The following is a 56,270-nucleotide window of genomic DNA, read 5'->3' on the forward strand; positions in this document are numbered from 1 at the left end:
ATGCCTGCGTGCTGTACCCGGCACCGTTGCGCGATTTCCTGATGTGGCTCGCATTGAGCGGGTGTTTCAGGGCTCGCTGGAGTGCCGATATCCATAACGAATGGAAACGGAACCTGTTGCGCAAGCGCCCGGACCTCGGCGCCGCACAACTCGACCGGACTGCGAGTCTGATGGATCGCGCGATACCTGATGCGCTGGTGACTGGGTACGAAGCGTTGATCGAGGGCCTGAGGCTGCCGGATGCCGATGATCGGCATGTACTGGCCGCCGCGATCCGCTGCAACGCCAGTGTGATCGTGACGTTCAACCAGAAGGACTTTCCCGACGCAGTGCTGTCGGCGTACGGGGTGGAGGCGCAGCATCCCGACGTGTTCGTCGACAATCTGTTCGATCTCGAGCCGGCTGCGGTTGTCGGCGCAGCACGGCGACAACGCGAAATGCTTAAGCATCCTCCGATGATGGTGGATCGCTACCTCGACATCCTGCAGCGGCAGGGGATGGTTCAGACCTGCAAGGCGCTCGAAGCTTACCGGGCGATTCTCTGAACGAGGCGCCATGGTGTTCGCGTGCTCAGCGAATCGCCGGCACGTTGCTCGCGCATCCGTTTCAACGTGTTTCTCGTGCCGCGCCCCGACATGCGACGAAGCAGAGGGCGACGCGCCCCGAAACGCTCGCACCGTCCTCTGCCCGCCGTCATGTCGGAGCGGTCAGAACCGCTGCTGAATCCCCGCCGTGACCCCCACCTGCGTCGTGCCGTATCCGGCGAAATCGCGCGACACGCCGACTTTCTGGTCGTGCTTCGCGATCGCGAACGCACCGGCTGCATACAGCACCGTGCGCTTCGACAGCGCGTACTGCGCACGCACCGACACCAGCGTCGGGTCGGCATCCGTGCCGCCCTTGATGTTCTGGTGATAGACGGCCGCGATCAACGAGAACGTCGGCGTGAACTGGTACGACCCGCCGAGCCAATACATGTCGCTCAACTGGTTCGCGGCCGTGGTGTGATACGTGCGCCGATAGTTGCGATAGCCGGCCATCGTCTTCAGGTTACCGAAGTCGTAGCTCAGGCCCGCGTGGATGCCTTGAATGTAGTTGACGGTATCGGCCGGCGTGACGCTGTCGGCCGCGCCGTTCTGCCGGTCGAACGTGACGACGGCCGCGAACGGCCCTGTCTCGTAACCGACCGCGAAATCGTATTTGGAACTGGTCTTGATGCTGCCCGGCACGTTGCCGAAACCGTACAGCGCGCCGAACTTGAAGCCGCTGAATTCGCCGTCGTAGCGCACCGCGTTCGACGAGCGCGTGAACAGGCCGTCCTTGCGGCCGCCCGTCGCCATCGACGAGGTCGCCCACGAGTAGTTCTGCGCGTAGCCCATCGGGTCGAACGGCAGCATGTAGTCGTAGGTGACGGTGAAGTTGCGGCCGAGCGACAGCTCGCCCCATTTGCCTTTCAGGCCGACCGTCGCGCGGCGCGCGAAGATCGAGTCGGGGCCGTCGTCGGACGCGCCATTCGCGAGATCGATGCCGCTTTCGAGGCGGAACACGGCTTTCAATCCGCCGCCGAGATCCTCGACGCCGCGCAAGCCCCAGCGCGACGTGTTCTTGTTGCCCGACTTCAGCTTGAACGCATTGCCGCCCTCCGGGGCCGCATGGTTCGTGTATTCGATGCCCGCGTCCATGATCCCGTATATCGTGACCGACGACTGCGCGTGCGCGGCCGGCGCGGCGAGACAGGCTGCCGCGGCTGAACTGGTGAGGACTACTGTTCGAATCGAGCGTTCTGCGCGTGACTTCATTTTGACGGTGTCTCCTAGATTATTGTGGGCGGGTTGAAACAGAAAACGGGTACGCGGCGCGCCAGCGGCGGACGCCGTGAAGCGTCCGCCGATGCGAGTCGCAAAGGGGCGGCTTGAAAGCCGGCGCGGCGGCACGCGAGCCGCCGCGATGCGGATCAGCCCGCTTTCGCGAACGCCCAGCAGTCGTTGGCCGGGAATTCGATCCAGTGCTTGCCGGCCGCGCGCGGCACGTGGCCGAACGCGCGTAGGCGCATCTCGCCGCAATGGAACAGGTATTCCCAGCGGTCGCCGAGATACATCGACGTGACGAGGTCGGCCTGCAGCCGGTTCGCGCCCGGGCCGTCGGCCACCTGCACGCGCTCGAGACGGATCACGGCCTGCGCGTCCTGGCCCGGCGCGAACGTGTCGCGGGCCAGCGCCTGCAACTCCCAGCCGTCGCCGGCAAGCGTCACGCGTTCGCCGTCGACGGCCGCGACGCGCGCGTCGATCCGGTTGTTGCTGCCCATGAATTCGGCGGTATACAGCGAGCGCGGCGCACCGTACAGCTCGGCCGGCGTGCCTTCCTGCTCGATGCGGCCGTTGCGCAGCAGCAGGATGCGGTCGGACATCGCCATCGCTTCGGTCTGGTCGTGCGTCACGCACAGGGCCGACAGCCCGAGCGACACGATCAGTTCGCGCAGCCACGCACGCGCTTCCTCGCGCAGCTTCGCGTCGAGGTTCGACAGCGGCTCGTCGAGCAGAATCACCGGCGGGTTGTAGACGAGCGCACGGGCGATCGCGACGCGCTGCTGCTGGCCGCCCGACAGTTGATGCGGAAAGCGTTCGGCGAGATGGCCGAGGCCGAGCTGGTCGAGCGCGGCCTGCACGCGGCGCTTCTGTTCGGCAGGCGCCACGCGGCGCAGCTTGAGCCCGTAGCCGACGTTGTCGGCGACGGTGCGGTGCGGCCACAGCGCGTACGACTGGAACACGAGGCCGAGCGAGCGCTGTTCGACCGGCAGATCGATGCGCCGCGTGCCGTCGAAGAACACGCGCTCGTCGAGCTGAATGCGGCCGTCGGACGGCTGTTCGAGGCCGGCCACCGCGCGCAGCAGCGTGGTCTTGCCGCTGCCCGACGCGCCGAGCAGGCACACGACTTCGCCGGCCTTCAGTTCGAACGACACGCCCTTGAGGATCGGGTTGGCGCCGTAGCTGAGGTGCAGATCGTCGACGATGAGCTTATCCATGAAGTTTCACTCCGAAGCGCAGGGCCACGCCGAGACCGGCGCCGACCATCGCGATGTTGATGACAGAGAGCGCGGCGACCTGATCGACGGCGCCGGTCGCCCACAGCGACACGAGCAGCGCGCCGATCACTTCGGTGCCGGGCGACAGCAGGTAGACGGCGGTCGAGTATTCGCGCTCGAAGATCATGAAGATCAGCAGCCACGCGGCGAGCAGGCCGAAGCGCACGAGCGGCAGCGTGACGTCGAGCGACACGCGGCTGCGCGTCGCGCCGACGCTGCGGCCGGCTTCCTCGAGTTCCGGGCCGACCTGCAGCAGCGCGCTCTGGATCAGCCGCATCCCGTACGCGAGCCACACGACCGTGTACGCGATCCAGATGCTCCACATCGAGTTCTTCAGTTCGCGCAGGCCGGGCACGAACAGGAAGATCCACAGGAACGCGAGACCGGCGAGCAGGCCGGGCACCGCGCGCGGCAGCAGCACGAGGTAGTCGAGCAGCTTGGTCGCCCAGTCGGGGCGGCGGTGGCCGGCGAACGCGACGAGCGAGTAGAAGCCGATCGCGAGCGCGCCGCCGATCACGCCGATGCCGAGCGTGTTGACGATCGCGCGCACCAGGTTGTCCTGCTCGAACAGCTCGACGAAGTTCGCCAGCGTCAGCACTTCGGCGAGCGGCACGCCTTCGCCCCAGTTGGTCACGAACGCGCGAAGCACGATGCCCGAGATCGGCACGATCACGGTCAGCGCGAGCCACAGCGCGACGATCGCGAGCGCGATCCAGCGCCACACGCCGAGCGGCAGCACGGTCGCGCGGCCGGCCTTGCCCTTCACGGTGACGAAGCGGTTCGCGGTCTTCAGCAGGCGGCGCTGCAGCAGCACGAGCGGGAAGGTGATCGCGACGATGCACACGGCGACCGCGGCCATCAGGTGATACGACGGCACGCCGAGCTTGTTGGTCAGCTTGTACAGGTAGGTCGCGAGCACGAGGTGGCCTTCCGGGTCGCCGAGCACGAGCGGCAGCCCGAACACCTCGAAGCCGAGGAAGAACACCAGCACGCCGGCGAACAGCAGCGCGGGCATCGTCATCGGCAGGCTCACGTCGAGCGCGACGCGGAACGGGCGGGCGCCCGCCACGCGCGCGGCTTCCTCGACGTCCGAGCCGAGGTTGCGCAGCGCGGCCGACGAATACAGGTACACGTGCGGCACGTGCGTGAGGCCGACGATCACCGTGATCGCGAAGATCGAATACACGTTCCAGGGCACGCTCTGCACCCCGAACAGCTCCTTGAACCACACCGAGTAGAAGCCGACCGGGCCGGCCGCGACCACGTAGCCGAACGCGAGCACCATCGGCGACACGAACACCGGCGTGAGCAGCAGCGGTTCGAGCCAGCGGCGGCCGGGCAGGTCGGTGCGCACCATCAGGAACGCGAGGATGCCGCCGAGCGGGATCGAGATGAACAGCATCCCGCCGGCGATGATGAACGAGTTCTTCACGGCCGACCAGAAATCGGGATCGCTGAAGATGAAGCGGAAGCCTTCGACGCCGAGCGTCTTGTTCGCGTCGAAGAACGGCGCGGACAGCAGGCTCTGGAACAGGATGAAGCCGAGCGGCAGCGCGACCGCGACGGTGAGTACCGCGACGACGATCCAGCGCAGCATGCCGGCGAGCGGCTGCAGGCTGCTGACCGGCAGCGCGGGAATCGCGTCGCGCGGGCCGGTGGCGGGCGGAACGGCCGGTGCCGTGCCGCGTGTGCTGGTTGAAAGCATGAGTTCGCCCCTGCGGCCATCCGGATGGCCGCCTCAAGGAAGTCGGTAAGGGGAAGGGGCCGCCCGCGCGCCGTACGGCGGGCGGCCCGGCGTCAGCGGCTCAGCGCTTGATCGCCTGCTGCCATTGCTTCAGGAACGCGAGGCGCTTCGACTGGTCGAGATAGACGAGCAGGCCGGTGCCGATCTGGATCGGCTTGAGCGAATCGCCGAGTTCCTTCGTGAGGCTCGCGGCCGACGTTTCGCCGGTCACGTCCGCGCGGATCGCGTACAGGTTCGCCTGGTTCGCGATCAGCGTCTGGCCGCGCTTCGACAGCAGGTAGTCGACCCACAGCTTCGCGGCGTTCGGGTTCTTCGCCTTCTTCGACACGGTGGCGAGGCGGCTCACGACCTGCGTGTAGTCCTTCGGAAACACGTAGCCGATCGACTTGTCCTTCTTCGCCTTCGCGTACGCATACGAGCCGATGATGTTGTAGCCGATCAGGTTCTCGCCCGACGAGATGCGCTCCATCATCGCGCCCGTGCTCGACTGCAGCTTCGGGCCGGTCGCGCCGATCGCCTTCACGAGTTCCCACGTGACCTTCTCGTTTACGTGCGCGTCCTGGGTCAGGTAGTTGAAGCCGACGCCCGATTTCTCGATGTCGTAGGTCGTGACCTTGCCCTTGAACTTGTCGGCCTGCGTGGTGAGCAGCTTGATCAGGTCGGCGCGGGTTTTCGGCACCTCGTTCTCGGGGATCAGCCGCTTGTTGTAGACGATCGCGAGCGGCTCGAACGTCGTGCCGTACGCCTGCTTCTGGTACTGCGCCCATTGCGGCACGTTCGGGCTTTCGGGCGAATCGTACGTCGCCATCAGGCCGTCGTTGACGAGCTTGACCTGCAGGTCCATCGCCGAGCTCCACAGCACGTCGGCGCTGGTGCTGCTCGCCGCGTTCTCGCTGATGTAGCGGTTGTACAGCTCGGTGCTGTTCATGTCGTTGTACTCGACCTTCACGCCGTACAGGCTTTCGAAGTCCTTGATCAGCGGACGCACGAGGCCCGTGTCGGTCGTCGAGTAGACGATCAGCTTGCCTTCCTTCTTCGCGGCGTCGATCACGCCCTGGTAGTTCCCCGGGTAGCCGGCCGGAACCTGCGCGGCGGCGCTGCCGGCGGCAGCGCCCAGAACGATCGCCAGCGCGGCGGCGAGGTGCTTCGGTGCAAACGGCATGTCTTCCTCCAGTGATGCGTCGATGTTGTTCGAATGACGCGGATGTTACGGGCGGGGCACTTTCAGCCCGCTTTCATTTCCGTTCGCGATTGCGCCGTTCGCGTCATGGATTTCCCGGGGGGCGACCGCGGCTTTCGCGGCGCAACAGGGGGACGCGACGCGGGCTGACCGGCTACGCGGGCGCGGCCAGCAGTTGCCCGAGGACTTGGCCACCATGCCGCGCGTACGCGGCCGTCCGCGCCGCATACCCGACGCCGCCGCCGGTTTCGCGGCGCGCAGGTGCTTCGCGAAATCGCCGCGGCCGATGAAGCGGGCCAGCGCGAGCGGCGGCGCGACGCCGACCGAGCGCGCGGTCGTGTGCCACATGGCGGGCAGCGCCGGGCGCCGAGCGGCCGCCGCCGACACGTCCCGCCGCCGGTTCGGCACCCGCGCAACCCGTGTTTGCGCGAGGCGTGGAGACGGAAAGGATCATGTAATGTAGCGGGCTGTCGCTGACCTTACCGGAATCCCCATGCGTGTGCTGCTCGTCGAAGACAACCCGAACCTGGCCCAGTCGCTGAGCGATGCGCTGAGCGCCGCGCGCTTCGCGGTCGATCACATGGCCGACGGCGAGGCGGCAGACCACGTGCTGCGCACGCAGGATTACGCGTTGGTGATCCTCGATCTCGGGCTGCCGAAGCTCGACGGGCTGGAGGTGCTGCGGCGGCTGCGTGCGCGCCGCAACCCGGTGCCGGTGTTGATCCTCACCGCGCACGGGTCGGTCGAGGACCGCGTGAAAGGGCTCGATCTCGGCGCCGACGACTATCTCGCGAAACCGTTCGAGCTGACCGAACTCGAGGCGCGCGCCCGCGCGCTGATCCGGCGCAGCCTCGGCCACGAGCATTCGCGGGTCGAATGCGGGCCGCTTTCGTATGACAGTATCGATCGCAGCTTCCATCTCGCGGGCGAGCCGCTGTCGCTCACGCCGCGCGAGCGCTCGGTGCTCGAGGTGCTGATCCTGCGCAACGGCCGCGCGATCAACAAGGACACGCTGTCCGAGAAGATCTTCGGGCTCGACGAGTCGGTCAACGCCGATGCGATCGAGATCTACGTATACCGGCTGCGCAAGAAGCTGGAGAACACCGGCGTCGCGATCGTCACGCTGCGCGGGCTCGGCTATTTGCTCGAAGCAAAGGCGGGGACGGCCGAATGAGCGCCCGTCGCGCTCGCTCGTGCTCGCCGGCGGCCGACGCGGCACCTGCGATCGTTGGCGCGGCCCGGCTGAACGCATGATGACCCGCCCGAACCTGCGCGCGCAGGTCGCGCTGTGGCTGCTGCTGCCGCTGCTCGGCCTGCTCGCGCTCGACTCGTGGCTCACGTACCAGCGCGCGATGAGCGCCGCGCACGTCGCGTTCGACCGCACGCTGTCGTCGTCGCTGAAGTCGATCCGCGAAGGCGTGCGGCTCAACGACGGCGAGATCGAGGTCGACCTTCCGTATCTCGCGCTCGAAATGCTCGAATCGAGCGACGGCGGCAAGATCTACTACCTGATCCGCGAGGACAACGGCCGCACGGTCACCGGCTACCCGGACCTGCCGCTGCCGCACGGGCGCGACGCGGGCGACGGCGCGCTGTTCGTCACGCGCTACTACGACGTCGTGTATCGCGGCGAACAATTGCGGATGGCCGCGCTGCGCATCCCGGTGCACGACGTGCCGACCGCGCAGTCGCGCATCGTGTGGGTGATGGTCGGCGAGACGATCGAGGCGCGCCAGGCGCTCGCGCGCGAGATCCTGATCGGGTCGCTGCTGCAGGAAGGGCTGCTCGTCGTGCTGGCGCTCGGGATCGTGTGGCTCGGCGTCGGGCGCGGGCTGCGGCCGCTGAACCGGCTGTCGGCGACCGTCGCCGCGCGCAGCGAGGACGACACGACGCCGCTCGACACCGGCGCGATGCCGAGCGAACTCGCGCCGCTCGTCGATTCGATCAACCAGTACATCGGCCGCACGCAGCGGATGCAGGTGGCGCGGCGCCGCTTCTTCGCCGATGCGGCCCATCAGTTGAAGACGCCGCTCGCGGCGGTGCAGGCTGGCGTCGAGCTCGCGCTGCGGCCCGACGAGCAGCCGCGCATGAACGTGCACCTGCGGCGCGCGAACGGCGCGGTGCGGCAGGCCGCGAAGATCGTCCAGCAATTGCTGTCGCTGTCGCGGCTCGATTCGGACAGCGGTCATGCTGTCGCGCACAAGCCGGTCGCGCTGCACCGGCTCGCACGCAGCGTGACGCTCGACTGGTCGCCCGTCGCCCGCGCGCGCGACATCGATCTCGGCTTCGAGCACGAAGCCGACGTCGACGTGCTCGGGCAGCCCGACCTGCTCGGCGAGATGATCGGCAACCTGATCGACAACGCGATCCGTTATGCGGGCGACCATGCGGTGATCACGGTGCGTGTCTCGCGCGACGGCGAAGCGGCGCGGCTCGACGTGATCGACGACGGGCCGGGCATTCCGGCCGACGAACGCGACGCGGTGTTCGAGCGTTTCCATCGCGGCAGCAAGACGCAGACGGTCGAAGGCACCGGGCTCGGGCTGTCGATCGTGCGGGAAATCGCGCGCGTGCATCAGGGGAGCGTGACGCTGGCCGATGCGGCCGGCGGCGGGCTGATCGTGACGATCCGGCTGCCGGCGGCAAGCCATCGTTAGGGACGGTTTCCAGACGAGTCGCGGCCGTTCCAGCCGCGTGGCGGGCGCACGGCCTGGCGACAGGGCGCCACGGCACTCACGGCTTCAGCAGCAGCTTGCCGATGGAGTTGCGGCTTTCCATGTCGGCATGCGCGCGCGCCGCGTCCGCCAGTGGATATTCGCCGCCGATTCGGACCTTGAGCCGGCCTTCCTCGATCCAGTCGAACAGCTGCGCCGTGCGTGCGCGGAGCAGTTCGGGCGTGTAGATATGATCGAAGAAGGTCGTATAGCCGATCTTGATGCTCCTCGGCAGGCTCATGAGGTCGATCGGCCCCGGCCCGCCGAGCACTGGACCGTACCAGCAGAAGGTTCCCGAGCGGCGCAGCACGTCGAGCGATCCCTGAAAGGTCTTCGGCCCGGAGCCGTCGTAGACGACGTGCACGCCTTCGCCGTTGGTCAGGCGCAGTGCCTTCGCGGCGAACCGCCCGCCGGTATCGACGATCAGATGATCCGCGCCCGCTTCCCTGGCCGCGGCGACCTTGTCTTCGGACGAGACGCGCCCGATTACCCGGCCGCCGCGCAGCTTGATGATCTGCGTCAACAGCAGGCCCAGCCCGCCGGCCGCCGCGTGGACGAAAGCGACGTCGCCCGGCTGTATGGGATAGAAGTCGGTTGCGAAATGGCTGGCGGTGAGACCCTGCATCATCACGGCAGCGGCCGTGCGATCGTCGATCGTATCCGGAATCGCAGCCAGCGACGTGGCGGGGATCGCAATCTGCTCCGCATAGCTGCCGGGCGCGTAGGCCCACGCGACGCGCTGGCCGGGTGCGATGTCCTCGACGCCGTCGCCGACCGCCAGCACCCGGCCCGCGCCTTCGACGCCAAGAATCTTCGGGTTGGGCCATCCCGTCCAGGCCATGCCCCGTCGCACGCCGATGTCCATGAAGTTGACGCCGGCGCAGGCGATCTCGACCAGCGCCTCGCCCGTACGCGCCACCGGGGCAGGCCGCTCGACCTGCTCCAGCATGTCGCGGCCGCCGGCGCCGTTCATCACGATGGCTTTCATGATTTACCTTGTTGTTGAATGATCGTTCATTAATATGCCAAAAAAATCTACCGTAGCGCCCGCAGCGTCATGTCGGCCAACGCGCTCAGGCTCGCGTGGTCGGCGCCGCCGCGACCGGCCACGCGGATGCCGGTAATGTTCGCAATCAGGAACTGGGCGGTCGCTTCGGGGACGAGGCTCGCGGCCACGTCGCCTTCGCGCTGCGCATCGCGGACGCGGGCGGCGATTGCGGTGATCAAGCTATGGGCCAGCACCGCATGGATCTCCGCGAGCTCGGGGCGGGACGCGCCGAATTCGTAGACGGAAATCGTGCCAAGGCAGGGTTGGGCGGCCGTTTCGACCACGCGGCGAAGCAATGCGTCGATCCCGTCGATCGCGCGTGCGCCGCTGCGCAGAGCGTCGAAATGCGCAGCGCATTCGCCCATCCCGTAGCGGCGCACGGCCGACAGGTAAAGCTGCCATTTGTCGCCGAACGCCGCATAGAGGCTCTGCCGCCCGATGCCCATCGCGCTGACGAGCATCTGGGCCGAACTGCCCTCGAACCCATGCTCGCTGAAAACGGCGATCGCGCGGTCAAGCGCTGCATCCGTGTCGAATTCCCTTGGTCTTGCCATGAGCGAACTATATCAATTCAGGAACAATCATTCAATAAATGGTGGGTGAAGAGCCGAGACCTGATCTGCCGGGGCATGTGCACGCCTGTCCGGCAGTTGTCCTGGCGGGCCGCTCAATCGCCGAACCCGATCTCCGCTTCGACCGGCTGCCCGACTTCGAGCCACGCGCCGGCGCCTTCGACGACGATCGCATTGATGCCGAACGTCAGCGCGCCGTCGTAGTTCGGGTTCGCGCGATAGGTCTGCATCGTGTCGGTCGGCTCGTGCGGCCATGCCGGGTCCGGCGTGCCGGTGGCCTGGTCGATCGTCGGCACGGGGCAGCGCGTGCACAGCTTGACGAGCCGCAGCCGCACCGGCGTGTCGCCGCCGGCGTCGAGATGCTCGACGAAATCCTCTTCGTACGCATCGAGATCCGACACGACGATGTTCGGCCGGAAGCGGTTCATCGGGATCGCCGGCGCGCCTTTCGCGGCAAGCCGCGCGTTCAGGTCGTCGAGCGACGACTGGCCGATCACCAGCAGCGGATAACCGTCCGCGAACTGCGTATGCGTATCGATGTCGCCGGTCCATTTGCGGTTGCAGCCGCGGCGTGCGTCGGGGCCGAAGCGCGCGAGCTTCGTCGGCGCGCCGAGAAATGCGGTGAGCCACGCGGCCGTTTCGGCGCCCGTGTCGATCGCGTCGACGGTGTCGCGCCACACGGTCGCGGCCATCTTCGGCGTGGCCGGCGTCGCGTCGCCGGCGAGCGGCGTGCGGATCTCCGGCATGCCCGGCGCGTTCAGCACGAGCGCATCGCGGTCGAGCGTCGGGCGGATCAGCGCGAGGCGAGGGTGCGTGCGCTGCGTGAGCATCTGCCCGTGCGGATCGGTGATCAGCCAGTGACGGTCGTACGCGAGGCCCGTTTCGAGCAGTTGCGCGCGCGACAGCGCGATGCCGGCGCAGGATTTGATCGGGTAGACGAAGAGTTCGGCGATGGCTGGCATGACGTGACGCTGGCTGGAGGCGGGATGATCGAATCGCGATTGTGCCAGATCGTACCGAACCCGTTTGGGCGGCTGCGTGCCGCCCCGGGCTTGTCACGCGAGCGGGAAACCCGTATCGAAGGTCGTGCGCACGTCGAGCGGCTGGCGCAGCAGCCCGGCCTTCAGGTAGAAGTCGGCCGTGCGCTGCTGTTCGGCGATCACCGTCGCGTCGATCGGCTGCCAGCGCGTGCCGCGGCGCTCGAACTGCAGCTTCGCGGCGGCCGGCGGAATGCCGATGATGCGCGCGAGCGCCGCCGAATACGCGTCGGCGTGCCGGTACGACCAGGCCTGCGCGCGCACGACGCGTCGCAGGAAATCGTGCAGCACATCGCGCTTCGAGGCGATCGCCGCGTCGGTCGCCGCGAGATAGCTGAGGCCCGACCACAGCCCGCGGCCATTGACCAGCACGCGCGCGCGGCCGCTCGTTTCGGCGAGGGCGGTGTAGGGCTCCCAGGTCGCCCACGCGTCGATCGAACCGGTGGCGAGCGCCAGCATTGTGTCGGCCGGCGGCAGGAAGCGGAACGACACCGCATCGGGCGGCAGGCCGGCCGCATCGAGCGCCTTCAGCGTGACGAAATGGCCGATCGAGCCGCGCGTGGTGCCGATGCGCTTGCCTTTCAGGTCGGCCGCGCCTTTCAGCGCGGCGTCGGGTTGCACGAGCACGGCCGTGCCGTATGGATCGGAACGGTTCGCGCCGATCACCTTGATGCGGGCGCCCGAGGCGAGCGCGAAGATCACCGGCGCGTCGCCGATCGGCCCGCAGTCGACGGCGGCCGCGTTCAGCGCTTCCGCGAGCGGCGCGGCGGCCGGGAATTCGGTCCACGCGATGTCGTACGCGAGCCCGTTCAGTTCGCCGGCCGCTTCGAGCAGCGCGCGCAGCCCGCCTTTCTGGTCGCCGGCGCGCAGCAGCGGGCGGGCGCCCGACTGCGCGCGCACGGCGGCCGGCGCGGCGGCGATCGTGGCAAGGGCGCTCGCCTGCGCGAGGAAACGGCGTCGGGTCGGATTCATCGTGAAGTTCGGTTCAAGAAAGGTTCAGGGATTCAATGCGGAAGCCCGGCCTGTACGTCGCGCACGGGTTCCTGGTCGACGCGCAGCAGCAGCGCGGTCAGTGCGTCGCCGCTCGTGGCGCGCGCGGCCGGGCGGGCCACCGTGTCCGAGCGGCACAGCAGGTCGGCATCCGACCAGCCGGCGCCGCCCGGCAATGCGCGCGCCCGCAGCCAGCCGCGCCGATCGGCAAGCAGTTGCGTGCCGCCGAGCGCATCGGGCGCGACGCCGGCAATCGTCGCGAACGCGAGCCACGCATCGGCGGTCGTCGCGACGCAGTTCGCACGCGGGCCGGCTGACGGCGGCACGGGCGCGCCGCGTTCGGTAACGAGCAAGGTTTGCCAGCGCGCGTCTTCCTGCGGTGGTGTCGCGCCGGCCGCGAGCGCAACGACGCGCACGCGCTGGCCTTCGCGCCAGCGCTCGAGCGCCTGGGGCGCGGCGTCGCCGCACCGCACGTCGAGCGCCGGCAGCGGGACGGGCACCGGCCACGCGCCTTCCGCCTGTGCGCTGCTGCCGGCGGCCAGCGCTTTCAGGTAATCGAGCACGGCCCATGTGTCCTGCGGGCCGAGCGTCGCCGCGAAGCCGGGCATCGTCGACGCACCGTGCTCGTCCCGCGTGCCGTGGCGCACGCGCCAGAACAGTTCGCCGTCGAGCCGACGCGCGAGCAGCGCGCCGGCGAAGGTCGGCGGCCAGTGCGCGAGCGTGGCCGCGAGCGGACCTTCCCCGCGTCCGTCCGCGCCGTGGCAGGCCGCGCAATGTTGCGCATACAGGTGCGCACCGCGCATCACGTTCGACACGGAAAACGGCGTGGGGTCGCGCTGGAAGCTCGTCGGCACGGCGGGCGCGAGCCACAGCGAAGCGGGCGGCCACGGCGCGAACCACGCGACGGCCAGCGCGACGATGGCCGTCGCGACACGCCACTTGCGCGATGCCAGCGCGGCGCAGGCGAGTCCGACGGCCAGCGCCGTCAACGTACACGCGAACGCGAGTTGCCGCGTGAGCCCCGCGTCGATGCGCAGCGTTTCAAGCGCGATGCGGTGTGCCCACGGCCACGCGGCCTGGCCGTCGGCGTCGCCGGTCAGGCCGATCGCGTGCAACCCATGCGCCAACGAGATTTGTGCGCGATACAGCAGTTGCAGGAACGCGATGGCCCAGTCGGCGAACGGCGGCGCGTTCATCGCGCGCGCCTCCGGCGGACCGCATTCGAACGTCGAACGGCACGCGGCATCTACCAGCTCGCATCGAGCCCGAGATGCCGCAGCGCGTCGTGGCGCAATTCGGCGAGGCGCGGGTCGCCGCGATGGCGCGGGTAGGGCAGGTCGACGCGCAGTTCGGCGACGATCCGTGCCGGGCGCGGCCCGAACACGATCACGCGCTGCGCGAGAAACAGCGCTTCTTCCACGTCGTGCGTGACGAGCAGCGCGGAGAAACCGTCGCGTTGCCACAGCGCGGTCAGCTCGGCCTGCATCGTGAGCCGCGTCAGCGAATCGAGCTTGCCGAGCGGTTCGTCGAGAATCAGCAGGCGCGGGTCGTTGACGAGCGCGCGGGCGAGCGCGACGCGCTGCGCCATCCCGCCGGACAACTGATGCGGAAACACGTTCGCGAAGTCCTCCAGCCCGACGCGCGCGAGCGCATCGTCGACGCGATGCTGCGCGGTGCGTGCCACGCCGCGCGCTTCGAGGCCGAGCGCGACGTTCGCGCGCACGCGCCGCCACGGGTACAGCGTCGGGTCCTGGAACACGACGATGCGCGACGGATCGGGGCGCTCGATCGGCACGCCGTCCTGCGCGATTCCGCCTTGCCGCGCGGCGTCGAGCCCCGCGACGAGGCGCAGCAGCGTCGATTTCCCGCAGCCGCTCGGGCCGAGCAGCGCGACGAATTCGCCGGCCGCGACCGACAGCGACACGTCGTCGAGTACCGGCAGCGCGCCGCCGGGGCCGTCGAACGCATGGCTCACGCCGCGGATGTCGATGCGTGCGCCTCGCGGCGGCGCGACGGCGGGCGCCGCAGCAGTGGCGGCGGACGGTTCGAGTACGGCGGCGCTTACCATTTGACGGTTCCTTTCTGCCAGGCGAGCACGCGGTCGCGCACCGCGAACAGCAGCGCGATCAGCCCGGAAAACAGCAGCGCCATCACGATCAGCGCCGCATACATGTTCACGTACGACGCCCAGCCCTGCGCCCAGCTCAAATACCAGCCGAGCCCCGACTTGACGCCCATCATCTCGGCGACGACCAGCACCGTGAACGACGCGCTCAGCCCCATGAAGATGCCGACGAACACGTGCGGCAGCGCGGCCGGAATCGCGACGCGCAGCACGAGGAAGCGCGCGTTCGCGCCGAGCGTGCGCGCGACGTCGTAGTACTGCTTGTTCACGCTCGCGACGCCCGACCACGTCAGCACGGCGACCGGGAAGCCGGTTGCAAGCGCGATCAGGAACGCGGCGGCCGAATAGCTCGACGGGAAGAAGTAGAACGTGAGCGGCAGCAGCGCGGTGGCCGGCACGGGCCCGAGCACGCGCAGCACCGGATGCACCCAGTAGCCGATCCGGCGCGACCAGCCGATCGACACGCCCACCGCGAAGCCGACCGTGACGCCGTACGCGAACCCGAGCGCGAGCAGCTTCAGCGTGTTGCCGGCGCTGCCGGCGAGGCGCGGCCAGTCGTCGACGTAGACCTCGATCAGCGCCTGCGGCGGCGCGAAGAACGGCGTCGGCAGCCAGCCGGTTTTGGCGGTGACGATTTCCCACGCGGCGAGCACGAGCGGCAGCGCGACGAGCCACGGGCCGGCCGGGCGAACGCGTGCGAGCCGCGTGCGGGTCGCGGGAACGCGATGGCCGAGCGTCGCGGCGACGAGCAGCAGCGCGGCGATCGTCCACGCGGCCGTGCCGAACGTGTCGGTGTACGCCCAGTCGCTGAAGCCGACGATCCGGTTCGGCCACAGGTGCGTCAGCGCGCCGAGCGCGGCCCACGCGAATGCGGCGGCGATGCCGGTCGGCCAGGTGCGCGCGCGCCGCGCTTCAGCGGCCAGCGTGGCGTCGCAGGTCGTGCAGGCTGCGCGCGCGGGAGCTGCAGCGTTGGCGTCGCCGGCCGGGGCCGATGCGGTGCGGGCGGCGGAAGTGTGTTCGATCGTCGACATCGCGTTACCCCAGTACGTTCGCATAGACCTGCTGCGCGAAGCGCTGCGGGTCCGTGCTCTTCTTCAGCACGCTGATGCGGCGGAAATCGTCCGCATAGAACGCGATTTCCTGCTGCAGGTCGACGTTGGTCGGGTGGTGCGTGTAGGTGAGCGTCGCGTACAGCTTGCGCAGATCCTCGGGGCTGATCTTCGGCGAATACTTCGCGAACACCTTCGCGGCTTCGTTCGGGTTGTCGTGCGTGTACTCGGTGGCCTGCACGATCGAGCGCGCGAGCGCGGCGGCCGTCGGGCGGTCGTTGCGCACGAGGTCGCCGCGCGCGCCGATCACGCAGCACACCTTGCGCGCGTATTCGCCGGACAGGTTGGTCGCGAGTTCGGTATACGCGCCGTTGCTGCGCTTTTCGAGCAGGTAGAGGTTCGGGTCGCCGTCGGCGATCGCGTGGATCTCGCCCTTGTCGACCGCGACGCCGAGCAGGTCGGCCGGATACTGCCGCCACGTGATGTCGCGCTCGGGGTCGACACCGTTCTTCGCGAGCAGGATCGAGAAGAAGTGCTTGCCGGGCGCGGCCAGATCGCTGACGCCGACCGTCTTGCCCTTCAGCGCCTGCAGCGTCGTGACGCCGGCCGCCTTCGCGCCGAGCAGCCGCACGCAGCCGCCGTGCGAGCTGCCGATGATCTTCACGTCGAAGCCGGCTTCGAGCGGCTTCAGCCAGCGGTGGATCATCCCGACCGCCGCGTCGGCCTTGCCGGTCGCGATCGATTCGAGCAGTTGATCGGTCGAGCCGCTGTAGTTGATCAGCTCGACCTGCAGCCCGTTCTTCTCGAAGAAGCCGCGCTCCTGCGCGACGACGATCGGCGTCAGGCAGAACGCGTTCTGGTTCCACGCGAACGTGAGCTTCTTCAGCGGCGGCGCCGACCACGCGTGGCGGCCGAGCGTGATCGCCGGCACGGCGAGCGCGGCGGCGCCGGCCGCGCGCAGCAAGCGGCGGCGTTGGTCGTGGGGCGCGGGTGCGGTGGTTTGGGTCATGGTCTGGTCTCCGGTGTGGCGCAAGGGCGGCTTAGGCACGTTCGCAAGCCCGTCAATAGCGTGAACGGGCCCTAATCGAGCAGGTCGGGTTCGTCGGCGACGACGCGCGCGAACAGGCTGTCGAACGCATGCAGCGCACCGTCGGGGCCGCCGATCTGGCCGTGCGTATGGCGCGCGGTGGCGTGATCGATCGGCCGCGGCGTGCCGGCCGCTTCGGCCAGCAACTGCGTGTGCGCGACGTTGTCGAGCGCGATGTACCACCACGCGGCGGCCTCGACCGTCGGGCCGGCCGTCAGGATCCCGTGGTTCTTCAGGATCACGCCCTTGTGCGTGGTGCCGTCCGGCTTCGCGAGCGCATCGGCGATCCGCGCGCCTTCGCTAGTGTCGACGACCATCCCCGTGAAATCGTCGAACAGCGCGTGATCCTCGTAGAACACGCACGCGTCCTGCGTGAGCGGATCGAGCGGGCGGCCGAGCGTCGACCATGCCTTGCCGTAGGTCGAATGCGTGTGCGCGGCGGCGACCACGTGCGGATGGGCTTCGTGGATCGCCGCATGGATCGCGAACGCGGCCTTGTTCAGCGGCCGCTGGCCGATCGCGGTTTCGCCGCGTGCGTTGACGAGCAGCAGGTCGGAGACCTTGATCTGCGAGAAATGCACGCCGAGCGGGTTCACCCAGAAATGATCGGGCAGCTCCGGATCGCGCGCGGTGATGTGGCCCGCGAGGCCCGCCGCGAAGCCGAAGCGCGCGAACAGGCGGAACGCGGCCGCGAGCCGCTCCTGCCGGTGGCGACGCTCGGCGGCGACGTCGATGCGCGGCGCGGGCGGATCGAACCAGAAGTGCTGGCGCGGGGTGTCGGCGAGCACGAGGCCCGATGCGGTACGGTGGGGCGAGGACAGGACGGCGGACATGATCGCGTATGGCTCCGTATGGCTCCGTTGGGCTCCGTTGGCTCAGGCGGCGCGGCGTGCCGCGTCGCGTGCGGCGACGGCGCCGCGCACACGCGGAATCAGTTCACGGCCGTAGTCGATCGCGTCTTCCAGCGGGTCGAAGCCGCGGATCAGGAACGTCGTCACGCCGAGGTCGTAGTAGTCGAGCAGCGCGTCGGCGACCTGTTCGGGCGTGCCGACGAGCGCCGTCGAGTTCGAGCGCGCGCCCGTGAGCTTCGCGATCTCGGTCCACAGCCGCTTGTCGACGCGTGAGCCGCGCTCGGCCGCGGCGAGCAGGCGGCGTGCGCCTTCGCTCTGCTGCGGGCCGCCGGCGCCGAGCCCGGCCGCTTCGCGCAGCCGGCGCGTTTCGTCGAGGATGCGGTGCGCACGCGCCCACGCTTCGTCCTCGGTCGCCGCGAGGATCGGGCGGAAGGATACGGAGAAGCGCACCTGGCGGCCGTGTTTCGCGGCTTCGGCGCGCACGCGCGTCGTCAGGTCGCGCACCTGGTCGAGCGATTCGCCCCACAGCGCGTACACGTCCGCGTGCTTGCCGGCCACCGCGAGCGCGGCTTCCGACGCGCCGCCGAAGTAGATCGGCACGTGCGGCTGCTGGAACGGCTTCACTTCCGAGAAACCCTGCTTGAACCGGTAATGCGCGCCGTCGTGATCGAACGGCTGCGCTTCCGTCCAGATTCGCCGCAGGATGCCCAGGTATTCGTCGGTGCGTGCATAGCGCGCGTCGTGATCGAGGAAATCGCCGTCGCGCTGCTGCTCGCTGTCCGAGCCGCCGGAGATGAAGTGCACGGCGAGCCGGCCGCGGCTGAACTGGTCGAGCGTCGCGATCTGCCGCGCGGCGAGCGTCGGCGCGGTGAAGCCGGGGCGATGCGCGAGCATGAAATGGATGCGCTCGGTCGCGGCCGCCGCGAACGCGATCGTCAGCGTCGCCGACGGGCCGGTCGAGTGATGCGGCACGAGAATCCGGTCGAAACCGGCGGTTTCATGGGCGCGGGCAAAGTCGCGCACATAGTCGGGATCGACCACGGGGCCGGACGCCGGGTGGATTTCCGACTGCTTCTGGCTCTGGATCATGCCGATGAATTCGACGCTCATCTGGGTCTCCGGTGCAGGGATGTCCCGGCGCACGGCCGGGCAGGAATGGAGCGCAGGTTAACGCCGGGATCATGCGGAATGGAAATAATCAATCCCGATTTGAATATCAGATTTGCATGGTTTGGGGCCGTATGGGTTGCGCATACGCTGTGGGCTCGTGAATGATCGGGCGCGCGTCGGCGCTGTTTTCGCCCGCCGTTTTCGTCGTTCCGCCGCCGTGTTCGACCTACCCAGGGAATCCGTTTCGATGTCCGCCAGCCTTGCCGTTTCCTCGCCGCCACCGCAACCCTCGCTGCGCCTGCTGCCCGCGGACGCCGCCAAGCCCGCCCACGCCGACGCCATCGACGAGACGGACGACGCGCGCCTCGCCGCGCTGCTCGAGCGTCTCACTCCCGAACTCGCCGCCGATGCGGCCCGCAACGACGTCGAGGGCCGCTTTCCGCACGAGAACTTCGCGCGACTGCATCGTGCCGGGCTGATCGCGCAGGTCGTGCCGCGCGAGCATGGCGGCGCCGGGGCGACGCTGGCGCGGGCGAGCCGGATCGTCGCGGCCGTCGCGCGGGCCGATCCGGCAACCGCGCTGGTGCTGACGATGACGTATCTGCAGCACCGCGCGCTCGGCCGCGCCGACAACCGCTGGCCCGCGCAGGTGCGGCGCGCGGTGTTCGACAGCGCGGTTGCGCACGGCGCGCTGATCAACGCGCTGCGCGTCGAGCCGGCGCTCGGCTCGCCGTCGCGCGGCGGGCTGCCGGCGACCCTCGCGCGCCGCGATGGCGACGGCTGGCGGCTGTCGGGCCACAAGCTCTACAGCACCGGGATTCCGGCGCTGCGCTGGCTGGCCGTGTGGGCGCGCACCGACGAACCGGCGCCGCGCGTCGGCGTGTTTCTCGTGCCGCGCGACCCCGCGGCGGACGGCGATCGCATCCGCGTGATCGAAAGCTGGAATCACCTCGGCCTGCGTGCGTCCGGCAGCCACGAAGTCGTGTTCGACGACGTGCCGCTGCCGGCCGACCATGCAGTCGACGTGCGCGCGCCGGACGCATGGGCCGTATCGGCCGCCACTCATGCGGATGCCGACGCGCAGGCGGACCAGCAGGCGTGGATGGTCGTGCTGCTCGGCAGCCTGTACGACGCGGTGGCGCGTGCGTCGCGCGACTGGCTCGTCGAATTCGCGACGACGCGTGCGCCGAGCGGGCTCGGCGCGCCGCTCGCGACGCTGCCGCGCGTGCAGGAGGCGGTCGGAGAAATCGAAGGCTGGCTGCACGCGAACCGTGTGCTGCTCGACGATCACATCGCGCGCACCGACGCCGACAACGCGCCGTCGGTGACGACCAGCGGCCTCGTCAAGCGCACCGTGACCGAGCACGCGATCCGGACGGTCGAGCAGGCGCTGAAGCTGTCGGGCAATCACGGGCTGAGCCGCGGCAATCCGCTCGAACGCCACTATCGCGACGTGCTGTGCAGCCGCGTGCATACACCGCAGGACGATGCGATCGCGGTGGCGGCGGGGCGGGCGGTGCTCGACGCGGCGACGCGCGGGCAGACGAATGCAGGGGCGGACGCGACGTCACGCAACGGGATCGAACGCGGTCGACGCGATGCGTGAGCCGGGTCAGGTTGCCGCGCACGGCAACGGCGCGGCGCGACGCAGGCGCCGCGCGGCTACCGAGGCTACCGAGGCTACCGAGGCTACCGAGGCTACGTTACGCGGCCTTGTCGTGCGATTGCTCGGGCAGCGCGAACGCCGTGCGCGCACGCGCGGCGACGGCCGCGAGCGGCGCGTCGAGGCGCGCGGCATCGTGCCGGCGCAGCAGCCACAGATCGATCTGCGGCTTGAAATCGGCGAGCGGCACGATATCGAGCGCGTCGCGCAGCGGGCTGCCTTCGACGAGCGGCAGCGGCATCAGCCCGAGGCCGAAGCCGTTGGCGACGCTCTGCAGTTGCAGGTCGCGGCCGTACGCATCGAGCGTGACCGGCATCGGCAGGCCCTGCGCGTCGAGCGCGCGCCGCAGGCCCGCACGAAAGCCGCAGCCGTCCGGGTTGAGCACCCAGCCGCGCGCGTGGCAATCGGCGAGCCGGTAGCTGCGGCGCGGCCAGTCGCCCTTGCGGCCGACCGCGACGAGCCGCGTGGCCAGCAAGCGTTCACCCTCGACCTGCGCCGGCAGCACCATCTCGCGCGCGAGGAAGACCAGCGCCGCATCGAGTTCGCGGCGGGCGATGCGGTCGACGAGCAGGCCGCCCCATGCGGTCGTGACCTGCGTCGCGAGCGCCGGCCACTGCGCGGCGAGATCCGCGATCAGCGCGGGCAGCATCAATTCGCCGAGGCCCTGCGTGAGCCCGATCCTGAATTCACCGGCGGGCGGCTGCTGGCCGGCCGTCAGTTCGCGCAGCGCGTCGACCTCGCGCAGGATCGCGCGACACTGCTCGAACACCTGCCGGCCGATGTCGGTCGGGCGCGGCGGCTTCGTGTTGCGGTCGAGCAGCGTCACGCCGAGCGTTTCCTCGAGATTCTGGACGCGCCGCGTGATCGCGGGCTGCGTCATCCCGAGCTCGGCTGCGGCCTGGCTCAGGGTCTGGCAGCGGACGACCGCTGCAAAAGCGTCGATATCGCTAATTTTCATGTTTGTTCTGCATGGTCTTTCGGGTGCATCATGACGATCCATCATATTCGGCATCATATTCGAGGAGACGGCCGATGAGTACGCTTTCGTTGCAACAGACGCCGCTGCGTCCGTTCGTCGATGCTCTGGATGCGCTGCTCGCGTCCGGCGCGAACGAGGCGCGCATTCTCGACGAGGGCGGCGCGCTGCTCGCCGCGCTCGTCGAGCACGACGACTGGTTGCCCGACGCGTTCGCGCAGCCCGATCCCGAGCGTTACCGGCAGTACCTGCTGCATCTGGACCCGGACGAGCGCTTCTCGGTCGTCAGCTTCGTGTGGGGGCCGGGCCAGGCGACACCGATCCACGATCACACGGTGTGGGGGCTGATCGGGATGCTGCGCGGCGGCGAGTTCTCGCAGCCGTACCGGTTCGACGCGGCCGGCAGGCCGGTGCCCGCGGGCGACGCCGTGCGGTTGCGGCCGGGCGAGGTCGAGGCCGTGTCGCCGCGCATCGGCGACGTTCACCGCGTGACCAACGCATTTGCCGACCGCGTATCGATCAGCATCCACGTGTACGGCGCGAACATCGGCAAGGTCGAGCGCGCGGTGTACCTGGACGACGGTACCGTGAAGCCGTTCGTGTCGGGCTATTCGAATGCCTGACGCGAATGTCTGACGCCTAGCCCGCTCGCGCGGCCCGTGGCGGGCGCGCGGCGGCAGGGCCACGATCGAGCCGTTCCGTTTTCTTCACCGACTTCAACGTATTCAACCCAGAGACATCGTGACGCATTCCGCAGATTCCCTTTCCCGTTTCCCCGTCGCGTCGTACCAGGACGTACGCGCGCGCCTGCTTGCCCGCGACGAGATCGCGCTGATCGACGTACGCGAGGAAGATCCGTACGCGCAGGGCCATCCGCTGTGGGCCGCAAATTTTCCGTTGTCGAAGCTCGAACTCGACGCGTGGACGCGGATTCCGCGCCGCGACACGCCGATCGTCGTGTTCGGCGAAGCGGGCGGCGAGGATCTCGCGCCGCGCGCGGCCGCGACGCTCGCGCGGCTCGGCTACACCGACGTGCGGCTGCTCGACGGCGGCCTCGCGGGCTGGGTCGCCGCGGGCGGCGAACTGTTCATCGACGTGAACGTGCCGAGCAAGTCGTTCGGCGAATGGGTCGAGGCCGAGCGCCATACGCCGTCGCTGTCCGCGCAGGAGGTGCAGGCGCTGATCGACGCGAAAGCCGATGTCGTGATCGTCGACGCGCGCCGCTTCGACGAATACCAGACGATGAACATCCCGACGTCGACCAGCGTGCCGGGCGCGGAACTCGTGCTGCGCGTGCGCGCGCTCGCGCCGGACCCGCGCACGCAGGTGATCGTCAACTGCGCGGGCCGCACGCGCAGCATCATCGGCACGCAGTCGCTCGTCAACGCGGGGCTGCCGAACCCGGTCGCTGCGCTGCGCAACGGCACGATCGGCTGGACGCTGGCCGGCCAGACGCTCGAGCGCGGCGCCGCACGGCGCTTTCCGGACGAGATCGACGCGACGCAGCGCGCCGAAGCGCGTCGGGCCGCCCGCGCGGTGGCCGAGCGCGCCGGCGTGCCGCGCATCGCGCTGGCCGACGTCGCCGCGCTCGCCGAACCGGGCCGCACGCTGTACCGCTTCGACGTGCGCACGCCGGAGGAATACGAAGCCGGCCACCTGCCGGGCTTCCTGAGCACGCCGGGCGGCCAGCTCGTGCAGGAGACCGACCATCATGCGGCCGTGCGCGGCGCGCGGATCGTGCTGGCCGACGACGACGGCGTGCGCGCGGACATGACCGCGTCGTGGCTCGCGCAGATGGGCTGGGACGTGCGCGTGGTCGAGCCGGCCGGCGCCGCGGCATTCGTCGAGCGCGGCCAGCCGCCGCGCGACGTGCCCGCGACGCCGCCCGCGGCCGACGTGTCGCCCGCGACGCTCGCCGGCTGGCTGAAGGAGGCCGCGCCCGGCGAGCTTGCGATCGTCGACGTGACGGCCAGCGCGAACTACGTGAAGCGTCATGTGCCGGGCGCGTGGTTTGCCGTGCGTGCGCAGTTGCGCGACGCGCTGGCCGCGATTCCGCCCGCGAAGCGCTACGTGTTCACGTGCGGATCGAGCCTGCTCGCGCGGTTCGCGGCGGATGACGCCCGCGCGCTGCTGCCGGCGTCGGCCGAGATCCGCGTGCTGACCGGCGGCACGGCCGCGTGGATCGCCGCCGGGCTGCCGCTGGAGAGCGGCGAGACCCGTCTTGCGTCGCCGCGCATCGACCGCTATCGGCGCCCGTACGAAGGCACCGACAACGCGGCCGCGGCGATGCAGGCGTATCTCGACTGGGAATACGGGCTGGTCGACCAGTTGAAGCGGGACGGCACGCACCACTTCAACGTGATCTGACCGACGCGGTGCAACCGGGCGCGGCACCTCGTGCGCGGCGCCCGGTCGCGATGCGGGTCGGCGCTTCGTGTCAGCGCTTGAACGTATCGACGGCCGTGCGGCCGACGGCCGGATCGTCGGTGAAGAAGCCGTCGATGCCCGCGCGCAGGTACGCCTGGATCTCGCGCACCGAGCCGCCCGTGTTGCGCGTGGCCGGCGTGCCGCCGTCCTTCAGCGATGCGGGCAGGAAGTTGTTTTCCGGGCGGAACGTGTACGGATGCACGACGAGGCCGGCCTCGTGCGCGTAGCGCACGAACGGCGTCGGCTGCTGCAGCGTGCCGTCCGCGGCGACCGCGATGATCGACGTCTTGTACGGGCCGACGCCGTTCGCATAGGTCGCGATCTCGCGCATGCCGTCGCGCGTCGACAGGTCGCCGTAGGTGCGCGTGTCGTTCGCCTTCACGAAGTCGTACGGGCGCTGACCGGCTTCGTCCATCAGCTGCACGAGCTGCCAGTTCGGCTGGCTCGACTTGATCCGGTTGCGGATCGCTTTCAGGTTCGCGACTTCGAACGACTGGATGTAGACGGTCGCCGTGCGCGACGTGTACGAATCCTTCAGCAGCGCGTCGACGAGACGGTCCTCGAGCGGCAGGCCGATCGACTGGAAGTAGGTCGGATGCTTGGTTTCCGGGTACAGATGGATCGTGCGGCCTGTCTGCGCGGACATCTGCTTCGCGAGCGCGACGATCTCGTCGAACGTCGGAATCTCGAACTGGTCGTTGTAGGCCGTATTCGCGGGGCGCACCTGCGGAATGCGCTCGCGCGCCCGCAGCGTCTTCAGCTCCGCGAGCGTGAAATCCTCGGTGAACCAGCCGGTCAACTGCGCGCCGTCGATCGTCTTGGTCGCCTTGCGGCTTGCGAACTGCGGTAGCGCCGACACGTTCGTCGTGCCCGAGATCTCGTTCTCGTGGCGCGCGACGAGCACGCCGTCGCGCGTCGACACGAGGTCGGGCTCGATCACGTCCGCGCCGTCGTCGATCGCCTTGCGATACGACGCGAGCGTGTGTTCGGGGCGCAGCGCGCTCGCGCCGCGATGGCCGACCACCTGGACCTTCGCGGAGATCGGCTGCGTGGGATCGCGCGTCAGGGCGTCGTCGCCGCCGCACGCGGCGAGCAGGAGCGCGGCGGCGCAGGCGAACGGGGCATAGCGCAGGGAGGTCGGGCGCTTGAGGAGCATGTCGTTGAACCTTCGAAACGGAGTCGGAAAGGGCGCTCGAGTCGGCGGCCCGGCGAGAAGCCGGGCAGAACGGAATCGAACGGTGCGCGATCGTCGCATCGAATAATTACATATGTATTACTTCCAGCTTTCTGTTCTGTTTTGAAGGGGCGACGTGCACGACAGCGCGAGTGACGACAGGGTTGGCGTGCATCGCATTCCGGCCGGCACAGCGAACCCGCGCGCCGGATGCACTAAACTTGCGGGAATTTTGCATCGCCGCACCGGGGCCGACGCCCGCCGCGCGCGACGATGCGGCGACTCGCGGGCCGGCGCGGGCGCCCGGCGCCCGTGTGCGTCCGGGGCCCGCGCCGGCCGATCTTTCCCGACTCATGACGACCCATACCGATCCCGCCTATCTGCTCGGCGACCTGCTGAAGAACGTATCCCGCTCCTTCTACCTGACGCTGCGCGTGCTGCCCGACGGCATGCGCGACCCGGTCGGCCTCGCGTATCTGCTTGCACGCGCGGCCGACACGATCGCCGACACGGCGCTCGTCGCGCCCGACCGGCGCGCGGCGCTGCTGACCGACCTGCGCGACGACATCGAGCGTCTCGGCGACGGCGCGGCGCTGTCGCGTTCGCTCGAGGACGTGACGCGGATGCAGACCGATTCGCACGAACACCTGCTGCTCGGCTCGATGGAGCCGATGCTCGCGCTGCTGCGCGCGCAGCCGGAGGTCGATCGCGCGTCGATCCGCAAGGTCGTCGCGACGCTCACCGCGGGGATGGAATTCGACCTGCGCACGTTTCCGGACGAGCGGTCGGGGCAGGTCGCATCGCTGTCCACGCGGGGCGAACTCGACCGCTACACGTACCTCGTCGCCGGCTGCGTCGGCGAATTCTGGACCGACATGACGGGCGCGCACACGCGCGCCGCGCGCGGCTGGGACCTGCCGGACATGCGCGAGAAGGGCATTCGTTTCGGCAAGGCGCTGCAGATCACGAACATCCTGCGCGATTGCGCGAAGGACCTGCGCATCGGCCGCTGCTACCTGCCCGACGACGTGCTGCGCGCGCACGGGCTCGTCGTGGCCGACCTGATGCGGCCCGATGCGTCGGCGCGCGCACGCGGCGTGCTGGTCGACCTGCTGCGCGGCGCGCTCGACCAGTATCGCGACGCATGCCTGTATACGCTCGCGATCCCGCGTCGTTTCGTGCGGCTTCGGCTCGCCTGCCTGTGGCCGATCATGATCGGCCTCGAAACGCTCGGACTGCTGGCCGGCCACGCTGCGTGGCTCGACCCGGCGCAGCCGGCCAAGGTGCCGAGAAAGCGCGTCTACCGGATCATGGCGGCGTCGCTCGCGCTGGTCGGTTCGAACACGGCGATCCGCGCGCGCCTGAGCGCGCTCGCCGACGCCGTGACCGCGCGGCTCGCGCGCCCCGCGTCGCAGCACTGAAGCGCGTCGGTGCGACCGGCACCGACGTCGCGTCCCGGCCCGCGCTCGCCGGGCCGTTCCCGTCCGATCTCCCGTGCCCCGTGCACGGACAAAAACGTTTTCATGATTTCGTGTCTCGAAATGTGGGTGTCACGAACGTCGGCGATCCTGCGCGGCGGCGTGAATCGCGGCGTCAGCTTCGATCGCGCATTTGTAAGATGTTTGGTTGCCGAAGGCGTCTGACGACATCGGACGGTCGCGTTGCACCCGTAAAAATGTAAAGCTAGGGTTTTCACCGGCAAATGCCGGAAAGGCCCGCCGCACAAGCATTTCGAGCTGTTATGTAACCGTTTGGTGAACGCCCGCGTTGCGTCGATCATACGATGACCGACTGCACATGTTGGGAAACAATTGGTAATCCGTCAGAATCGCGTCGGCATGTACTCGCACATGTGTCGGTCACAAAACCACACCAGAAAAGAAACATTCTTTGAGGACGGAGAATCAATGAAAAAGCGCGTCGCTTTCGCCATGACGGCAGTGGGTCTCGCAGCCGCTACCGCCGCCCACGCCCAGAGCAGCGTGACCCTGTACGGTATCGTCGACAACGGCCTGGCATACCAGAACAACGCGGCCCCGTCGACGGGTGCGACGACCGGCGGTCACTCGAAGGTATCGATGTCCACCGGCGTATGGGCAGGCAGCCGCTTCGGCCTGAAGGGCAGCGAAGATCTCGGCGGCGGCACGAAGGCGATCTTCCAGTTGGAAGCAGGCGTGAACTCGGCGACCGGCGCGTCGCAATGGGCAGGCGGCATCTTCACCCGCCAGGCATGGGTCGGTATGACGAACCAGGCGTACGGTACGCTGACGGCCGGCCGTCAGTACACGGCGTACTACACGCTGCTGTCGCCGTACAGCCCGACGACGTGGCTGACGGGCGCATACGGCGCGCACCCGGGCGATATCGACTCGCTGGATACCAGCTACCGCGCGAACAACTCGCTCGTCTACATGTCGCCGAAGTTCTACGGCTTCACGGTCGGCGGTTCGTACTCGTTCGGCGGCGTGCCGGGCAGCGTCAACCGCGGCTCGACGTGGAGCGCGGCGGTCCAGTACCTGAACGGCCCGGCAGGCATCGCGGTCGGCTATCAGAAGGTCAACAACTCGACGCTCGGCGGCGGCGTGTGGGGCGACAACTCGACGGTCACGAGCGGCGGCCAGCCGGCGGTGTCGGCGCTCAATGCCGGTTATCAGACGGCGCAGTCGCAGCAGCGCATCGGCGTGACGGCCGGTTACCAGTTCACGCCGGCGTGGGATGTGTCGGCGTCGTACACGAACGTCAAGTACACGCCGGGCGTCGGCTCGGTGTTCCGCAACAGCGCGATCTTCAACACGGCCGGCGCCGTGCTGCACTGGAAGGCAGCGGCTCAGTGGGACTTCGCGGTCGGCTACTCGTACACGGCGGCGACGCAGTCGAACGGCATCACGAGCGCGGCCAAGTACCATCAGGTCACGCTGTCGCAGTACTACAGCCTGTCGAAGCGCACGGGCCTGTACGCACTCGAGGCTTACCAGCACGCGTCGGGCAATACGCTGAGCAAGACTGGCACCATCCAGGCAGCAACGACGCAGATCGGCGACGGCGTGGCGGCAGGTTCGAAGCAGAACCAGATCGCTGTCGGCGTCGGCATGATCCACCGCTTCTAAACGTCGCGCGGCGCGCGAGCGCCGCTCACGGCATGCGGTATGAAAAAACCGGCTTTCGAGCCGGTTTTTTCGTTTACGTCGCGAGCATTCGCCCGATTCGTCCGATTCTCCGGATCACTGATCGATCGGCGATTTCAGCGGCTGATGCTCGCCCGTCAGCCCGAACACGACCAGTTGCGCGGGCTCGGTCGCGCTCGCGTTGCGCGATACCTGATGGCGCGAGCCGGGCGGCTCGTACCAGCCTTCGCCGGCGCGATAGCGGCGCAGCGGGCCGCCGTTCACCTGCGACAGCACTTCGCCTTTCGACACGACCGCGAACACCGAGCCGAGATGCCGGTGCGCGTCGGACGCCTGACCGGGCGCATAGTCGACCGTCGCGACGACGACGAGCTTGCCGGGCGCTTCGGGCACGGCCTGCTGCATGATCGCGTGGACGCTGTCGCCGGCGTCGTGCGCGTGGGCGGCGGCCGGCAGTGCCGCCGCGAGCACGAGCCCGATGCACGGCGCGATGCGATGGAGCGGGGAGCGAATCATCGTCGCCGCCTTACTCGGGCATCTTGCGGAACGCGATCGCGAAGCGGTTCCACGAGTTGATCGTCGCGATCAGCATCGACAGGTCGAACAGCTCCTCGTCGGTGAAATGCGGCTTCACGGCTTCCCAGACGGCGTCGGGCACGTGGTTGCCGGCCACCAGCGTCAGCGCCTCGGTCCATTCCAGCGCCGCGCGTTCGCGCTCAGTGAAGAACGGCGTTTCACGCCACGTGACGACGGTCGCGAGACGGCGGTCGGTTTCGCCGCCCTTGCGTGCGTCGCTCGTATGCATGTCGACGCAGAACGCGCAGCCGTTGATCTGCGACGCACGCAGACGGACGAGTTCGGCGAGCGGCTTCTCGATCGAGCACTTCGCGAGGAATTCCTCGGCGTTGCGCATCACCTTGATCGCATTCGGGCTGGCGGCATAGAAGTTCAGGCGCGGTTGCATGGCAGGTCCTTTTCGGTTGGGTAGCGCCGGGGTGGCGCGACAGGACCCACTTTAGGACGCGTACTGGCCTGCTTGAATAGCCAATTCCGTGGAAATTCAGGTAACCAGTGACGGCCCGCCCGCGATGCCGGCTTCCAGCAGCCGGGCCAGCTTCGCGAGCGCCGTGTCGATGCGCAGCGCGTCGATTCCGCCATAGCCGAACAGCAGCCCGGCGCGCACCGGCACGCCCGCGTGGAACGCCGAGATTCCGTACAGGCCGATGTCCTGCGCCCGCGCCGCGCGGACCAGCGCCGCTTCGTCGAGCCCCGGCTTCAGGCGCGCGGCGAGATGGATGCCGGCGGTCGGCACGATCGCGTCGAACCACGGCGCGAGTTCGCCGCGCAGGTGCGCGATCAGCACCTTGCGCCGCGCGTCGTAGTGCTTCTGCACGCGTTTCAGGTGCCGCGCGAAATCGCCATCGTGCATGAAGCGCGCGAGCGCCGCCTGCGTCAGCGTGCACGTGTGCCAGTCGACGATCTGCTTCGCCTTGGCCAGCGCGCCGCGCAGCGCGCGCGGCGGAATCGCGTAGCCGATCCGCAGCTCGGGAAAGATCGTCTTCGAGAACGTGCCGACGTACGCGACGAGGCCCGTGCGGTCGAGGCTCTTCAGCGATTCGACCGGGCGGCCTTCGAAGCGGAATTCGCCGTCGTAGTCGTCCTCGATGATCACCGCGCGGCGGCGCTGCGCCCATTCGAGCAGCGCGACGCGGCGGTCGAGCGTCATCGGCATGCCGAGCGGGAACTGGTGCGACGGCGTTACGTAGACGAGCCGTGCGTCGTCCGGCAGCCGTTCCGTGACGAGGCCGTGCGCGTCCACCGGCACGCCGATCACCGTCGCACCGAGCGACGCGAACGCGGCGCGCGCGGGCGGATAGCCGGGATCCTCGACCGCGACGACGTCGCCCGGCCGCACGACGACGCGCGCGATCAGGTCGAGCGCCTGTTGCGCGCCTTGCGTGACGAGCACGTCGTCCCAGCTGCATGCGACCGCGCGGCTGAATCCGACGTAGCGCGCGATCGCGCCGCGCAACTGCGGGTCGCCGGCCGGATCGTGATACTGGCCGGGGCCGCGCGCCTGCTGGCGCAGCGCGTGATGCAGGCAGCGCCGCCATGCGTCGAACGGGAACAGCGTCTTGTCGGTCACGCCGCCGCGAAAGTCGAAGCCGGGCGAATCATGCGGCGCGGGCATCGCGAGCGCGTCCGGCAGGTCGTTCCACAGCGCGCGTGCATCGACCGCGTCGATGCGCGGCATCTCGTCGACGATCGACGGCGCCGACGCGGCCGCGGCGTGCGGCACGCGCGCGAGGCCCGCCGCGACGAACGTGCCGTCGCCGGCGCGCGTATTCAGGTAACCCTCGGCCACCAGGCGCTCGAACGCGTCGAGCGTCGTCTTGCGCGACACGCCGAGCTGTTTCGCGAGGTCGCGCGTCGACGGCAGCCGCGCGCCGGCTTCGAGACGCCCGTCGACGATCGCGGTGCGCAGTTGCCGGAAGATTTGCCCCGTCAGGTCGTGACGGCCTTCGATGCGGATCGCGATGTCCATCGCAGTGGTTACCTCGATTCGTGTCATTTCGCCTCGGCCAGCATACCGGAAGTCGAGCGCGCCGGCGGCGGTTCGTGGCTCGCGGCCGCGGCCGCCATCGCGCGATTGGACCGCCGTGCGCTGCTGCCTTACGATCCACGACAAACCTCACCGCGGAGCGACCTCATGCTGTCCGAAGACGAACTGGCGCTGCTCGACGCGATCCGCGCCACCGGCAGCCTGTCGCGTGCCGCCGCGCGGCTCGGCAAGGCGCCGTCGACGGTGTCGCACGCGGCGCGCCAGCTCGAAACGCGCTTCGACGCGCTGCTGTTCGACCGGCGCGGCTACCGGCTGCAACTCACGCCGGCCGGACAACTGCTGGCCGACGAGGCGGCGCGGCTCGCGCTCGACGTCGCCCGGCTGACGCAGCGCGTGCGGCAGGTCGCGAGCGGCTGGGAGGACCGGCTGTGGATCGTCAGCGATGAGGTGCTGGAGTTCGATACGCTCGTGCCGGTCGTCCGCACCTTCGATGCGCTCGATTCGGGCGTGTCGCTGCGTTTCACGCACGAGGTGCTCGGCGGGACCTGGGAAGCATTGCGCGACGGCCGCGCGGATCTGGTCGTCGGCGCGACCAACGAGCCGCCGGCCATTCCGGGCCTCAAGTGGTTCGAGCTCGGCGCGATGGAGTGGGTGTTCGCGGTGTCGCCGCGCCATCCGCTGGCGTCCGCGCGCGGCCCGCTGACGCGCGACGCGATCGGTGCGCACCGCTCGGTCGTCGTCGCCGATTCGTCGCGGCGCGCGGCCGGCCGCGCGTATGGCCTGCTCGGCGGGCAGGCCGTGCTCGCGGTGCCGTCGATGCGCGCGAAGATCCTCGCGCAGCGCGATGCGCTCGGCGTCGGCTGGGTGCCGCGCCGGCGCGTCGCGTCGCTGCTCGCGCGCGGCGAACTGGTCGAGAAGCAGACGGCCGATCCGCGCGAGCCGAATCTGTTGTACGTCGCGTGGCACGGCGATCGCGACGGCCGCGCACTGCAATGGTGGCTGGAGCAATTGCGCGAGCCGAGACTCGCACGGCGGCTGCTCGACGGGATCGACGTGGTCGGCTGAACGCGCCCGCGCGAACATGTTCGACGTTTTCGAACATGTTCGTCGCGCCCGTCGTACGGCAAGGTCGGGCGCCGCGCGCATCCTGTGTTCACGGTCAACTCACCGGTTCACAGGAGAACATCATGCAACGCTTCGAAGGAAAGACGGTCCTCGTCACGGGCGGCAACAGCGGCATCGGCCTGGCGGCCGCCCGGGCATTCGCGTCCGAAGGCGCGCGGGTCGTCATCACCGGGCGCGACGCCCAGACGCTGGAAGCCGCCCGCCAAACGCTCGGCGAAGGGGCGCTCGCGATTCGCAACGAAGCCGGCAGCGTCGCGTCGGCCCGCGCGCTGGCCGATGCGCTCGCCGCCGCCGGCGTGCGGCTCGACGCCGTATTCGTCAACGCGGGCGTCGCGAAACTCGCGCCGTTCGCCGACAGCGACGAAGCGATGTGGGATCTCGTGTTCAACACCAACGTGAAGGGCGCGTATTTCCAGATCCAGTCGCTCGTGCCGCTGTTGAACCGCGGCGCCTCGATCGTGATCAACGGCTCGATCAACGCGCATGTCGGGATGCCCGGCTCGTCGGTGTACGCGGCGAGCAAGGCGGCCGTCAATTCGTTCGCGAAGACGTTGTCGACGGAACTGCTGCCGTACGGCGTGCGCGTGAACGTGGTGAGCCCCGGGCCCGTGCAGACGCCGCTGTACGGCAAGCTCGGGCTCGATGCGGCGGCGCTCGACGAGACGGCCGAGAAAATCAAGGGCCTCGTGCCGATCGGCCGCTTCGGCACGCCGGATGAAATCGCGTCGACGGTGCTGCACCTGAGCGCGCCGGAATCCGCGTTCATCGTCGGTGCGGAAATCATCGCGTCGGGCGGGATGGGGTTGCTCTGACGAGCCAGACGGGCGGGGACCGTCGCCGGCGATGCGATGCCGGACGCGCGGCCCCGTCACCCGCACCTATCGGGACGCACAGGCGCCACGTGTATCGTCGCCGGCTTTCAGCTGCGTCACCGTCAATCCCGAGAACGTCGCGCGGCCGTGCTCGGCGAACACGGCCACGCGGTCCGCCTCGAGCGGCGGAAAGATCAGGTCGGTCAGCGCCACGCGGCCGCCGTTCGCGAATACTTCGACCGACCCGCGATCGACGACGATTTCGAGCCGCAATTGCCCGTGCTCGAGCGGCAGATCGACGATGTGCTCGCGGCTGAACGTGCCGGCGAAATTCGTGTCGCCGTATTGCGACCGGTCGAGCGTCAGCGTGCGCTTCGTCGTGTCGTACACGATTCGCGTGCCGGTCCCGCCGTCGGCCGAGCGCCGGACGATCAGGCCCGCGCGCGCCGCATGCCGAGGCGAGATCGTCACCGTGATGCGCTGGACGACGCCGCGCGTCGCGGCCGACAGCACCCGCGTCGCGGAGTCGACCGTGACGTCGCCTTCGTGCACGGCGGGCCGGCCGTCGGCCCATGCGTCGAAGGCGGCGGCTGGCGCGACGACGAGGGTCGGCTCGCCGCCGATCGTCTTCAGCGACAGCTCGCGCGGCAGCGTGGTCGCGCCGCGCCACGGGGCGGTCGGCGCTTTCGCCGCGTAATCCCAGTTGCTCATCCATGCGATCGCGACCGGCCGGGCGCCGGGCGCGCCGGAGAACGTGCCGGCCGCATAAAAATCGGCGCCGTGATCGACCCAGCGGAATTGCGCGGGATCCGAGCCGGCCGGCGCGACGCGGTCGGGCACGAACGTGCGGCCGTCGAAGTTGCCGACGAAATACATCGCGCCGGAACCGCCGGCGATCGACCACGGGTTGACGTTGACGATCATCACCCATTTGATTCGCTCCGGATCGTCGTCGAGCGGCAGCGGCACGAGATCCGGCATTTCCCACAGCGCGCCCGCATGCGGCACGTCGGGCAGCGTGAAGTCGCTCAGGAACGACCAGTGGATCAGGTCGTCGGAACGATAGAGCTTCACGACGTGCGCGTCGGCGACGACCGTCGTCATCAACCAGTAGCCGCCCGGTGCATACCACGACACTTTCGGATCACGAAATTGCTTCGATTCCGGATCGAGCGTCAGCACCGGATTGTGCGCATACGGCTGCCAGGTCGCGCCCCGATCGAGGCTGTACGCGAGCGACTGCGCCTGTATGCCGGGTGCGTGACCCGAGCCGGGCTTGTAGACGCTCGTGTAAAGCGCGACGAGCGGCGTGTGGCCCGGTGTGCCGAGGCCGGACGTATTCAGCGTATCGGCGACGATCGAGCCCGAGAAGATTTCCTCGGTGGCGTTCGCGCGCATCGCGACCGGCTGCTCGCGCCAGTGGACGAGATCGGTGCTGGTCGCATGGCCCCACGACATGTTGCCCCAGTCGTTGCCGAGCGGGTTGTACTGATAGAACAGGTGATAGCGGCCGTTCTCGTACACGAGCCCGTTGGGATCGTTCATCCAGTTGCGCTGCGGCGTGTAGTGGAGGGCCGGGCGCCATTGCGGCGTGCCGTTTTCGGCCGGCGCGCCGCAGGGTGCGGCGGCGGCATGCGTGCAGGCGGCCGCGGCAAGCAGCAGCGCGGCGAAATGGACGGAAAGGCCGGAAGGGCCGGAAAGGCCGAACAACATTGATCTCATGCGTGATCCGGTGCTCCGTCGGGCGAAGCGGGAAAGGAGGGCGAATGCCGCTGCAACGGCGGCATGCGCAATGGAGGAAAGAAAAAAGAGGAGGCGCACACGCGACACGCGCGATACGCGCCTCCTGAACCTCGTGCCTTTATCGACGACGGTTATCGTTGGTGATCCTAATTGGCCTGGGCGTTGCCGTCGTTGTGGCCGGCCCCCGTCGCGGGCAGGTTCGCCGGGATGTCGCCGTAGCCGCCGAGGCCGCCGCGTCCATACGCGCGGTCGACCGACGTCGACGTGCCGTTGATGTTCACCTTCACCGTCGGTGCGAGCGTGCCGCCGCGGCGCGGGCCGATCGCATCGATGAACGACTCGACGAGCCCGCCCGGCATCACGTAGTGCGAATACGACTGGAATTCGCGCGGGTTCTGGTTCGGGTCCTGCGAATACGGCGCGCCGGCCGGGGCCGAGAAGTCGGTCGGGTTGCCGAGCACGAGGCCGCTGCCGCCGTTCAGCGGCAGGAAGTCGCTGCGGATGCCGTTGCCGACGAAGCCGTACACGCCGTCCGGGCCGTCGACGCCGGCCGCCATCGTCGTGCGGTGGCTGATCGTGAACAGGTAGTATTTGCCGTCCTTCAGATAGATCTGCGGGCGCTCGGTCTGGTCGTCGACGCAGTTCGCCGACAGGATCGGCGGCAGGAACTTCCACTCGGTCAGTTGCGGGTTCGTCGCGACCGCGAGGCCGACGTTGGCCTTTTGATACACTGCGCCCGAATTCATCACCGCGTTGAGGTCTTCGCGGTTCGGATCGTTCGGCGCGTAGCCGAGATCGGCCTCGGTGCAGGTGCGTGCGCCGCGCGGGCCGCCGGTGTTGCCTTCGAACACCATGTAGGTCTTGCCCGGATGCGCGGGGTCGGTGAACACGAACGGATCGCGGAACGAGAAGTAGGTGTTCTGCTGACCGGTCTGGTAGTACTTGCCGTCCGGTTCCAGCAGCGGCTTGTGATCGCCGAAGCCGGTGAACCACACGTGCTTGTCGTCGGCGTGGATGTTGCCGTCGGCGCGCGTGATGATCGCCTGCGGCGGCGTGATGTCGGCGCCGCCGGGCGCCGAGCGGTTGAACGACGTCGCGGTGTAGTACAGGCTGACGTTGCTGCCGTGCGTGAGGCGCGCGGAGCCCGACCATTCGGCGTTGTTGGTCATCGGCGCGGTGCCGAATACCTTGGCGCTCGCGCCGTCCGGGAACAGGTGGCCGCCCCAGGTCCAGCCGCCGTTCGCGGGGCGTTGCGACGCGGGGATGCCCGCGCGGCGATAGAAGAAGCCGATGCGGGCGTGCACGTGCCGGTCGTCGAACGTGTAGCCCGCGTGCGGATCGGCGGTGAGCGAGAAGATCACCTCCCAGCCCTTGTAGCTGAGCTGGTTCGCGCGCAGGTCGGCCAGCGGCCACGTGTCCCACACCCACACGTTCGAGTTGATCAGCGGGAAGTCCTGCGGGATGTCCGGCATCGTCAGTGCTTGCGGCAGCGAGTTCTTGTCGGCACCGGCGGTGTGCGATTGCGCGACGATCTGGCGGATGTCCGCTCGCGTCCAGCGCATCGTGAAGTTGCCTTCGGGATCGTAGGCTTGCTGCGTGTGGGGCGTGGGCAGGGGCGCGCCCGTGCCGCCGGACTGCGCGTGCGCGACGGACGCGAAGGCGGCGAGTGCGCCGCCAGCGAGCAGCAAACGTTTGGCCGCGGTCGGGCGGAAAAGGGGAAAGTATGTCATCTCGTCGTTGTTTCCTGGAAAGGTGAAAGTGAACGGCTGAGTGGGCATCGATGTCCAAACCGGTTTGGATGCTATTTCAAACCGGTTTGGAACGCAAAAGATATTTAATTGACGGTAATCGTTACCAATTGGAAATAATTACCTGGTCGGTGTGTCCCGATGGTCGGGCGGCCGGGCGGAGCGGCGAATGCGAGGAGTGACGGTGAAGGTGAATCTGAAGGCGCTGTCGGACGCGCTCGGTCTGTCGCGCACGACGGTCAGCCGTGCGTTGAACGGTTACGACGACGTCAGCGAGGCGACGCGCGAGCGCGTGGCGAAGGCCGCGCGGGAAATGGGCTACGTGGCCGATCCGACCGCGCGCCGGCTGGCGACGGGGCGGGCCGACATGATCGGCATCGTCTATCCGTTCGGCGCCGGCGATCTCGGCGATCCGCGCTTCGGCGAGGTCGTCGCGGGCATCACCGAGCGGCTCGCCGAGCGCAATCTCGATTTCATCATCGCGTCCGCGCGACCGAATGCGGAACTGGACACCTACCGGCGGATCGTCGACGGCAAGCTCGTCGACGGGCTGATCGTCGCGCGCACGCTGGTCGACGATCCACGGCTCGCGTACCTGCAGGCGAGCGCGTTTCCGTATGTCGCGTACGGCCGCACGCAGTCGGCCGGCCCGTATGCATGGTTCGACTTCGACAACGAGGCGGGCGCGCGCGACGCGGTGCGCCGGCTGATCGGCTTCGGGCATCGGCGCATCGCGATGATCAGCGCACCGCTGGCGCTGAATTTCGCCGCGCAACGGCGCGCCGGCTGTCTGTCGGCATTGCGCGAAGCCGGTATCGACGCGGATCCGGCGCTGCTCGTCGAGTGCCCGTTTACGCACGACGGCGGGGGGCAGGCAGCGCGGGCGCTGCTTGCGCAGGCCGAGCCGCCGACCGCGCTGCTGGTCGACAACAACATCGCGGGCGGCGGCGCATTTCGCGCGCTGGTCGACAGCGGGGTGCGCCTGGGTGCGGACCTGTCGCTGATCGTCTATGACGGCGTGCCGCCCGATATCGCGCATCCGTATCGTGTCACGGCGGTCGTGCAGCCGACCGGGCATGCATCCGGGCGCGCGCTGGCGGAACTGATGCTGCGGCTGCTGGACGACGGCGCGCATGAGCATCGGCTCGAAGCGCCGACGATCGAAGCGGGCGACACGGACGGTCCGTTGCGCGGCTAGGTCCTCCGGCCGCGGCGAACCGAGGGCGGATGAGCGGGGCGGCGGGCGTGGTCGAACGACGCGCCGTCGCAAAGGCCATGACGTCGGCAGGGGCGAATGCGTGTTCTTCTAGACGACCGGTCTAATCCAGGGATATGATCCGTGCTGGTGAATGCGGCGACGTCCCCGGCGGATTCAGGCAGCGGGACGCCGTCGTTTTATTTCGGCCGCTTCTAGACGACTGGTCTAATAGGCATATATCGCATGCGGAGAAATGATTCGCACGTTGCCGCGCGCCGCCTGACTAACCGACAGGCGTGCCGCGACGCGCGGCGTCGTTCCCCGTTCATTTTCGAAGGAGTGTCCGATCATGAAGATTCTGGTTGTCCTGACCTCGCACGACACGCTCGGCGACACCGGCAAGAAAACCGGCTTCTGGCTCGAGGAATTGGCCGCGCCGTACTACACGTTCAAGGATGCGGGCGTCGAGCTGACGCTGGCGTCGCCGAAGGGCGGCCAGCCGCCGCTCGACCCGAAAAGCAGCGACCCGACGGCCCAGACCGACGCGACGCGCCGCTTCGACGCCGATGCGGCGGCCCGGGCCGAACTCGCGTCGACGCGCAAGCTGGCCGATGTGTCGGCGGACGACTACGACGCCGTGTTCTACCCGGGCGGTCACGGCCCGCTGTGGGATCTCGCCGAGGATCTGCATTCGATCGGCCTGATCGAGCGCGCGCTCGCGGCCGGCAAGCCGGTCGCCGCGGTCTGCCACGCGCCGGGCGTGCTGCGCCACGTGAAGAACCCGCAGACCGGCGAGTCGGTCGTGCGCGGCAAGCGTGCGACGGGCTTCACCAACAGCGAGGAAGCGGCCGTCGAGTTGACCGAAGTCGTGCCGTTCCTCGTCGAGGACATGCTGAAGACCAACGGCGCGGCATTCGAGCGCAGCGCCGACTGGGCGCCGCATGTCGTCACCGACGGGCTGCTGATCACCGGGCAGAACCCCGCGTCGTCGGCGCCCGCGGCCGAGGCGCTGCTCGCGAAGCTCGGCCACCGCTAAACACGCGGCGCCGGCCCGGCCGGCGCCGCGTCCTTGCCGTCGCCGGGCGCAGCCGGCCCGCCGACGGCCCGCATCGTTGCGCCGTGCGCCCCGCACGGCGCATTCCCAGCCGTTTTGCAGAACCAAGCAAAGGAGTCGTGGATGTCTGCCCTGTTCGAACCGTTCAAACTCAAGGATGTCACGCTGCGCAACCGTATCGCGGTGCCGCCGATGTGCCAGTACGTCGCCGAGGACGGCGTCGTCAACGACTGGCATCACGTGCATCTGGCCGGCATCGCGCGCGGCGGCGCGGGCCTCGTGATCGCGGAGGCGACGGCCGTGTCGCCGGAAGGCCGCATCACGCCGGGCTGCGCGGGGTTGTGGAACGACGCGCAGGCCGACGCGTTCGCGCCGTCGGTGGCGGCGATCAAGGCGGCCGGCGCGGTGCCCGGCATCCAGCTCGCGCACGCGGGCCGCAAGGCGAGCGCCAACCGCCCGTGGGAAGGCGACGACCATATCGCCGACGGCGATCCGCGCGGCTGGCAGACCATCGCGCCGTCGGCCGTGCCGTTCGGCGCGCATCTGCCGAAGGTGCCGCGCGAAATGACGCGCGACGACATCGCGCGCGTGCAGGCCGACTTCGTCGCGGCGGCGCGGCGCGCGCGCGACCTCGGTTTCGAATGGCTGGAGCTGCACTTCGCGCACGGCTATCTCGGCCAGAGCTTCTTCTCGGTGCATTCGAACCAGCGCACCGACGAATACGGCGGTTCGGCCGAGAACCGCGGCCGTTTCCTCGTCGACACGCTCGCGGCCGTTCGCAAGGTCTGGCCCGAGCATCTGCCGTTGACCGCGCGCCTCGGCGTGATCGAATACGACGGTCGCGACGAGGAGACGCTCGCCGAGTCGATCGCGCTCACGCAGCGGATGAAGCTCGAAGGGCTCGACATGCTGAGCGTGTCGGTCGGCTTCTCGACGCCCGACGCCCAGATTCCGTGGGGCCCGGCGTTTCTCGCGCCGATCGCCGAGCGCGTGCGCCGCGAGGCCGGGCTGCCGGTGTCGTCCGCGTGGGGAATCGATACGCCGCAACTGGCGAATCGCGTGGTGGCGGAGCAGCAACTCGATCTCGTGATGGTCGGCCGCGCGCACCTGGCCGATCCGCACTGGCCGTACTACGCGGCCAGGCAGCTCGGTGTCGAGCGTCCGTCGTGGACGCTGCCCGCGCCGTACGCGCACTGGCTCGAGCGCTACCGGGTCGCCGACAAGGTGGCGTGAGCGACGCGTGACGACGCAGCGCCCGGGCGGCCCGCGCATCGCGCGTGCCGCCGATCCGGCGCCGATGGATAGAATGGCGGTTCGCGCAGGCCGGTTGCCTGCGCGAACCGCCATTTTTTCATTTCGACCGAGGTGCCATGGGCGCGCATGTCCCGTCGTCTTCCGATTCCGCCGCGCGGCCGCGCGCTCAGCAGATCGCCCGCGTCGCGCTGTATGCGGCGTTGCTGGTGCTCGCGCTGTGGGTGATCCGCGATTTCATTCCCGCCATCGCATGGGCCTGCGTGATCGCCATCGCGATGTGGCCGCTGCTGAAATGCTTTGAATCGCACCGGCTGTTCCGCAACCGGCCGACGCTGATCGCGACCGTCATCACGGCGGCGATTTCGCTGCTCGTCGTGCTGCCGGTGGCCGTCGCGACGACCCAGGCGATCGCACAGGCGCACGATCTGCGCGAGTGGCTGCGCACGATCCAGGACAACGGCATTCCGCTGCCGGACGTGGTCAGCCGGTTGCCGTACGGCGCGGCGCAGATCACCGAATGGTGGCAGGCCAATCTCGGCCATCCGCTGCATGCGGCCACCGCGATGCACGGCGTCAACGGCGAGAAATTCATCGCGTTCGGCCGGCACTTCGGCACGAAGCTTGCGCACGTGCTGCTCGAATTCGGCTTCATGCTCGTCACGCTGTTCGTGATCCTGCGCGCCGGCCACAAGCTGTCGGGTGCGTTGCTGCAGGGCGCGCGGCGTGCGTTCGGGCGCAACGGCGCGGAACTGATCGAGCGCATGGTCGCGGCCGTGTACGGCACGGTGACGGGGCTCGTCGTCGTCGGGCTCGGCGAGGGCGCGTTGCTCGGCGTCGCCTATGCGCTCGCGGGCGTTCCGCACGCGGCGCTGCTCGGCCTCGTCACGGCGGTCGCCGCGATGCTGCCGTTCTGTGCGCCGGTCGTGTTCTGCGGCGCGGCGCTCTGGCTGTTCGTGCAGGGGGCGACGATGTGGGCCGTCGTGATCGCGGCGCTCGGGTTCATCGTCGTGTTCGTCGCCGAGCATTTCGTGCGGCCGGTGCTGATCGGCGGTTCGACACGGCTGCCGTTCCTGCTCGTGCTGTTCGGCATCCTCGGCGGGGCGGAGACGTTCGGCCTGATCGGGCTGTTCGTCGGTCCCGCGCTGATGACGGTGCTGACGATGCTGTGGGCCGAATGGATTGCCTGACCGCGCATGCCGCTGCATCGGTTCGACGCGGCGGTGCAGCGGCGCGGATGCGTGCACGGGCGCCGGTTGCAACGTTCGTTGACGATTCGGCTGGCGCGGATGCACGCCAGCGCGGGGATTCGGACAGAGATCTCTACATTTCTTTTCGATCCGGACCCAAAGGTCGAGTAGCATGGGGCTTTCGATCACGCCGGCATGGCGCAGCAGATTTCCCGAGCATGCGATTGATTTCGATGTCCCGTCCCGCGGCGGCGCTGTCCGTGGCCGCCGGCTGCCTGATGTTGCACGGCTGTGCCTGGTTCGACGCGTGGCTGCCGTTCTCGTACTCGCGCACGCCGCTCGCGCGGGCAGCGTCGCGGCATGGCGCGACGCGCGCCGACGTCGTCCGCGCCGCCGGCAACCCGCGCAGCGTGTGGATGGTCCGCAACGGCAGCGGCGTCTGCTACAACTATTTCATCGAGCACGGCAACGATCACCGCGCGTACTTCGTCGTGTTCGACAAGGCCGGCGTCGTTACGCGGTACGGCTTCGATTCCTGCATGGACGCCGACCGCAAGGGTGCGCTTCGCTCGGACAAGGCCGCTTCGCGCTAGCGCGGCCGCCCTGCGCCGCGCGAGCGTGTCACGCAGTCGTCACGCTATCGTGTCGACCACGCCGCCATCGACGCGCAACGCCGCGCCGGTCGTCGCCGACGCCTGCGGCGAGCACACGTACACGACCAGGTTCGCGACTTCCTCGGTCGTCGCCGGCCGCTGGATGATCGAGCTCGCGCGCTCGCTGCGCACGAATTCCACCGCGATGTCGTCGATGCTGCGGCCCGTTTCGTCGGCCTGCGCCTTCAGCATCTCGCGCACGCCTTCCGACATCGTCGGCCCCGGCAGCACCGAATTGACGGTCACGCGGGTGCCCGCCGCGAGCTTCGCGAGGCCGCGCGCGATCGACAGTTGCGCGGTTTTCGTGAACCCGTAATGAATCATGTCGACCGGGATGTTCAAGCCCGATTCCGACGAAATGAACACGATGCGCCCGGCATTGCGTTCGATCATCCCTTTCAGGTAATGCCGCGCGAGCCGCACGCCGGACATCACGTTCATCTGAAAATAATGTTCCCATTCGGCGTCGTCGATGTCGAAGAACGGCTTCAGGCCGTAAATGCCCGCGTTGTTGACGAGAATGTCGGCATCCGGCGTGTGCTGCGTGACGCGCGCGACGCCGGCCGCGTCGGACAGGTCGGTGGCGACGCCGTCGAGGCTTGCGTCTGGCACGCCGTCGCGCAGTTTCTCGAGCGCGGACTGCACCGACGCGTCGCTGCGGCCGTTGACGACGACGTGCGCGCCGGCGCGCGCGAGCCCTTCGGCGATCGCGAACCCGATGCCGGCGGTGGAAGCGGTGACGACCGCGGTCTTGCCTTTCAGATCGATCTGCATGAGCGTGGTGGGGGAGGAGTGAACGGGACCCGCCGCGGGTGCCGCGGCGGACGGAAAAGTGCTTCGATGATCAACGCGAGGTTGATCAAGGCAATGACCATCCAATCGAGTTTGTCGAAGCGCGACAGGGTGCGACGAAAGCCCTTCAATCGACGGGATAGCCGCACGACTGCGCGCGCTGCGACTTCGTGAACACGCGGTCCAGGATGCCGTTGCGGGACCCGCGATTCATACGTGTGTAGATCGTGTGCCAGCGACCGAAGCGCGGCGGCGGGCTGCGCCATTTACGCCCGTGCTCGACAACATGGAGGATCGCGTCGAGCACTTGGTTGGACAGGCTCACATTGCCAGGCTGCCTCGGCGAGCAATGTTCGATCCGTTGAATTGGGCTTCGGAGATTTCCGTCGAAGCATAACCTCAAAATCATCCAATGTGAACGGGCCCTGGGCCGAGATGTGACGAATCCGGACCTCGGGTTTAGCCTGAATGAGCGCGCCTCAGCCATTACATCGTGTCATACCCGCTCAAACAATTTCGATGTTGTCCCCGTGAACTTTGCTCACTATATTTCGACGCATGAAGTGCCGGTTTGCGGCGGACAGCCGCACCGATAGGCAGGGCAAGCTTACGAACGATGTTTTCGCTTAACTGCGTCGAGGAAGATCCGTGAAAAAACTGATGAAGCTGTGTCCGGCTGCCATAACACTTTCGCTCGGTTGCGCGACCAGTGCAACCGCGCTCGCCGCCGGGCAAATCACGTTCGTATCGCAAGGCGGCGCCTATCAGGAAGCGCAGACAAAGGCGATACTGGACCCGGCCGCAAAAGAGCTGGGTATTACGATCAAGCAGGACAGCATTCCGGACGCGTGGCCGCAAATCAAGGCGCAGGGCGCGACGGGCAAGCCGATCTGGGATGTCGTCGACACGCCCACTTCCAATTGCCTGCGCGGCGGCCGTGAAGGGCTGCTCGAGAAACTCGATTTTTCGAAGATGCCGAATGCCGCATCGGTCCCGGAAAAATATCGGACGCCTTATTCCGTCGCATACGAGTTCTATTCGACGGTCATCGGCTACAACAAGAAAACCGTGAAGAAGCCGCCTCAAAGTTGGGCGGACTTCTGGAACGTGAAGGACTTCCCCGGAACGCGCGCGCTGCGCAACGATCCGCAGACGGTGCTCGAAGCCGCGCTGCTCGCTGACGGCGTGCCGCGCGACAAGCTCTATCCGCTCGATGTCGATCGTGCATTCAAGAAGCTCGGCCAGATCAAGCCCGGTATTGCAGTGTGGTGGACCTCGGGCGGCCAGTCCGCGCAACTGCTGCATGACGGCGAAGTGGATATGGAGATGATCTGGAACGGCCGTGCGAGCACGATCGCAAAAGACAATCCCGACATCGCGTTCACCTACAATGACGGCATTTTGCAGAATACGCAGCTGTGCATTCTCAAGAACGCGCCGAACCTTGCGAATGCGGTGCGTTTCGTCGACGCCGCGGTATCGCCGAACCTGCAGGCCAACCTTCCGGCTTATATCGACTACGGTCCCGGCAATCCGGCCGCCTACAAGACCGGCAAAATCTCGGCCAAACGCGCAAGCGAGTTGCCGAGCTCGCCCGAGAATGCGAGCAAGCAGGTGCTGATGTCGGAGGAGTGGTGGGCGTCGGATGCGGGCATCCAGGCGAAGGCTCGTTGGCTGAAGTTCATGCAGCAATAGATCAGTCGAGACGCGGCGGCGACGGGCCTGCCGTGCCGCTTGCCGTGCGATGGCGCGCCGCGCCGCGCGACTTGTTTGCTCCTTTTCACGCGCCCCAATGTACGACTATCTGATACTCGGCGGCGGCTCGGCCGGGTGCGTCCTGGCGGCTCGGCTCAGCGAGGACGCAAGCCGAACCGTGTGTCTGATCGAGGCCGGCCGGGATCTCACGCACGCTTCGATGCCTGCTGCCATCCGCAGCCAATATCCCGGACGCGCATACCTGGACCCCCGCAACATCTGGCAGCATCTGCACGCGAGCATGCGCTGGCCCGCCGCGCCGCGCCGCTACGAGCAGGGACGGTTGCTCGGCGGTGGGTCGGCGATCAACGCTTTGATGGCCAATCGCGGGGCACCCGGCGATTATGACGAATGGGAATCGCTTGGTGCATCGGGTTGGAACTGGTCCAGTTGTCTGCCGTACTTCGTCGGGCTCGAGACCGATTGCGATCTCACCGGCCCGCTGCACGGCACGAACGGGCCGGTGCGGGTTCGGCGCGCTCGCGACGATCGGCTCTCGCCGTTCGTGCGCGGTGCGATCGGCGCGCTGGAGCGACGCGGTTTTCCGCGGCGCGCCGACCAGAATGGCGCTTGGGAGGACGGCACGTTCGTCGGCGCGATCGCCGTCAGCGACGCCGGGGAGCGTATCCCGACATCGGTCTGCTATCTCGACGCAGCCGCCCGCGCACGTTCCAACCTGACTGTCCTCACGGATAGGCTCGTTGAGCGCGTGCTGTTCGAAGGACGCCGCGCTACAGGTGCCGAGCTGCGCGGCGCCGACGGCACGCGCCTTACGTTGAGCGCGCGACGACTCATCGTCTGCGCCGGCGCGCTGCATAGCCCGGCGCTCCTGATGCGCAGCGGCGTCGGTCCTGCGGCGGACCTTTCCGCGCTCGGCATCGATGTAGTCGCGGCGCGCGACGGAGTAGGCCGCAACCTGATGGAGCATCCCTCCATTGCCGTGTCGGCATTCTTGCCGCGCGCGATGCGCACGCCCTTTCCCGATGGGCATCACGAGCAGGCGGTCGTTCGATACTCGTCGGGATTACCCGGCACGCCCGCGGGCGATATGCACGGCGCAATTCTGTCCCGCTCGGGCTGGCATTCGATCGGCTATCGGCTCGGCACGATGTTCTTCTGGGTGAACAAGTCGTATTCGCGGGGACGCGTGACGCTTGCGTCGCGGCATGTCGAGGACGAACCGACGGTCGACTTCTCGATGCTTTCGGATCCGCGCGACCTCGAACGGCTAAAGGGAGCCGTACGCTTCGGTGCGGCCACCCTCGCGGACGCGAAACTTTCCGCGTCCATCGGGCCACGCTTTCCGTCGAGCTACTCACCGCGCGTTGCGTCCGTTGCGCGCCCGGGAGCATGGAACGCAATGCAGCGCGGGACATTCAGCGCGCTCCTCGACTTCGCCGGCCCGTTGCGCGCAACGCTGATCGGTCGTTTCGTCACGTCGGGCGTTTCACTCGACACACTGCTGACGGACGACGCCGCAATGACGGAATTCGTCATGCGATCGGTCGGTGGAACATGGCATCCGTCGGGTACTTGCCGGATGGGCGCGGCCAGCGATCCGCTCGCGGTCACGGCCCCAGACGGTTCGGTACACGGTCTCGACGGACTGTACGTGTGCGACGCGTCGCTGATGCCGTCGATCCCATGCGCGAACACGAATGTGCCGACGATCATGATCGCCGAGCGGATCGCCGATGGCTTGCGCGGACGGACCGCATAACGTTCGGCCGGCTGCGGTGGCAGGCCAGCCGGAAGCCGGCGATACGCTCAATGTCCGTACCCGACGACGCCCTTGACCTCGAGAAACGATTCGATTCCCCACTCGGCGTACTCTCGCCCGTTGCCCGACTGCTTGTAGCCGCCGAACGGTGCGCCCGGATCCCACTCGGGATAGTTCAGATAGACGCTCCCCGCGCGCAGTCTGAACGCCACACGGCGCGCTCGTTCGATATCGGTCGACTGGACATAGGCGGCGAGGCCATAGGGACTATCGTTCGCAATGGCGATCGCGTCCTCGTCGTTCCGGTACGGCAGGATGGCCAGCACGGGGCCGAAGATCTCCTCGCGTGCAATCGTCATGTCCGGACGCACGCCGGCGAATACGGTCGGTTGCACGTAGTACCCTCGCTCGAGCCCGTCGGGTCGGCCGAGCCCGCCCGCGACCAGCATCGCCCCTTCTGCGATACCGACCGCGATCGAGTGTTGGATACGCTCGAACTGCACGTCGCTGGCGACCGGCCCCATCGTGACGCCCGCCGCGTCGGCAGGCCCGAGACGATGCGCCGCTGCCGCGCGACGGGCGATCCCGATCACTTCTTCGTGCCGCGACGCGGGCACGAGCATCCGAGTCGGCGCATTGCACGATTGGCCGCTGTTGCTGAAGCAACTGTTCACGCCCTTCGTCACGGCGATCTCGAAATCGGCATCGTCCAGCAGCAGATTCGCTGATTTGCCGCCCAATTCCTGGTGAACGCGCTTCACGCTCGCCGCCGCGGCCGCTGCAACCTGAATGCCCGCTCGCGTCGAGCCGGTAAACGACACCATGTCGACGTCCGGGTGCGAGCAAAGCGCCGAGCCGACCGTCGGGCCGTCGCCGTGCACGAGGTTGAACACGCCGGCCGGCACGCCTGCCTCGTCGAGCACCTCGGCGAAGATCGTTGCGTTGAGTGGAGAAATCTCGCTCGGCTTGAGCACTATCGTGCAGCCGGCAACGAGCGCCGGCGCGACCTTGCAGACGATCTGACTCATCGGCCAATTCCACGGCGTGATGAGCGCGACGACGCCGACGGGTTCATGGCGCACGAGCGTCGTGCCCTTGCGGCGCTGCCACGCGAAGGTCTCGCAGGTGCGTAGCAGTTCCTCGAGATGCCGGCGGCCGAGTCCCGCCTGCCATTCGTGCGCGAACTGGCGTGGCGCGCCGATTTCGCGCGAGATCGTGTCGGCGATGTCGTCGCAGCGGGTCAGGTACACGTCGAGTATCCGACGCACGAGCGCGACGCGTTCCGCCGGATCCGTCAGCGAAAAGGTCGCGAACGCGCGCTTCGCGGCGGCCACGGCTCGTTCGACATCCCGAGCATCGCCAAGCGCGACGTAGGCGAACGGTGCTTCGGTGCAGGGATCGGTTACCGCAAGCCGCCCGCTGCCGGCGGGCGCGACCCACGCGCCGTCGATATAGAAGTTCAACGCGTTTCTCATGCAGGCTCTCGTCGGATATGAACGATGTCGATAGGGGTCAAGCCCGCGCCGCCTGCGCAGGACCGCCGCCACGCCGGCTAACGACGACGATCAGTACGAGCGTCAGCGTCAGCGCCGTCAGCATGGTGCTGATAGCGGCGATCGTCGGGTCAATCTCGTCTCGCAACGTCACGAACATCCGCCGGGTCAGCGTTTGATTCGGGCCGCCCGAGACAAACAATGCAACGACCGTCTCGTCGAGTGCCTGGATGAACACGAACACCGCGCCCGAGATCACGCTCGAGCGGATCTGCGGCAGCGTGACGGTCAGGAAGCTGCGCAGTCGGTTCATGCCGAGACTACGGGCCGCCATTTCCTGCGCATGATCGAACGAGCGCAGGTCTGCACCCACCGAGATCACGACGTACGGCAGCCCGAGCATCGTATCGGCAAGGATCAGGCCGCCCAGCGTGTTCACGTAGTCGAGCTGCGAATAGACGAAAAACACGCCAATCGCGACGATGATGATCGGTACCATCAACGGCAGCATCAAAGCCGTCCGCAAATGGCGGATCCACGCATGGGTGCCGTGTTCGATCCCGTATGCAGCCGCGATGCCCAGGGGTGTCGCGATTGCCGTGGCGCCGAACGATGCGGCGAGCGTCGTTCGGGCAGCCGCCAGCCAATCAGGGTTCCCGAAGAATGCCTCGTACCACCGCAGCGATAGCGCTGGCGGCGGAAAGGTCATGAAGCGCGTATCGGAGAACGACAGCGGTACAACGATGACCACCGGAATCATCAGGAAGGCGAGGATCAGCAGGACCACCGCAATCAGCAGCCCGCGCGCGAATGGATTCGGCTTCACTTTACCCCCAGGGTCTTGTCGAGCGGAATGAGGCGGCTCGTCGCATAAAAGATCGCGAACACGCAAAGCAGCAGCACGACGCTCAGCGAGCTTGCCGCACCCCAGCTGTTATAAATTTCGACGTTTCGGCTCACCACCATCGACACCATGATCGACTTGCCGCCCCCCATCAGTTCGGGCGTGATGTAAAAACCCAGGCAGAGCACGAAGACGAGCGTCACGCCCGCAAGTACCCCGCCCATGGACAGCGGCAGGAATACACGCAGGAACGCATGGACGGGTGACGCACCGAGGCTTGCAGCCGCGTGCGACAAGCTCGTCGGAATCTTCTGCATCGCCGAATAGAGCGGCAGCACCATGAACGGCAACAGGATATGCACCATCGCGATGATCGTGCCGAACTGGTTATAGGCGAGCTGTACCGGGTGGTCGACCAGGCCCGATGCGACCAACGCCTTGCTGATGAGGCCGGTGCGCTGCAGCAGCACGAGCCACGCATAGGTACGCACCAGCACGCTCGTCCAGAACGGCAGGATGACCATCCCGAGGATCAGCGCAGCCAGCTTGGGGCGCACCGATGCGGCGAGAAACGCGACGGGATAGCCGAGCAGCAACGTCACACCCGTGACGATTGCGCTCAGTTTGAAGGTGAGCAGGAATGTATCGAGGTAGGTGCCGCTGAAAATGCGCCGGTAGTTCGCCAACGTGAAGCCGCCATCCTGATGGATCGACTGCCACGACAGCCATGCGAGCGGCACGACGAGCAAAATCACGACGACCGCCAGTGCGGGCATCATCAAGCACAGCATCGCGCGATCCTCGCGGCGTTGATAGCGCCGCGCCACATCTGCTGTATCGGACGGTCGCGTCACTTGATACGCCGGGACGGTCCCTCTGGCATTCGTCATCATACCCCCACCGCATCGAGAAACTGGTACCACGCCGCGACGAGCCGGACGCCCGGCACGCGCAACGAATGGAACGGGACCGGCCGCAGTCCGTCCTGCGCGAGCAGTGCGAGATCCGGCGTTTCGCCGACCGCAAGCGCGGCCGCATGTTGGCCGACGAGGCTTGCCATCGCGATGCCCGCGCCGTTGTACCCGAGACAGAACACGGACGCGTCGTCGCTGCGGCCGACGTGCGGCAGCGCATTGAACGTCATGCCGACGTAGCCGGACCAGCGAAACTCGACAGGCACGTCGGCGAGATCGGGAAAAAGCGCGATCATCGCGTGGCGCAGCGCTTCGAAGCCCGTGTCCTGTCCTTCCTTGCCGAAGGCGTCGCGGCCGCCGAACAGCATGCGGCCGTCGGCGCGGCGAAACCATTTCATCATCCGACGCGTCTCGGTATAGCTGCGCCGCATTTTCATCAGTTTCGCGTCAAGCTCCGCCGGCAACCGCTGCGTCGCGATCATCGCGCTGCGAAACGGAACGAGTTCGCGCTGATACGGTGCCGTGGCGCGCGTGATGCCGGAATAGGCGTTCGTCGCAACGATCAGCTGCCTGGCGCGCACCGTGGCGGCCGGCGTGCGCAGCACGACGCCCGGCGCGCCGCGTGTGCGCTCGATCGCAATGACGGGTGTCGACTCGTGAATCGGAATACCGCGCGCGGTCAAGCCGCGCGCCAGACCGAGCACGTATTCGAGCGGCAGGATCGTGCCGGCGTCCTCGCTCAGCACACCGCCGACGAAATTCTTCGACCCCGTCTCGTCCTCGGTCTCGCCGCGCGTGAGCACTTTCATCGTTCGATCGCCGAGCGACGTGCGCACCCAGTCCGCCTCCGCGATGCAGGCCGCGAGCGCGCGCTCGGTATGGGCGCAGCGCAGGCTGCCGGTACGTTCGAATTCCGCGCGGACGATGGCTAACTCGTCGATGAGCGATTCGACGACGCGCACGCCATCGTGGGCGAGGCGATGCATGCGCTTCGCGACGTCCAGCCCATGGCGCGCGGCAATACCGGGAAACGACATTCTGAACTTCGACGATACGACACCGCCGTTGCGGCCGCTCGCACCCCAGCCGACCGGGTTCGCATCGAGCACGATGCATGGCACACCGCGCTTGCTCAATGCGTATGCGGCCGCCAGCCCGGAATAGCCGGCGCCGATGATGGCGACCTCGGTCCGGACATCGCGCGAGAGTAAGCCATCGCCGACCGGCGAATCCAGCGGACCGGTGCGTGCGGCGAGGTGGCGCCAAAGCGAATCCGGCTGCGGCGATGTGGTCACGAGCGGCGCCAGCATGGTCAGGCCACGGCGAATTCGACCTCGACCGCATCCGCGAGCGCGGCAAGCGTCGAGTAGCAGAAGGTCGGCGCGGTCACCTTTGCGGGCGACGGCGTCCCGCCGAAGCCCTCCTGACCGCGGCGGCGTTCGATCCAGCAAGTGGCGTAACCCAGTTCCGTCGCGATGCCGATATCGTGATACTGGCTTTGCGCCGTGTGCAGGATCTCGTGGAACTTGAAGCCAAAGGCCGCCTGGCGACCGCGGTTGTACGCGAAGAACTGCGGATCGGGCTTGGCGACCCCGGTTTCGTCGCAGCAAACCGTATCGTCGAAAGGATCTCCAAGCGTATGCGCGTAGGCCGACAGGGCGACGCGATCGGCATTCGTCATCGCGACGAGCCGAAAGTGCTTGCGCAACCGCCGGAGCGCCTCGACCGAATCGGGGAATGCCGGCCAGTCGAGAACGTCGCGCTGAAACGCAGCTGCCGACTGCGTGTCGTCGGGCAGACCCAGCTCCCTGGCGAGCGAAAGGTAGACGTTCGCCATCTCACGGCTCGAGCGCCCCGGAAAGGCAGCGCGGCCGCGCAAGTACGGCTCGAAGATCTGGTCGTCGGACAGGTCTTTCGCGGCCGGGCCGCCGAGGCGGCGCACCGACGTGAGCACGCCGCGCTCGAAGTCGATGAGTGTGCCGACGACATCGAACGTCAACACCTTGAAATCGGTAAGCTTCATGGGTTCATCCCTCGCTTGCGTTACGGGTGGTTGTGAAAAAGTCAAAGTCGCGTTGGCCTACGCCGGTACGATGATGGTGTCGCGAGGCGACAGCGCGACGGATACCGAGGCGCCGGGTGCGGGAACGCGCTGTCGCGCCTCGTGATTGCCAGGCTGGCGCAGGCTGAGCGCCGTGCCATCGGGGAGCTCGGCGAATACGCGCAGACTCTCGCCCTGATACAGGACCTCGGTCACGCGTGCAGTGAGCCGGTTGGCGTCGGACGGTGCGTTGTCGACATCGATCACGAGCTTCTCCGTCTGCACGGCGAGCAGCAACCGCTCGGCATTCGGCAGCGGGTAGGCCGTGCGGAGCACCGCGTCGCCCAGCGAGACGGCATCGGCGCCGGCACGCGTGACGGGCAACAGCGTTGCCTCGCCGATAAAGCTCGCGACGAATGCGTTGCAGGGCCGATCGTAGAGCCGCTCCGGCGTGTCGATTTGCACGAGCCTGCCGTCCTTCAATACGGCGACGCGGTCGCTCATCGTCAGCGCTTCGCGCTGATCGTGCGTGACATAGATGATGGTCGCGCCAAGTCGGCGGTGCAGTCTGCGCAGCTCGATCTGCATCGTTTCGCGCAACTGCTTGTCGAGCGCGGAAAGCGGTTCGTCCATGAGAATCAGTTGCGGCTCAAACACCATCGCGCGGGCGAGCGCGACGCGCTGCCGCTGACCGCCCGAGAGCTCGCTGATCCTTCGGTGCTCGTAGCCGCGCAGTTCGACCATCGCGAGCGCGTCGGCCACCTTGGCCGTCCAGCCGGACTTCGGTTCGCGCCGGGCCCGCAGCGGGAACGCCACGTTCTCGCCGACACTCATGTGAGGAAAGAGTGCGTAACTCTGGAACACCATTCCGATGTCGCGTTTGTGCGGCGGCGCAAATGTAATGTCGCGCTCGCCCACCCAGACGCTGCCCGAACTGGGCTGCACGAACCCGCCGAGGATACCGAGCAGCGTTGTCTTGCCGGACCCGGACGGGCCCAGCAGCGACACGAACTCGCCTTGCGCCACATCGAGCGACACGTCGTCGAGCGCGACCACCGGACCGTAGCGCTTTGCCGCGGATCGAATCGATACACCTGCCTTCGCTCGTGCATCCATCGTTGTCTCCTGCTCGTATCGCCGTGTGATGTCCAAAATATAGGCGTCACCCTTTTTGGCGGCAATTCACAAATTGTTGGATTGGGCATAACATGAGGTCATGCCAAGCCTACGCAGGAAGCTGCCCAGCGCGAATGCGCTATTCGTTTTCGAGGCCGCCGCACGTTGCGGGAATTTCACGCGCGCGGCGCAGGAGCTGTATGTGAGCCAGCCTGCCGTCAGCCGGATGCTGTCGCGCATGGAGGACCACATCGGCGTGCGCCTGTTCGAGCGCGTGCACGGCGGCATCGAGTTGACCGAAAACGGCCGGATTCTCTATCGGAAAATTTCGGAAGGGCTGAACGGAATCGAAAGCGCCATCCGCGAAATCGAAGCGCGTGCAACCGGCGTGGAGGCCGTCACGCTGTCCGTCTCGACCGCCTTCACGACACACTGGCTCATGCCTCGGATGAGTCGGCTCAATCAGGCCTTTCCGTCGGTCGATCTGCGGTTTCAGCTGATCTCGGGCCGCATTGGCGGGCCGCTCGGCGACGTCGATCTTGGCATGCGCTTTGTGCAACAAGGAGAAAAGCGCGAGAACAGCGTCCCGGTCATGCCCGAGATATTGCTTCCCGTTTGCAATCCGGCCTACCAGGAAAAAGCACGCACCGACGACTGGCGTACGCACGGCGATACGGTCATCGTGATGGATGACGAGGAACGCGGCTGGCATACGCGCTTCTCGGCGTTCAAGAACGCGACGCGTCATGCGGCGAGCGTATTGAGCTTCAACGATTACGCTATCGTGCTTCAGGCCGCGTTGCTCGGCCAGGGAATCGCGCTCGGTTGGGTCAATGTGGTCATGCACTGGCTGACGCAACACGCGCTCGTGCCAGCCGAAGACGAGTTGGTCACGACGGACCGGATGTGTTGCCTCGCGTGGGCACTCAACCGACCATTGCGGCCGATCGTCGCCGAAGTTCGTGACTGGCTTATAGCGGAAATGCGAGCGGATCTGGCTGCCGTCGATAAAGTGCACCCGTCGCTTGGGCTCGCGCGGGTAGTAGAAAAGGGGCTCGAATCCTGGTCTTGACGGGTGCGGTCCCCTCCATGCAAGCATCGCAACCGATCTCCCGGCTTCAGTGCGCGAGCACGCGGAAACGCTTGCAACCGCAGGGTGGGCGGGGTTGCAGAGCACGCGCGACATGCTTCGCCTCTTGTGTTGACGACACGGCGGAGCAGGAGGGTGCCCGCGATCATGCTCGCGGGCACGGTTTCGCCGAACGTCGACGCCGGCGGCCCGGTTGCGCGGCGCCGCACAGTCTTGTACGGTGAGCGTTCGTCCGAACCGGGAGCCTGCCGCGTGAGCCGTACCGCCAACCGATCCACCGTGCCGTCGCCGTTCTGGCGCGATGCGGCGCTGCCGTTCATCGAGGCGCGTACCGTCGACGACGGGCGCGCGATCTGCTATGCGAAGCACACGCACGACACGTTTTCGGTGGGCGCGATCGTCGGCGGCACGAGCACGTACGTGAACGGTGCGACGAACGCACACGTCGGGCGCGGCGTGCTCGTGATCATCGATCCCGAGCAGGTGCACGCGTGCAACCCGTACGGCCCCGATGCGTGGGCGTACCGGATGGTCTATGTCGACGTGCCGTGGCTCGCGCGGCTGCAACACGCGCTGGGCCGCGATCCGAACCGCGATTTTCACGGGTTTTCGACGAAATGGACCGAGCGCGGCGATCTGTTCGCGCAATTCGGCGGCTTCTACCGCACGCTCGTGTCGCCCCGCGTCGATGCGCTCGGCAAGGAGAGCGCGGCGGTCGAATTCTTCACGGCGCTGCACGGCGCGCTCGAACGCGAACCGCCCGATTCGCGGCCGGGCGACGACAACGCGAAGCTCGCGCGCGCGGCCGACTACATCGCCGCCCATTGCCGCGAGGCCGTCACGCTCGATGCGATCTGCGCGGCGGCCGACCTGTCGCCGTCGTACCTGATCCGCGCGTTCAATGCGCGCTACGGGATGACGCCGCATGCGTTCCTGATCGATCGGCGCGTGCAGTACGGCCGCACGGAACTGCGCCGCGGCCGGCCGATCGCCGAAGTCGCGCTCGATGCCGGCTTTGCGGACCAGGCGCATTTCCAGCGCGCCTTTCGGCGAATCGCGGCCGCGACGCCCGGGCAGTACCGCAGTGCGATGCGCTGACCGGCGAAGCCGCTACACGTCGAGCAGCAACAGCGCGCTGCCCGCGAGCAGCAGCGCCATCAGCCGGTTGAACACGCGCATGCGCCGTGCGTTCGCGAGCCGGTGCCGCAACGACGCGCCCGCATAGCCCCAGCATGCGATCGACGCGAAGCAGATCACCAGATACAGCGCGGCGAACTGCCAGACCTGCGCACGGTCGCCATCGGCCGCATATGCGCCCATCGCGGCCACGCATGCGAGCCACGCCTTCGGGTTGAGCCACTGCATCGCCGCGCCGGCCGCCGCCGACGGGCCGGCCACGTCCGGATCGGCCGACAGCCGGCCGTCGTCGAGCGCGAGCCGCAACGCCATATACAGCAGGAACGCGATCCCCGACCACTGCGTGGCCGTCGTCAGCACGGGCCAGCGCGCGAGCGCCGCGTGCAGGCCGAGGCCGATCAGCAGGAACAGCGCGACGAAGCCGAGCGTCGCGCCGGCCGCGTAGCGCAGGCTCGCGCCGAGGCCGTGGCGCGCGCCCGCGCCGAGCGCGACGATGTTGACGGGACCGGGGGTGATCGACGAGGCGAGCGCGAACGCGGCCATCGAAACCAGCATGCTCATCGGGTGTCTCCATGCGACATGTCGAAAGTCGCATCGAGACTACGGGCGCCGCGTCGGCCCGTATTGAAGAAAACTGCCCTCGGCGGCGCGCGGCCGCCGTCAGTGCAGTGCGCCCGGCGCGTGCGCCGCGCGAGCGCCGTGGAGATCGGCCGGATTCGCCGAATCGGTGGAATCCGTGGAATCGGGCGGGCCGGCGGCGTCGCCGGGACGCAGCGGCCCGCCCGAGCCGGGCTGCGTCGACACCGAGAAGCCGAACGTATTGACGCCGCCCGAGCACGCGACGAACACGCCGCCGCCGTGCATCTCCGCGACGGCCTTGACGATCGACAGCCCGAGCCCGTGGTTTTCCTTGCTGTTCGCGCGCGCTTCCTCGAGCCGGTAGAAACGTTCGAACACGTGCGAGCGCTGCACCGGATCGATCGGCTCGCCCGGGTTCGATACGGCCATCTCGACGAGCGTGTCGCGGTGCGTGATCGTCACGTTCAGCGTCGCGCCGGGCGCCGAATGCTGGATCGCGTTGATCAGCAGATTCGTCATCGCGCGGCGGAACAGCGACGGATCGACGGCCGCGCGCGCATCGCCGTGCAGTTCGGCGCGCAACCGCGCCTCGTCGAGCGGGATTTCGAGGAAGTCGAGCATGCGCCGCACCTCGTCGGCCAGCGACACGTCCTTCAGGTCGGTCGCGCGTTCGCCGCGATCGCTGCGCGACAGGAACAGCATGTCGTTGATGATCACGCGCAGCCGCTCGAATTCCTCGAGATTCGACTGCAGCGTCTGGCGCATCCGGTCGACCGAGCGGTCGCGGCTCGTCAGCGCGACCTGGGTCTGGCCGATCAGGATGCTGATCGGCGTGCGCAGCTCGTGCGCGACGTCCGCGTTGAACGCTTCGAGCCGCGCGTAGGTTTGCTGGATGCGTTCGAGCGCGCCGTTGAACGACGTCGCGAGATCGCGCAGCTCGGTCGGCAGCGCGTCGGTGTGCAGGCGCTGGCGGCGGTTCGTCGCGCTCACGCTCGCCGCGTCCTGCGACAGCCGGTCGAGCGGCGCGAGCCCGAAGCGCGCGACCGCGCGGCTCAGCAGCAGCGTGATCACGGTGGCCGTCGCGATCAGCGCGGCCAGCGTCCAGCCGAAGCGGCGCAGCATCCGCTGCGTACGCTCGCACGACGTCGCGACGACGAGTTGCAGCGTCGGCCGTTCGCCGGCGCCGGCCAGCGTGACGGTTTTCGTCATCACCGCGTAGCTGCTGTCGTTGAGCTGGTAGCGCTGGAACGCGCCGAACGGCGGATCGAGCGGCACGCCGTTGACGGGGCTGCCGAAGCGGAACGCGGGGTCGGGGCTGACGACCTGATAGTGCGTCGAGCCGTCGGGCGGTTCGAGGTCGGCGAGCTTTTCCTGCATCAGGTGGCCGCGCGCGGCCGTGGTCGCGTGCGACACGATCATCGCGGCGACTTTGGCGCGCGTGTCGAGCGTCGCGCGCAATTCGGCGAACAGTTGCCGTTCCATCATCACGAACAGCCCG

At 68.1% G+C, this 56,270-nt stretch carries 50 protein-coding genes and 1 pseudogene (2 of these 51 only partly in view); 19 read left to right on the forward strand and 32 right to left on the reverse strand.

Translation table 11 applies throughout. From position 1 onward, the window contains the following. On the forward strand, nt 1-545 hold the 3' portion of the coding sequence (locus QZM15_RS02025) for a PIN domain-containing protein (RefSeq protein ID WP_059574577.1). Its footprint begins 31 nt before the window's first position; only the last 545 of its 576 coding nucleotides appear in the window; the start codon falls outside the window, past its left edge; its stop codon occupies nt 543-545. Between the two features lie 162 nt (nt 546-707). Here the strand turns inward: QZM15_RS02025 and QZM15_RS02030 are convergent, their stop codons facing one another. The 5 genes and pseudogenes from QZM15_RS02030 to QZM15_RS33960 form a co-directional block, all read right to left on the reverse strand. Further along, entirely contained in the window at nt 708-1,799 is a 1,092-nt protein-coding gene (locus tag QZM15_RS02030) for a porin (protein ID WP_302105677.1), read from the reverse strand. A 155-nt stretch (nt 1,800-1,954) separates the two neighbouring features. Further along, a complete protein-coding gene (locus QZM15_RS02035; protein WP_302105678.1) occupies nt 1,955-3,022 on the reverse strand; it encodes an ABC transporter ATP-binding protein in 1,068 nt (355 codons plus the stop codon). After that, nucleotides 3,015-4,787, reverse strand: a complete 1,773-nt coding sequence (locus QZM15_RS02040) for an iron ABC transporter permease (protein WP_302105679.1) — start codon at nt 4,785-4,787, stop codon at nt 3,015-3,017. The genes QZM15_RS02035 and QZM15_RS02040 overlap by 8 nt, the downstream gene beginning before the upstream one ends. Before the next feature lie 100 nt (nt 4,788-4,887). Then, nucleotides 4,888-5,988 (reverse strand): ABC transporter substrate-binding protein, encoded by a 1,101-nt coding sequence (locus QZM15_RS02045; RefSeq protein ID WP_302105680.1) that lies wholly within the window; start codon nt 5,986-5,988, stop codon nt 4,888-4,890. 172 nt (nt 5,989-6,160) lie between these two features. Further along, nucleotides 6,161-6,372: pseudogene (locus tag QZM15_RS33960) on the reverse strand (hypothetical protein); the annotation flags it as partial. Between the two features lie 127 nt (nt 6,373-6,499). On the opposite strand from QZM15_RS33960, the gene QZM15_RS02055 reads away from it, so the two are divergent. Both QZM15_RS02055 and QZM15_RS02060 read left to right on the forward strand, forming a co-directional pair. Beyond that, the gene (locus tag QZM15_RS02055) at nt 6,500-7,180 is read left to right on the forward strand and encodes a response regulator (RefSeq protein ID WP_226222267.1); all 681 of its coding nucleotides are present in this window, start codon (nt 6,500-6,502) and stop codon (nt 7,178-7,180) included. 79 nt (nt 7,181-7,259) lie between these two features. Then, nucleotides 7,260-8,663 carry a sensor histidine kinase gene (locus QZM15_RS02060; protein ID WP_226289067.1) on the forward strand — a complete coding sequence of 468 codons (1,404 nt, stop codon included), beginning with the start codon at nt 7,260-7,262 and terminating at the stop codon, nt 8,661-8,663. A 76-nt stretch (nt 8,664-8,739) separates the two neighbouring features. On the opposite strand, the gene QZM15_RS02065 is transcribed toward QZM15_RS02060, so the two are convergent. From QZM15_RS02065 to QZM15_RS02110, 10 genes are all read right to left on the reverse strand, one after another. Beyond that, nucleotides 8,740-9,708: a quinone oxidoreductase gene (locus QZM15_RS02065; protein ID WP_302105682.1), complete on the reverse strand. Its 969-nt coding sequence runs from the start codon at nt 9,706-9,708 to the stop codon at nt 8,740-8,742. 47 nt (nt 9,709-9,755) lie between these two features. Continuing rightward, nucleotides 9,756-10,322 carry a TetR/AcrR family transcriptional regulator gene (locus QZM15_RS02070; protein ID WP_060967565.1) on the reverse strand — a complete coding sequence of 189 codons (567 nt, stop codon included), beginning with the start codon at nt 10,320-10,322 and terminating at the stop codon, nt 9,756-9,758. Nucleotides 10,323-10,435: 113 nt separating this feature from the next. After that, complete coding sequence (locus tag QZM15_RS02075; RefSeq protein ID WP_302105683.1) at nt 10,436-11,302, reverse strand: MOSC domain-containing protein; 867 nt, start codon at nt 11,300-11,302, stop codon at nt 10,436-10,438. A gap of 93 nt (nt 11,303-11,395) precedes the next feature. Next, nucleotides 11,396-12,349: an ABC transporter substrate-binding protein gene (locus tag QZM15_RS02080; protein WP_302105684.1), complete on the reverse strand. Its 954-nt coding sequence runs from the start codon at nt 12,347-12,349 to the stop codon at nt 11,396-11,398. 32 nt (nt 12,350-12,381) lie between these two features. Further along, nucleotides 12,382-13,563: a cytochrome c gene (locus QZM15_RS02085; RefSeq protein ID WP_302105685.1), complete on the reverse strand. Its 1,182-nt coding sequence runs from the start codon at nt 13,561-13,563 to the stop codon at nt 12,382-12,384. A gap of 50 nt (nt 13,564-13,613) precedes the next feature. Further along, nucleotides 13,614-14,435 carry an ABC transporter ATP-binding protein gene (locus tag QZM15_RS02090; protein ID WP_060967561.1) on the reverse strand — a complete coding sequence of 274 codons (822 nt, stop codon included), beginning with the start codon at nt 14,433-14,435 and terminating at the stop codon, nt 13,614-13,616. Further along, nucleotides 14,429-15,523, reverse strand: coding sequence for an ABC transporter permease (locus QZM15_RS02095; protein WP_302105982.1), 1,095 nt, complete (start codon nt 15,521-15,523; stop codon nt 14,429-14,431). Before QZM15_RS02095 ends, QZM15_RS02090 begins: the two co-directional genes overlap by 7 nt. A 4-nt stretch (nt 15,524-15,527) precedes the next feature. After that, a complete protein-coding gene (locus QZM15_RS02100; protein WP_302105686.1) occupies nt 15,528-16,550 on the reverse strand; it encodes an ABC transporter substrate-binding protein in 1,023 nt (340 codons plus the stop codon). Nucleotides 16,551-16,621: 71 nt separating this feature from the next. Continuing rightward, nucleotides 16,622-17,461, reverse strand: a complete 840-nt coding sequence (locus QZM15_RS02105) for a class II aldolase/adducin family protein (RefSeq protein WP_059574559.1) — start codon at nt 17,459-17,461, stop codon at nt 16,622-16,624. A 42-nt stretch (nt 17,462-17,503) separates the two neighbouring features. Further along, a complete protein-coding gene (locus QZM15_RS02110) occupies nt 17,504-18,589 on the reverse strand; it encodes an LLM class flavin-dependent oxidoreductase (protein WP_060011329.1) in 1,086 nt (361 codons plus the stop codon). 247 nt (nt 18,590-18,836) lie between these two features. Here QZM15_RS02110 and QZM15_RS02115 point away from each other — a divergent pair, with 247 nt between their 5' ends. Further along, complete coding sequence (locus QZM15_RS02115; protein WP_302105687.1) at nt 18,837-20,195, forward strand: acyl-CoA dehydrogenase family protein; 1,359 nt, start codon at nt 18,837-18,839, stop codon at nt 20,193-20,195. A gap of 97 nt (nt 20,196-20,292) precedes the next feature. On the opposite strand, the gene QZM15_RS02120 is transcribed toward QZM15_RS02115, so the two are convergent. Continuing rightward, a complete protein-coding gene (locus QZM15_RS02120) occupies nt 20,293-21,267 on the reverse strand; it encodes a LysR family transcriptional regulator (RefSeq protein ID WP_185716479.1) in 975 nt (324 codons plus the stop codon). Between the two features lie 17 nt (nt 21,268-21,284). Between QZM15_RS02120 and QZM15_RS02125 the strand changes: the two genes are divergently transcribed. After that, nucleotides 21,285-21,851 carry a cysteine dioxygenase gene (locus QZM15_RS02125; protein WP_059574550.1) on the forward strand — a complete coding sequence of 189 codons (567 nt, stop codon included), beginning with the start codon at nt 21,285-21,287 and terminating at the stop codon, nt 21,849-21,851. Between the two features lie 118 nt (nt 21,852-21,969). After that, nucleotides 21,970-23,595, forward strand: coding sequence for a rhodanese-related sulfurtransferase (locus QZM15_RS02130; protein ID WP_226231494.1), 1,626 nt, complete (start codon nt 21,970-21,972; stop codon nt 23,593-23,595). A 70-nt stretch (nt 23,596-23,665) separates the two neighbouring features. Here QZM15_RS02130 and QZM15_RS02135 read toward each other — a convergent pair whose 3' ends face one another. Then, entirely contained in the window at nt 23,666-24,811 is a 1,146-nt protein-coding gene (locus tag QZM15_RS02135; RefSeq protein WP_302105688.1) for a glycerophosphodiester phosphodiesterase, read from the reverse strand. Nucleotides 24,812-25,182: 371 nt separating this feature from the next. On the opposite strand from QZM15_RS02135, the gene QZM15_RS02140 reads away from it, so the two are divergent. Both QZM15_RS02140 and QZM15_RS02145 read left to right on the forward strand, forming a co-directional pair. Next, a complete protein-coding gene (locus QZM15_RS02140) occupies nt 25,183-26,250 on the forward strand; it encodes a squalene/phytoene synthase family protein (protein WP_302105689.1) in 1,068 nt (355 codons plus the stop codon). 486 nt (nt 26,251-26,736) lie between these two features. Beyond that, entirely contained in the window at nt 26,737-27,936 is a 1,200-nt protein-coding gene (locus tag QZM15_RS02145) for a porin (RefSeq protein ID WP_059574542.1), read from the forward strand. A gap of 114 nt (nt 27,937-28,050) precedes the next feature. On the opposite strand, the gene QZM15_RS02150 is transcribed toward QZM15_RS02145, so the two are convergent. The 3 genes from QZM15_RS02150 to QZM15_RS02160 form a co-directional block, all read right to left on the reverse strand. Beyond that, entirely contained in the window at nt 28,051-28,470 is a 420-nt protein-coding gene (locus QZM15_RS02150; RefSeq protein ID WP_059574540.1) for a cupin domain-containing protein, read from the reverse strand. 10 nt (nt 28,471-28,480) lie between these two features. After that, on the reverse strand, nt 28,481-28,918 hold the full coding sequence (locus QZM15_RS02155; protein WP_059574538.1) for a carboxymuconolactone decarboxylase family protein: 438 nt from the start codon (nt 28,916-28,918) through the stop codon (nt 28,481-28,483). 96 nt (nt 28,919-29,014) lie between these two features. Further along, nucleotides 29,015-30,499 carry a PLP-dependent aminotransferase family protein gene (locus QZM15_RS02160; RefSeq protein WP_302105983.1) on the reverse strand — a complete coding sequence of 495 codons (1,485 nt, stop codon included), beginning with the start codon at nt 30,497-30,499 and terminating at the stop codon, nt 29,015-29,017. A 165-nt stretch (nt 30,500-30,664) separates the two neighbouring features. On the opposite strand from QZM15_RS02160, the gene QZM15_RS02165 reads away from it, so the two are divergent. Both QZM15_RS02165 and QZM15_RS02170 read left to right on the forward strand, forming a co-directional pair. Next, complete coding sequence (locus QZM15_RS02165) at nt 30,665-31,582, forward strand: LysR family transcriptional regulator (RefSeq protein WP_302105690.1); 918 nt, start codon at nt 30,665-30,667, stop codon at nt 31,580-31,582. A 122-nt stretch (nt 31,583-31,704) separates the two neighbouring features. Then, nucleotides 31,705-32,454 (forward strand): SDR family oxidoreductase, encoded by a 750-nt coding sequence (locus tag QZM15_RS02170; protein ID WP_124859104.1) that lies wholly within the window; start codon nt 31,705-31,707, stop codon nt 32,452-32,454. A gap of 66 nt (nt 32,455-32,520) precedes the next feature. Here QZM15_RS02170 and QZM15_RS02175 read toward each other — a convergent pair whose 3' ends face one another. Together QZM15_RS02175 and QZM15_RS02180 are read right to left on the reverse strand one after the other, a co-directional pair. Further along, nucleotides 32,521-34,176 carry a glycoside hydrolase family 32 protein gene (locus QZM15_RS02175; RefSeq protein WP_302105691.1) on the reverse strand — a complete coding sequence of 552 codons (1,656 nt, stop codon included), beginning with the start codon at nt 34,174-34,176 and terminating at the stop codon, nt 32,521-32,523. A gap of 167 nt (nt 34,177-34,343) precedes the next feature. Further along, nucleotides 34,344-35,927 carry a glycoside hydrolase family 68 protein gene (locus tag QZM15_RS02180; RefSeq protein WP_124658108.1) on the reverse strand — a complete coding sequence of 528 codons (1,584 nt, stop codon included), beginning with the start codon at nt 35,925-35,927 and terminating at the stop codon, nt 34,344-34,346. A gap of 187 nt (nt 35,928-36,114) precedes the next feature. On the opposite strand from QZM15_RS02180, the gene QZM15_RS02185 reads away from it, so the two are divergent. From QZM15_RS02185 to QZM15_RS02205, 5 genes are all read left to right on the forward strand, one after another. After that, nucleotides 36,115-37,143 (forward strand): substrate-binding domain-containing protein, encoded by a 1,029-nt coding sequence (locus QZM15_RS02185; protein WP_124658109.1) that lies wholly within the window; start codon nt 36,115-36,117, stop codon nt 37,141-37,143. A gap of 349 nt (nt 37,144-37,492) precedes the next feature. After that, nucleotides 37,493-38,179, forward strand: a complete 687-nt coding sequence (locus QZM15_RS02190; RefSeq protein WP_302105692.1) for a type 1 glutamine amidotransferase domain-containing protein — start codon at nt 37,493-37,495, stop codon at nt 38,177-38,179. Nucleotides 38,180-38,320: 141 nt separating this feature from the next. Then, nucleotides 38,321-39,430, forward strand: coding sequence for an NADH:flavin oxidoreductase/NADH oxidase (locus QZM15_RS02195; protein ID WP_059574521.1), 1,110 nt, complete (start codon nt 38,321-38,323; stop codon nt 39,428-39,430). 137 nt (nt 39,431-39,567) lie between these two features. Continuing rightward, complete coding sequence (locus QZM15_RS02200) at nt 39,568-40,638, forward strand: AI-2E family transporter (RefSeq protein ID WP_059574519.1); 1,071 nt, start codon at nt 39,568-39,570, stop codon at nt 40,636-40,638. A gap of 218 nt (nt 40,639-40,856) precedes the next feature. After that, nucleotides 40,857-41,231, forward strand: a complete 375-nt coding sequence (locus tag QZM15_RS02205; RefSeq protein WP_059639406.1) for a hypothetical protein — start codon at nt 40,857-40,859, stop codon at nt 41,229-41,231. Between the two features lie 39 nt (nt 41,232-41,270). Here the strand turns inward: QZM15_RS02205 and QZM15_RS02210 are convergent, their stop codons facing one another. After that, on the reverse strand, nt 41,271-42,065 hold the full coding sequence (locus QZM15_RS02210; protein WP_302105693.1) for an SDR family NAD(P)-dependent oxidoreductase: 795 nt from the start codon (nt 42,063-42,065) through the stop codon (nt 41,271-41,273). Between the two features lie 145 nt (nt 42,066-42,210). Further along, on the reverse strand, nt 42,211-42,408 hold the full coding sequence (locus tag QZM15_RS02215; RefSeq protein WP_302105694.1) for a transposase: 198 nt from the start codon (nt 42,406-42,408) through the stop codon (nt 42,211-42,213). Nucleotides 42,409-42,743: 335 nt separating this feature from the next. Here QZM15_RS02215 and QZM15_RS02220 point away from each other — a divergent pair, with 335 nt between their 5' ends. Further along, nucleotides 42,744-43,778, forward strand: coding sequence for an ABC transporter substrate-binding protein (locus QZM15_RS02220; RefSeq protein ID WP_302105984.1), 1,035 nt, complete (start codon nt 42,744-42,746; stop codon nt 43,776-43,778). Between the two features lie 97 nt (nt 43,779-43,875). Next, the gene (locus QZM15_RS02225; protein ID WP_302105695.1) at nt 43,876-45,558 is read left to right on the forward strand and encodes a GMC family oxidoreductase; all 1,683 of its coding nucleotides are present in this window, start codon (nt 43,876-43,878) and stop codon (nt 45,556-45,558) included. 47 nt (nt 45,559-45,605) lie between these two features. Here the strand turns inward: QZM15_RS02225 and QZM15_RS02230 are convergent, their stop codons facing one another. The 6 genes from QZM15_RS02230 to QZM15_RS02255 all read right to left on the reverse strand — a co-directional run bounded on the left by QZM15_RS02230 (nt 45,606) and on the right by QZM15_RS02255 (nt 51,966). Beyond that, nucleotides 45,606-47,033, reverse strand: coding sequence for an aldehyde dehydrogenase family protein (locus QZM15_RS02230; protein ID WP_302105696.1), 1,428 nt, complete (start codon nt 47,031-47,033; stop codon nt 45,606-45,608). Nucleotides 47,034-47,070: 37 nt separating this feature from the next. Continuing rightward, nucleotides 47,071-47,877: an ABC transporter permease gene (locus QZM15_RS02235; RefSeq protein ID WP_302105697.1), complete on the reverse strand. Its 807-nt coding sequence runs from the start codon at nt 47,875-47,877 to the stop codon at nt 47,071-47,073. After that, nucleotides 47,874-48,686 carry an ABC transporter permease gene (locus QZM15_RS02240; protein WP_302105986.1) on the reverse strand — a complete coding sequence of 271 codons (813 nt, stop codon included), beginning with the start codon at nt 48,684-48,686 and terminating at the stop codon, nt 47,874-47,876. Before QZM15_RS02240 ends, QZM15_RS02235 begins: the two co-directional genes overlap by 4 nt. A gap of 98 nt (nt 48,687-48,784) precedes the next feature. Then, entirely contained in the window at nt 48,785-50,119 is a 1,335-nt protein-coding gene (locus QZM15_RS02245; RefSeq protein ID WP_302105988.1) for an FAD-binding oxidoreductase, read from the reverse strand. A 2-nt stretch (nt 50,120-50,121) separates the two neighbouring features. Then, nucleotides 50,122-50,832 carry an HAD-IA family hydrolase gene (locus tag QZM15_RS02250; RefSeq protein WP_302105990.1) on the reverse strand — a complete coding sequence of 237 codons (711 nt, stop codon included), beginning with the start codon at nt 50,830-50,832 and terminating at the stop codon, nt 50,122-50,124. Nucleotides 50,833-50,889: 57 nt separating this feature from the next. Then, nucleotides 50,890-51,966 carry an ABC transporter ATP-binding protein gene (locus tag QZM15_RS02255; protein WP_302105698.1) on the reverse strand — a complete coding sequence of 359 codons (1,077 nt, stop codon included), beginning with the start codon at nt 51,964-51,966 and terminating at the stop codon, nt 50,890-50,892. Between the two features lie 100 nt (nt 51,967-52,066). On the opposite strand from QZM15_RS02255, the gene QZM15_RS02260 reads away from it, so the two are divergent. Together QZM15_RS02260 and QZM15_RS02265 are read left to right on the forward strand one after the other, a co-directional pair. Beyond that, nucleotides 52,067-53,038 (forward strand): LysR family transcriptional regulator, encoded by a 972-nt coding sequence (locus QZM15_RS02260; RefSeq protein WP_302105699.1) that lies wholly within the window; start codon nt 52,067-52,069, stop codon nt 53,036-53,038. A 270-nt stretch (nt 53,039-53,308) separates the two neighbouring features. Beyond that, nucleotides 53,309-54,154, forward strand: a complete 846-nt coding sequence (locus QZM15_RS02265; RefSeq protein WP_302105700.1) for an AraC family transcriptional regulator — start codon at nt 53,309-53,311, stop codon at nt 54,152-54,154. Between the two features lie 12 nt (nt 54,155-54,166). Here the strand turns inward: QZM15_RS02265 and QZM15_RS02270 are convergent, their stop codons facing one another. Together QZM15_RS02270 and QZM15_RS02275 are read right to left on the reverse strand one after the other, a co-directional pair. Beyond that, nucleotides 54,167-54,754: a LysE family translocator gene (locus QZM15_RS02270; RefSeq protein WP_059574512.1), complete on the reverse strand. Its 588-nt coding sequence runs from the start codon at nt 54,752-54,754 to the stop codon at nt 54,167-54,169. 99 nt (nt 54,755-54,853) lie between these two features. Continuing rightward, a protein-coding gene (locus QZM15_RS02275; RefSeq protein WP_124658113.1) for a heavy metal sensor histidine kinase crosses the window boundary here: on the reverse strand, nt 54,854-56,270 show its 3' portion. It continues 77 nt past the right edge of the window; the window shows 1,417 of its 1,494 coding nt (coding positions 78-1,494); its start codon lies off the right edge, out of view; its stop codon occupies nt 54,854-54,856.

Origin of the sequence: Burkholderia sp. AU44665 (genome assembly GCF_030504405.1) — a bacterium.
Classification (GTDB): domain Bacteria; phylum Pseudomonadota; class Gammaproteobacteria; order Burkholderiales; family Burkholderiaceae; genus Burkholderia; species Burkholderia semiarida.

Excerpts from the sequence above, each read along its gene's own strand:
- QZM15_RS02055 (WP_226222267.1), top strand. The coding sequence starts at position 6,500 with ATGCGTGTGCTGCTCGTCGAAGACAACCCGAACCTGGCCCAGTCGCTG.
- QZM15_RS02250 (WP_302105990.1), bottom strand. The coding sequence starts at position 50,832 with ATGAAGCTTACCGATTTCAAGGTGTTGACGTTCGATGTCGTCGGCACA.
- QZM15_RS02210 (WP_302105693.1), bottom strand. The coding sequence starts at position 42,065 with ATGCAGATCGATCTGAAAGGCAAGACCGCGGTCGTCACCGCTTCCACC.
- QZM15_RS02270 (WP_059574512.1), bottom strand. The coding sequence starts at position 54,754 with ATGAGCATGCTGGTTTCGATGGCCGCGTTCGCGCTCGCCTCGTCGATC.
- QZM15_RS02180 (WP_124658108.1), bottom strand. The coding sequence starts at position 35,927 with ATGACATACTTTCCCCTTTTCCGCCCGACCGCGGCCAAACGTTTGCTG.
- QZM15_RS02260 (WP_302105699.1), top strand. The coding sequence starts at position 52,067 with ATGCCAAGCCTACGCAGGAAGCTGCCCAGCGCGAATGCGCTATTCGTT.
- QZM15_RS02030 (WP_302105677.1), bottom strand. The coding sequence starts at position 1,799 with ATGAAGTCACGCGCAGAACGCTCGATTCGAACAGTAGTCCTCACCAGT.
- QZM15_RS02085 (WP_302105685.1), bottom strand. The coding sequence starts at position 13,563 with ATGAACGCGCCGCCGTTCGCCGACTGGGCCATCGCGTTCCTGCAACTG.
- QZM15_RS02155 (WP_059574538.1), bottom strand. The coding sequence starts at position 28,918 with ATGCAACCGCGCCTGAACTTCTATGCCGCCAGCCCGAATGCGATCAAG.
- QZM15_RS02075 (WP_302105683.1), bottom strand. The coding sequence starts at position 11,302 with ATGCCAGCCATCGCCGAACTCTTCGTCTACCCGATCAAATCCTGCGCC.
- QZM15_RS02185 (WP_124658109.1), top strand. The coding sequence starts at position 36,115 with ATGCGAGGAGTGACGGTGAAGGTGAATCTGAAGGCGCTGTCGGACGCG.
- QZM15_RS02240 (WP_302105986.1), bottom strand. The coding sequence starts at position 48,686 with ATGCTGTGCTTGATGATGCCCGCACTGGCGGTCGTCGTGATTTTGCTC.
- QZM15_RS02110 (WP_060011329.1), bottom strand. The coding sequence starts at position 18,589 with ATGAGCGTCGAATTCATCGGCATGATCCAGAGCCAGAAGCAGTCGGAA.
- QZM15_RS02140 (WP_302105689.1), top strand. The coding sequence starts at position 25,183 with ATGACGACCCATACCGATCCCGCCTATCTGCTCGGCGACCTGCTGAAG.
- QZM15_RS02245 (WP_302105988.1), bottom strand. The coding sequence starts at position 50,119 with ATGCTGGCGCCGCTCGTGACCACATCGCCGCAGCCGGATTCGCTTTGG.
- QZM15_RS02160 (WP_302105983.1), bottom strand. The coding sequence starts at position 30,499 with ATGGACATCGCGATCCGCATCGAAGGCCGTCACGACCTGACGGGGCAA.
- QZM15_RS02040 (WP_302105679.1), bottom strand. The coding sequence starts at position 4,787 with ATGCTTTCAACCAGCACACGCGGCACGGCACCGGCCGTTCCGCCCGCC.
- QZM15_RS02165 (WP_302105690.1), top strand. The coding sequence starts at position 30,665 with ATGCTGTCCGAAGACGAACTGGCGCTGCTCGACGCGATCCGCGCCACC.
- QZM15_RS02070 (WP_060967565.1), bottom strand. The coding sequence starts at position 10,322 with ATGGCAAGACCAAGGGAATTCGACACGGATGCAGCGCTTGACCGCGCG.
- QZM15_RS02100 (WP_302105686.1), bottom strand. The coding sequence starts at position 16,550 with ATGACCCAAACCACCGCACCCGCGCCCCACGACCAACGCCGCCGCTTG.
- QZM15_RS02200 (WP_059574519.1), top strand. The coding sequence starts at position 39,568 with ATGGGCGCGCATGTCCCGTCGTCTTCCGATTCCGCCGCGCGGCCGCGC.
- QZM15_RS02255 (WP_302105698.1), bottom strand. The coding sequence starts at position 51,966 with ATGGATGCACGAGCGAAGGCAGGTGTATCGATTCGATCCGCGGCAAAG.
- QZM15_RS02115 (WP_302105687.1), top strand. The coding sequence starts at position 18,837 with ATGTCCGCCAGCCTTGCCGTTTCCTCGCCGCCACCGCAACCCTCGCTG.
- QZM15_RS02175 (WP_302105691.1), bottom strand. The coding sequence starts at position 34,176 with ATGAGATCAATGTTGTTCGGCCTTTCCGGCCCTTCCGGCCTTTCCGTC.
- QZM15_RS02045 (WP_302105680.1), bottom strand. The coding sequence starts at position 5,988 with ATGCCGTTTGCACCGAAGCACCTCGCCGCCGCGCTGGCGATCGTTCTG.
- QZM15_RS02230 (WP_302105696.1), bottom strand. The coding sequence starts at position 47,033 with ATGAGAAACGCGTTGAACTTCTATATCGACGGCGCGTGGGTCGCGCCC.
- QZM15_RS02190 (WP_302105692.1), top strand. The coding sequence starts at position 37,493 with ATGAAGATTCTGGTTGTCCTGACCTCGCACGACACGCTCGGCGACACC.
- QZM15_RS02205 (WP_059639406.1), top strand. The coding sequence starts at position 40,857 with ATGCGATTGATTTCGATGTCCCGTCCCGCGGCGGCGCTGTCCGTGGCC.
- QZM15_RS02095 (WP_302105982.1), bottom strand. The coding sequence starts at position 15,523 with ATGTCGACGATCGAACACACTTCCGCCGCCCGCACCGCATCGGCCCCG.
- QZM15_RS02065 (WP_302105682.1), bottom strand. The coding sequence starts at position 9,708 with ATGAAAGCCATCGTGATGAACGGCGCCGGCGGCCGCGACATGCTGGAG.
- QZM15_RS02170 (WP_124859104.1), top strand. The coding sequence starts at position 31,705 with ATGCAACGCTTCGAAGGAAAGACGGTCCTCGTCACGGGCGGCAACAGC.
- QZM15_RS02125 (WP_059574550.1), top strand. The coding sequence starts at position 21,285 with ATGAGTACGCTTTCGTTGCAACAGACGCCGCTGCGTCCGTTCGTCGAT.
- QZM15_RS02135 (WP_302105688.1), bottom strand. The coding sequence starts at position 24,811 with ATGCTCCTCAAGCGCCCGACCTCCCTGCGCTATGCCCCGTTCGCCTGC.
- QZM15_RS02090 (WP_060967561.1), bottom strand. The coding sequence starts at position 14,435 with ATGGTAAGCGCCGCCGTACTCGAACCGTCCGCCGCCACTGCTGCGGCG.
- QZM15_RS02150 (WP_059574540.1), bottom strand. The coding sequence starts at position 28,470 with ATGATTCGCTCCCCGCTCCATCGCATCGCGCCGTGCATCGGGCTCGTG.
- QZM15_RS02035 (WP_302105678.1), bottom strand. The coding sequence starts at position 3,022 with ATGGATAAGCTCATCGTCGACGATCTGCACCTCAGCTACGGCGCCAAC.
- QZM15_RS02225 (WP_302105695.1), top strand. The coding sequence starts at position 43,876 with ATGTACGACTATCTGATACTCGGCGGCGGCTCGGCCGGGTGCGTCCTG.
- QZM15_RS02120 (WP_185716479.1), bottom strand. The coding sequence starts at position 21,267 with ATGATGCCGAATATGATGGATCGTCATGATGCACCCGAAAGACCATGC.
- QZM15_RS02220 (WP_302105984.1), top strand. The coding sequence starts at position 42,744 with ATGAAGCTGTGTCCGGCTGCCATAACACTTTCGCTCGGTTGCGCGACC.
- QZM15_RS02060 (WP_226289067.1), top strand. The coding sequence starts at position 7,260 with ATGACCCGCCCGAACCTGCGCGCGCAGGTCGCGCTGTGGCTGCTGCTG.
- QZM15_RS02145 (WP_059574542.1), top strand. The coding sequence starts at position 26,737 with ATGAAAAAGCGCGTCGCTTTCGCCATGACGGCAGTGGGTCTCGCAGCC.
- QZM15_RS02195 (WP_059574521.1), top strand. The coding sequence starts at position 38,321 with ATGTCTGCCCTGTTCGAACCGTTCAAACTCAAGGATGTCACGCTGCGC.
- QZM15_RS02105 (WP_059574559.1), bottom strand. The coding sequence starts at position 17,461 with ATGTCCGCCGTCCTGTCCTCGCCCCACCGTACCGCATCGGGCCTCGTG.
- QZM15_RS02080 (WP_302105684.1), bottom strand. The coding sequence starts at position 12,349 with ATGAATCCGACCCGACGCCGTTTCCTCGCGCAGGCGAGCGCCCTTGCC.